At 74.8% G+C, this 57,671-nt stretch carries 38 protein-coding genes (2 of these 38 running past the window's edge); 19 read left to right on the top strand and 19 right to left on the bottom strand.

What is annotated here, in order from left to right:
• From ACQP2P_RS32600 to ACQP2P_RS32565, 8 genes are all read left to right on the top strand, one after another.
• Positions 1-2,865, top strand: partial view of an RHS repeat domain-containing protein gene (locus tag ACQP2P_RS32600; RefSeq protein WP_433607367.1) — the final stretch only. The gene continues 3,405 nt to the left of window position 1, outside the view; the window shows 2,865 of its 6,270 coding nt (coding positions 3,406-6,270); the start codon falls outside the window, past its left edge; its stop codon occupies positions 2,863-2,865.
• Between the two features lie 25 nt (positions 2,866-2,890).
• The gene (locus ACQP2P_RS32595; protein ID WP_433607365.1) at positions 2,891-6,043 is read left to right on the top strand and encodes an FG-GAP repeat domain-containing protein; all 3,153 of its coding nucleotides are present in this window, start codon (positions 2,891-2,893) and stop codon (positions 6,041-6,043) included.
• 136 nt (positions 6,044-6,179) lie between these two features.
• The gene (locus tag ACQP2P_RS32590) at positions 6,180-6,638 is read left to right on the top strand and encodes a MarR family winged helix-turn-helix transcriptional regulator (RefSeq protein WP_433607363.1); all 459 of its coding nucleotides are present in this window, start codon (positions 6,180-6,182) and stop codon (positions 6,636-6,638) included.
• Positions 6,635-8,068 (top strand): MFS transporter, encoded by a 1,434-nt coding sequence (locus ACQP2P_RS32585; protein WP_433607361.1) that lies wholly within the window; start codon positions 6,635-6,637, stop codon positions 8,066-8,068. Before ACQP2P_RS32590 ends, ACQP2P_RS32585 begins: the two co-directional genes overlap by 4 nt.
• A 33-nt stretch (positions 8,069-8,101) precedes the next feature.
• Entirely contained in the window at positions 8,102-8,395 is a 294-nt protein-coding gene (locus ACQP2P_RS32580) for a DUF1330 domain-containing protein (protein WP_433607359.1), read from the top strand.
• Between the two features lie 132 nt (positions 8,396-8,527).
• Positions 8,528-8,989 carry a PPOX class F420-dependent oxidoreductase gene (locus ACQP2P_RS32575; RefSeq protein ID WP_433607357.1) on the top strand — a complete coding sequence of 154 codons (462 nt, stop codon included), beginning with the start codon at positions 8,528-8,530 and terminating at the stop codon, positions 8,987-8,989.
• Between the two features lie 15 nt (positions 8,990-9,004).
• Complete coding sequence (locus tag ACQP2P_RS32570) at positions 9,005-9,652, top strand: PHP-associated domain-containing protein (protein ID WP_433607355.1); 648 nt, start codon at positions 9,005-9,007, stop codon at positions 9,650-9,652.
• A gap of 9 nt (positions 9,653-9,661) precedes the next feature.
• On the top strand, positions 9,662-9,835 hold the full coding sequence (locus ACQP2P_RS32565) for a hypothetical protein (protein ID WP_433607353.1): 174 nt from the start codon (positions 9,662-9,664) through the stop codon (positions 9,833-9,835).
• A gap of 81 nt (positions 9,836-9,916) precedes the next feature.
• On the opposite strand, the gene ACQP2P_RS32560 is transcribed toward ACQP2P_RS32565, so the two are convergent.
• The 3 genes from ACQP2P_RS32560 to ACQP2P_RS32550 form a co-directional block, all read right to left on the bottom strand.
• A complete protein-coding gene (locus ACQP2P_RS32560) occupies positions 9,917-10,936 on the bottom strand; it encodes a medium chain dehydrogenase/reductase family protein (protein ID WP_433607351.1) in 1,020 nt (339 codons plus the stop codon).
• A 118-nt stretch (positions 10,937-11,054) separates the two neighbouring features.
• Positions 11,055-11,597, bottom strand: a complete 543-nt coding sequence (locus ACQP2P_RS32555) for a TetR/AcrR family transcriptional regulator (RefSeq protein ID WP_433607349.1) — start codon at positions 11,595-11,597, stop codon at positions 11,055-11,057.
• A gap of 32 nt (positions 11,598-11,629) precedes the next feature.
• The gene (locus tag ACQP2P_RS32550; RefSeq protein WP_433607347.1) at positions 11,630-12,004 is read right to left on the bottom strand and encodes a winged helix-turn-helix transcriptional regulator; all 375 of its coding nucleotides are present in this window, start codon (positions 12,002-12,004) and stop codon (positions 11,630-11,632) included.
• A gap of 62 nt (positions 12,005-12,066) precedes the next feature.
• Between ACQP2P_RS32550 and ACQP2P_RS32545 the strand changes: the two genes are divergently transcribed.
• The 3 genes from ACQP2P_RS32545 to ACQP2P_RS32535 all read left to right on the top strand — a co-directional run bounded on the left by ACQP2P_RS32545 (position 12,067) and on the right by ACQP2P_RS32535 (position 16,182).
• The gene (locus ACQP2P_RS32545; protein WP_433607346.1) at positions 12,067-12,681 is read left to right on the top strand and encodes an NAD(P)-dependent oxidoreductase; all 615 of its coding nucleotides are present in this window, start codon (positions 12,067-12,069) and stop codon (positions 12,679-12,681) included.
• Positions 12,682-12,711: 30 nt separating this feature from the next.
• Positions 12,712-13,230 (top strand): MauE/DoxX family redox-associated membrane protein, encoded by a 519-nt coding sequence (locus ACQP2P_RS32540; RefSeq protein WP_433607344.1) that lies wholly within the window; start codon positions 12,712-12,714, stop codon positions 13,228-13,230.
• Between the two features lie 102 nt (positions 13,231-13,332).
• Positions 13,333-16,182, top strand: a complete 2,850-nt coding sequence (locus ACQP2P_RS32535; protein WP_433607342.1) for a BTAD domain-containing putative transcriptional regulator — start codon at positions 13,333-13,335, stop codon at positions 16,180-16,182.
• A gap of 10 nt (positions 16,183-16,192) precedes the next feature.
• Here ACQP2P_RS32535 and ACQP2P_RS32530 read toward each other — a convergent pair whose 3' ends face one another.
• Entirely contained in the window at positions 16,193-17,608 is a 1,416-nt protein-coding gene (locus ACQP2P_RS32530; RefSeq protein WP_433607340.1) for an alpha/beta hydrolase family protein, read from the bottom strand.
• A 157-nt stretch (positions 17,609-17,765) separates the two neighbouring features.
• Here ACQP2P_RS32530 and ACQP2P_RS32525 point away from each other — a divergent pair, with 157 nt between their 5' ends.
• Together ACQP2P_RS32525 and ACQP2P_RS32520 are read left to right on the top strand one after the other, a co-directional pair.
• On the top strand, positions 17,766-20,135 hold the full coding sequence (locus tag ACQP2P_RS32525; protein ID WP_433607338.1) for a phosphoketolase family protein: 2,370 nt from the start codon (positions 17,766-17,768) through the stop codon (positions 20,133-20,135).
• Complete coding sequence (locus ACQP2P_RS32520) at positions 20,132-21,088, top strand: Acg family FMN-binding oxidoreductase (protein ID WP_433607336.1); 957 nt, start codon at positions 20,132-20,134, stop codon at positions 21,086-21,088. The genes ACQP2P_RS32525 and ACQP2P_RS32520 overlap by 4 nt, the downstream gene beginning before the upstream one ends.
• A 57-nt stretch (positions 21,089-21,145) precedes the next feature.
• Here ACQP2P_RS32520 and ACQP2P_RS32515 read toward each other — a convergent pair whose 3' ends face one another.
• Positions 21,146-21,976, bottom strand: a complete 831-nt coding sequence (locus ACQP2P_RS32515; protein ID WP_433607334.1) for a universal stress protein — start codon at positions 21,974-21,976, stop codon at positions 21,146-21,148.
• 291 nt (positions 21,977-22,267) lie between these two features.
• On the opposite strand from ACQP2P_RS32515, the gene ACQP2P_RS32510 reads away from it, so the two are divergent.
• Entirely contained in the window at positions 22,268-23,002 is a 735-nt protein-coding gene (locus ACQP2P_RS32510) for a dienelactone hydrolase family protein (protein ID WP_433607332.1), read from the top strand.
• On the opposite strand, the gene ACQP2P_RS32505 is transcribed toward ACQP2P_RS32510, so the two are convergent.
• Positions 22,939-25,326, bottom strand: a complete 2,388-nt coding sequence (locus ACQP2P_RS32505) for a putative bifunctional diguanylate cyclase/phosphodiesterase (protein ID WP_433607330.1) — start codon at positions 25,324-25,326, stop codon at positions 22,939-22,941. The two genes, ACQP2P_RS32510 and ACQP2P_RS32505, sit on opposite strands and share 64 nt — an antisense overlap.
• A 98-nt stretch (positions 25,327-25,424) precedes the next feature.
• Here ACQP2P_RS32505 and ACQP2P_RS32500 point away from each other — a divergent pair, with 98 nt between their 5' ends.
• Both ACQP2P_RS32500 and ACQP2P_RS32495 read left to right on the top strand, forming a co-directional pair.
• Complete coding sequence (locus tag ACQP2P_RS32500) at positions 25,425-25,634, top strand: hypothetical protein (RefSeq protein WP_350612956.1); 210 nt, start codon at positions 25,425-25,427, stop codon at positions 25,632-25,634.
• A gap of 252 nt (positions 25,635-25,886) precedes the next feature.
• Positions 25,887-29,519 carry a CARDB domain-containing protein gene (locus ACQP2P_RS32495; RefSeq protein WP_433607328.1) on the top strand — a complete coding sequence of 1,211 codons (3,633 nt, stop codon included), beginning with the start codon at positions 25,887-25,889 and terminating at the stop codon, positions 29,517-29,519.
• On the opposite strand, the gene ACQP2P_RS32490 is transcribed toward ACQP2P_RS32495, so the two are convergent.
• The 11 genes from ACQP2P_RS32490 to ACQP2P_RS32440 form a co-directional block, all read right to left on the bottom strand.
• Positions 29,516-30,370: a GntR family transcriptional regulator gene (locus ACQP2P_RS32490; RefSeq protein WP_433607326.1), complete on the bottom strand. Its 855-nt coding sequence runs from the start codon at positions 30,368-30,370 to the stop codon at positions 29,516-29,518. The two genes, ACQP2P_RS32495 and ACQP2P_RS32490, sit on opposite strands and share 4 nt — an antisense overlap.
• 186 nt (positions 30,371-30,556) lie before the next feature.
• Entirely contained in the window at positions 30,557-32,341 is a 1,785-nt protein-coding gene (locus ACQP2P_RS32485) for an ABC transporter ATP-binding protein (protein ID WP_433607324.1), read from the bottom strand.
• Complete coding sequence (locus ACQP2P_RS32480; protein ID WP_433607322.1) at positions 32,334-34,247, bottom strand: ABC transporter ATP-binding protein; 1,914 nt, start codon at positions 34,245-34,247, stop codon at positions 32,334-32,336. The genes ACQP2P_RS32485 and ACQP2P_RS32480 overlap by 8 nt, the downstream gene beginning before the upstream one ends.
• The gene (locus ACQP2P_RS32475) at positions 34,244-35,602 is read right to left on the bottom strand and encodes a condensation domain-containing protein (protein WP_433607320.1); all 1,359 of its coding nucleotides are present in this window, start codon (positions 35,600-35,602) and stop codon (positions 34,244-34,246) included. Before ACQP2P_RS32475 ends, ACQP2P_RS32480 begins: the two co-directional genes overlap by 4 nt.
• A gap of 27 nt (positions 35,603-35,629) precedes the next feature.
• Positions 35,630-36,862, bottom strand: coding sequence for an acetyl-CoA C-acyltransferase (locus ACQP2P_RS32470; RefSeq protein ID WP_433607318.1), 1,233 nt, complete (start codon positions 36,860-36,862; stop codon positions 35,630-35,632).
• A gap of 97 nt (positions 36,863-36,959) precedes the next feature.
• On the bottom strand, positions 36,960-38,462 hold the full coding sequence (locus tag ACQP2P_RS32465) for a glycine hydroxymethyltransferase (protein ID WP_433619350.1): 1,503 nt from the start codon (positions 38,460-38,462) through the stop codon (positions 36,960-36,962).
• 93 nt (positions 38,463-38,555) lie between these two features.
• Entirely contained in the window at positions 38,556-39,881 is a 1,326-nt protein-coding gene (locus ACQP2P_RS32460; protein ID WP_433607316.1) for a hypothetical protein, read from the bottom strand.
• Positions 39,878-40,909 (bottom strand): Gfo/Idh/MocA family protein, encoded by a 1,032-nt coding sequence (locus ACQP2P_RS32455; protein ID WP_433619348.1) that lies wholly within the window; start codon positions 40,907-40,909, stop codon positions 39,878-39,880. Before ACQP2P_RS32455 ends, ACQP2P_RS32460 begins: the two co-directional genes overlap by 4 nt.
• Before the next feature lie 224 nt (positions 40,910-41,133).
• On the bottom strand, positions 41,134-41,862 hold the full coding sequence (locus ACQP2P_RS32450; protein ID WP_433607314.1) for a glycosyltransferase family 2 protein: 729 nt from the start codon (positions 41,860-41,862) through the stop codon (positions 41,134-41,136).
• Positions 41,859-43,580 carry a carbamoyltransferase family protein gene (locus ACQP2P_RS32445; RefSeq protein ID WP_433607312.1) on the bottom strand — a complete coding sequence of 574 codons (1,722 nt, stop codon included), beginning with the start codon at positions 43,578-43,580 and terminating at the stop codon, positions 41,859-41,861. Before ACQP2P_RS32445 ends, ACQP2P_RS32450 begins: the two co-directional genes overlap by 4 nt.
• The gene (locus tag ACQP2P_RS32440; protein ID WP_433607310.1) at positions 43,577-45,142 is read right to left on the bottom strand and encodes a radical SAM protein; all 1,566 of its coding nucleotides are present in this window, start codon (positions 45,140-45,142) and stop codon (positions 43,577-43,579) included. Before ACQP2P_RS32440 ends, ACQP2P_RS32445 begins: the two co-directional genes overlap by 4 nt.
• A gap of 96 nt (positions 45,143-45,238) precedes the next feature.
• On the opposite strand from ACQP2P_RS32440, the gene ACQP2P_RS32435 reads away from it, so the two are divergent.
• The gene (locus ACQP2P_RS32435; RefSeq protein ID WP_433607308.1) at positions 45,239-46,936 is read left to right on the top strand and encodes a thiamine pyrophosphate-dependent enzyme; all 1,698 of its coding nucleotides are present in this window, start codon (positions 45,239-45,241) and stop codon (positions 46,934-46,936) included.
• Between the two features lie 11 nt (positions 46,937-46,947).
• The gene (locus ACQP2P_RS32430; RefSeq protein ID WP_433607306.1) at positions 46,948-48,726 is read left to right on the top strand and encodes an AMP-binding protein; all 1,779 of its coding nucleotides are present in this window, start codon (positions 46,948-46,950) and stop codon (positions 48,724-48,726) included.
• 7 nt (positions 48,727-48,733) lie between these two features.
• Here the strand turns inward: ACQP2P_RS32430 and ACQP2P_RS32425 are convergent, their stop codons facing one another.
• Positions 48,734-56,308 (bottom strand): type I polyketide synthase, encoded by a 7,575-nt coding sequence (locus ACQP2P_RS32425; RefSeq protein ID WP_433607304.1) that lies wholly within the window; start codon positions 56,306-56,308, stop codon positions 48,734-48,736.
• Entirely contained in the window at positions 56,305-56,862 is a 558-nt protein-coding gene (locus tag ACQP2P_RS32420; protein ID WP_433607302.1) for a GNAT family N-acetyltransferase, read from the bottom strand. The genes ACQP2P_RS32425 and ACQP2P_RS32420 overlap by 4 nt, the downstream gene beginning before the upstream one ends.
• Positions 56,863-57,045: 183 nt before the next feature.
• Here ACQP2P_RS32420 and ACQP2P_RS32415 point away from each other — a divergent pair, with 183 nt between their 5' ends.
• Positions 57,046-57,671 carry the start of a class I tRNA ligase family protein gene (locus ACQP2P_RS32415; RefSeq protein WP_433607300.1) on the top strand. It continues 973 nt past the right edge of the window, so only the first 626 of its 1,599 coding nucleotides appear in the window; the start codon lies at positions 57,046-57,048; the stop codon falls past the right edge of the window.

Here is a 57,671-nt window from a genome sequence, read left to right as displayed (position 1 = left end):
ACGACGCTCATGACGCCCACGGCCGAGAACGCGGTGCCGAGCCAGACGATCGTCACCTACGACGGCGCCGGGCGCGCCACCGTCGCCCAGTTCCAGGTCGCGGCCGCGAACAAGTGGAAGACCGTCACGACCTACGGCGGTGACCGCATCGACGTCACCGTCCCGCTGGGCGCCACCGCCACCAGCACCTACACCGACGCCCGCGGCCAGGTGACGAAGGTCAAGCAGTACCGCGGCAACATCGCCGCGGGCGCCTCCGAGGACGTCACCTACACCTACACCAAGGCCGGCGACCGGGCCTCGGCGACGGACCCGGCCGGCAACGTGTGGACGTGGACGTACGACCAGCTGCGGCGGATGCTGACCGACACCAGCCCCGACCGGGGCCAGGTCACCTACACCTACGACGCCGCCGGCAACGTCGCCACCGCGGCCGACGCCCGGCCGGTGCGGATCGCCTTCGCCTACGACGAGCTCAACCGGCGCACCGGCGAGTTCCTGAACACCACCGGCGGCACCCAGCTGGCCGGCTGGACCTACGACCGGCTCGCGGACAATACCTGGGTCCGCGGCCAGGCCGTCGGCTCGACCCGCTACGAGGACACCGGGGCCTACACCACCCAGGTCACCAGCGTCGACGAGCACTACCGGCCGACGGGCACCAAGGTGACCATCCCGCCGGCGGCCGGCACCCAGCTGGCCGGCGACTACGTCACCTCGACCACGTACAACGCCGACGGCACCGTGCACACCACGTCGCTGCCGGCCAAGTCCGGTACCGCCGACTTCGGCGGCCTCGCCGACGAGACGCTCACCTTCGGCTACACCACGCTCGGCCTGCCAACCACCATGTCGGGCCTGTCGAGCTACGTCACGCAGGCCGAGTACGACCAGCTCGGCCAGCTGGGCGATCTCAACCTCACCGACGGCGGCGGCAAGAACATCCTGCAGTACTGGAGCCGGGAGAGCGGCACCAACCGCCTCAAGCAGCACCAGATCCTCGGCGACTTCGCGAGCAACATCGTCGCCTCGGACGTCAACTACGCCTACGACGACGCCGGCAACGTCACCTCGGTGGCCGACAAGACGGCCCAGTGGGGCGCCGGCGCCGACGACAACCAGTGCTTCCGCTACGACTCGCTGCGCCGGCTGACGGAGGCGTGGACCCCGGCCTCGGGCAACTGCACGACCAACCCGACGACCGCCGGGCTCGGCGGACCCGAGCCGTACTGGACCTCCTACAGCTACGACACGGCCGGCAACCGCAGCCACGAGATCGTGCACGGCGGGACCACCGTCGACAACACGTACGCCTACCCGGCGAGCGGGGCGACCGCCGTCCGGCCGCACGCCGTGTCGTCGGTGAAGGCCGGCTCGACGGCGGTCAGCAGCTACACGTACGACAACGCCGGTAACGAGGTCACCCGGGTGCGGGCCGGCAAGACCGACCAGAGCATGACCTGGAACCCGGACGGCCGGCTCGCCTCGCTCACCCAGGGCACGGCCACGACGACCTACGTCTACGGCGCGGGCGGCGACCGCCTGCTGGTCAAGGAGCAGGGCGCCACGACGCTCTACCTGTCCGGCGCGCAATACCGGCTGGCGGGCTCGTCGGTGCAGGCCACCCGCACCTACGCGCACCCGGCGGCCGGCGCGGTCGCGACCCGTACCACCGCCGGGCTGACCTGGCAGACCACCGACCACCACGGCACCGCCCAGCTGTCCTTCCGCGCGTCGGACCTGGCCGCGACCGTGCGGCGGACCGCGCCGTTCGGCGGCGTGCGGGGCGCGAACCCGGCGTGGCCGTCCAGCGTCGGCTTCGTCGGCGGGATCAACGACGCCTCCGAGCTGGTCCATGTCGGCGCTCGCGAGTACGACCCGGCGGTCGGCCGGTTCATCTCGGTCGACCCCGTGTTCAGCCCGGGCGACCCGCAGGGCTGGCAGGGCTACGGCTATGCGAACAACACGCCGGTCAGCGCCAGCGACCCGACGGGCCTGAAGACGGACACCGAGTTCTACGGGCCGTGCGGCAAGGACGGCGAGTACTGCACGCCGCCCCCGCCCGGGCCCACCTGCCAGCCGTCGGGCTCGGCGAACAACTGCCCCTCGGGCTCGGACGAGTGCCGGCCCTCGATGTCGGCGAACAACTGCGGGGCACCCCAGCACAACCCCAAGGACATCAAGGCGAAGATCACGTACCCCCACGGCACGACGCTGACCTTCTACTACGACGGCACCCGCAAGATCAACGACGTCGACTTCGACGGTGGCGCCGACCCCTACCTGCTGGCCCGCAAGATGGACGAGAACCTGACCGAGGCCGATCTGGAGTACGGCCCGGACCCGGTGAGCACGCTGTGGCAGATGAAACAGGCGTGCAACCCGAAGATCTGCTCCTACGAGTTCCTCCAGAACGTGACCGAGGCTCACCGGGCCCTGCAGAACCTCTCGGTCTCGGTGACCACCGGGCCATGCGTGAGCGGGAGCATCTCGACCGGCACCGCCGCCATGAGCGCCGTCTTCCCGGCGTCGCTGTGCCTGCTCGGAGACAACCACGGCCACTACGCCGTGACCCTCACGATCGGCGCCGGACATGGCGTCGGCAACGGCAGGGGCTGGACGGTCGGCGCCAATCAGTACTTCGCCAACGGCGAGGTGAAGGACCAGCTGGGCGCGTTCACCTACGTCGACGTGAGCGTCTCGGGCAAGCGCGGCTGGGGCGTCACCTACACCCACGCCTGGGGCGGCGGCATCCACGCCGACCAGACCGGCGTCGCGTACTCGATGGGCTCGGGCACGCCCGTCTCGGTCGATGGCGGCGTCTCGTACACCTTCAGGCTTTTCCACTGGAACACCGAGGGCTGAGGACGATATGCACAGGTCAGTCAGAATGTTGATGCCGGTGCTGCTGGCGGCCGGGGCGGCGCTGTTCGTGCCGGCGCCCGCCACCGCGGCGCCCGCCGGATGTGCGGCGTCGCGGGCCAAGGCCGACGAGGCCGGCGCGGTCTCCGAGGCCAGGCGGTGCCGTAAGCGGATCGAGGTGCTCGGCCGCCGCTCCGAGCGCTCGCAGACCTTCGCCGAGGCCGACGGTTCCATGGTGCTGGAGTCCTCGGCCGTGCCCAAGCGGCTGCGCCGGGCCGACGGCTCGTGGGCCGACCTCGACGCCACGCTGCGCAAGCAGGCCGACGGAGGCTTCGAACCGGCGGTCGCGCAGACCACCGCGCGGCTGTCCGGCGGCGCAGACCGCACCCTGGTGTCGGTACCCACCGACGCCGGGGCCTGGCGGCTGGAGTGGCCGGCGGCGCTGCCGGCCCCGCAGGTCGCCGGGGACACCGCCACCTACCCGGAGGTGTTCGCGGGCGTCGACCTCAGGGTGCAGGCGCTGGCCGACGGGTTCACCTACGTGTTCGTGGTGAAGACCCGTGCGGCGCTCGCCTCGCCGCAGCTGCGCAGCATCCCGATGGCGGCCAAGGGGCCGGCCGTGCGAGCGGCCGGGGACCACCTCGAGGTCGTCGGGCGGGACGGCGCCACGCTGCTGCGCTCCGGCGCGGCGACGGCCTGGGACTCCTCCGGCGAGGCGAAGCTGAGCCAGGTCGGGCTCGGGCTGTCCGGCGGGGACGTGGTACTCACCCCGGACGCGGCCTGGCTCGCCGACCCGTCGCTCACGCTGCCGGTGTACATCGACCCGCAGTGGTCCAGCGGTTCCCAGCGGTGGACGTACTCGAACTCGGCCAACTTCAGCTACTCGAACCTCGGCGGCGTGGCCCGGGTCGGGCGCAACCCCGACGGCACCGGCGGTGACTGGCGGGAGCATTTCGAGTTCCCGTACAGCACCATGGCCGGCAGCATCATCAAGGCGGTCAGCTTCAAGAGCACGCTCGTGCACACGGCCTCGTGCACCGACGTCCAGGCCGACCTGTGGCGCACCGCCGACGTCGACGTGACCGGCCGGACCGCCTGGACCCCGGTGCCTTACGTCCTGCTCAGCGCCGCCTCCGGGCATGCGCACAAGCCGAGCGAGGGTGGCGGATGCGCGGGCGACCCGCAGCCGGACAAGGAACTCAGCTTCCAGAACCAAGGCAACAACACCTTCATCAGCCAGGCGCAGGCGTGGGCCGACCAAGGCCTGTCCCGGGTGACACTGAGCCTGATCAACCACACCGAGGGCGCCTCCAGCCAGTGGATGAAGTTCTCGGCCGCCTCGACCTCGTTCATCGTCAACTACAACCGGCGGCCGAACACGCCCGACCCGGCGACCATGAGCGCGGTCGGGACGTCGCAGACCGTCGGCTGCTGGACCGGCGACCCGGCCGGGCAGCCGTGGATGAACGTCACCAACGGCGTCACCCTGCGGGCCGACGTGGTGGACCCCGACGTCAACCCCGGCGGTGGCGGCGACACGATCGTCGCCAAGTTCGAGTGGCAGGACCTGACCGCCGGTTCGCCGGTGGCGACCCTGCCGGACACCCCGGGCTTCCCGTCGCTGCCCTCGGCGCCGCACACGTTCACCGCCGCCGTGCCTTCCGGGTCGCTGCCGCCCGGGCACGCGTTCCAGTGGCGGGTCCGCGGGTACGACGGGCAGGACCTCGGCGCCTACTCGCCGTGGTGCCACTTCGGCGTCGACAACGGCACGCCCAGCCAGCCGCTCATCGCCTCGACCGACCTGCCGGCGTTCCCGGCCAACCCGCCGGCGAGCACCAAGGTCGGCCGGACGGCCACGGTGACCCTCTCGCCCGGCGGCGGCGACACCGACATCGTCGGCTACCGCTACAGCGTCACGACCGTCGCCAACCCGAGCATGCCGACGCAGTACGTGGCGGCCGCCGCCGACGGCACCGCGAGCATTCCCGTCGTACCGCTGGCCTCCGGGCTGGCCAAGACGTTCCTGAGCGTGGTCGCGCTCGACGCGGCCGGCAACCGCTCACCCGTCGCGGCGAGCGCGGCCGACGCCCCCGGCACGCGGCAGTTCCGGGCCAACGCGGCCGACCCGGCCACGCACGTCGCGAACGACGCCAACGGTGACGGCACCGCGGACGTGGTCGCGATCGTCGACGCGCCGGGCGGTACCACCGCCATCAACACCTTCATCACGAAGCCCGGCACGGCGGCCCCCTACGGCGTCACCGTCCCGTTCGTCAACGCGGCCGGCACCTTCGACCGGGCGAACCTGCTGGCGCTGACGGGGGACTTCAACGGCGACGGCCGCGCCGATGTGGCGGCGCTGCGCAACGAGGGCGGCTCCTGCCACACGTCGCTGTCGTGGTGGCTGTCGGACGGCAACGGCTACGTGCCGTCGGCGGGGCCGCTCTGGGACTCGGGCGTCGGCAACTGGTGCTTCGACCGGGTCAAGGCCGTCGCGGGCGACTTCACCGGCGACGGCAAGGCCGACATCGGCGCGTTCTACCGCTACGACGGGGCACTGACGAAGCTGTTCGTGTTCACCGCCACCGGCAACGGGTTCAGCCCCCCGGCCGTCTGGTGGGACACCGGCGCCGGCAACTGGGACGCCAGCCGCATGCTGCCGGCGGCCGGGGACTTCAACGGTGACGGCAAGGTCGACATCGCCTCGTTCTACGACTACGGCGGCTGCACCGCGGCCGTGTGGAACCTCACCTCCACCGGCACCGCGATCGGCGCCGTCGGCAAGCCCTGGACGGGCACCGGCAGCTGGTGCCTGCCCGACACCCGCAAGGTCCTCACCGGGGACGTCGACGGCGACGGCAAGGCGGAGTTCATCGCGATCAGCGGTACCACCGGCGCGGGGCACTGGGACGTGACCTCGTGGAGCGGCCCGGGCCTCACCACGGCCGTGCACGCCGGGCAGAACATCGGCTGGTCCGACGTGGCCCAGACGAAGTTCTTCGGCGGCGACTTCAACGGCGACGGCAAGTTCGACATCGGCCACTTCTACAACTACGGCGGGACCGCCACGAAGGAGTGGACGCTGACGTCGACCGGCACCGGCTTCGGCCCCGAGACCCAGCGCTGGGACTCGGCGAGCCAGTCCGGCGGCCTCGCCTGGAGCGCGATCAGCCCGCTGTAGCCCCCTTCCGCCCGGCAACTCGGCCCGGCACCGGATCAGGTGCCGGGCCGTCGGACCCGGCGTCCGCGGTCAGGCGCAGCGCCCGCGCCAGGACGACTTCCATAAAATTTGAATATAAAAGCGCTATGCTTCGGGCATGAGTCGTCACGACACCGCTCCTGGCGCGTCCGCCGCCATCGGGGCGGCCCTCTACGGCCTGGCCACCAGGGCCGTGAGACGCCTGCCCCGGGACATGAGCCTGACGTCCGCCGCCACCCTGGCCACCCTGGACCGGACCGGCCCGCGGCGCATCACCGATCTGGCCGCCGTCGAGGGCGTTACCCAGCCCGCGATGACCGTCCTGGTCCGGGTGATGGAGGAGTCCGGCCTGGTCGAGCGTCGGGGCGACGCGTCCGACAAGCGGGTCACCCTGGTGTGCCTGACCGAAGCCGGCGCCGCCTATGTCCGGACGCGGCGCCAGGCGGGCGTCGAGGCGTTCGAGCGGTTGATCGGCGAGCTCACCGGCGACGAGGTCGAGGCGCTGGTGGCGGCCCTTCCGGCGCTGCGGCATCTGGCAGAGCTCGAAAGCCGGGACCGCGAAGGGCCGAAGGCGTGACCGGGCAGCCGGTCGGCGGGGACGCGGTGAAGGCGTTGCCGGCGGTGCGTTCCGAGGCGCGGCTGCTGGTCCCCGCCCTGATGTTCATCGCGCTGGTCGTGGCGGCCGTCGCCAGCCTCGGGACGCCGCTCATCACCAGCGTGGCGACCTCGTTGCACGTCTCGCTCGGCAGCGCGCAGTGGACGCTGACCGTCGCGCTGCTCAGCGGCGCCGTCGCCACGCCGGTCCTGGGCCGGCTCGGAGCCGGCCCGCACCGGCGGGCCACGATCCTCGCCACGCTGGCGCTCGTCGTCGCCGGCAGCGCGCTCACCGTGCTGCCGCTGCCGTTCGCGTGGCTGCTGGCCGGCCGGGCGGCCCAGGGCGTCGGGCTCGGGCTGACGGCGCTGATGATGGGCGTGGCCCGGGACCACCTCCCCGAGGAGCGCAGCGGGGCCGTGATCGCCCTGCTCTCGGTGGTCTCGGTCATCGGGGCCGGCGTCGGCTACCCGCTGGCCGCGCTGCTCGCCGAGCTCGGCGGGGTACGGGCCGCCTACGGCCTCGGCCTGGTCGTCACCGCCGCCGCCCTCCTGACCGCGTGGCGCTGCATGCCCGAAGCCCCCGAAGGCCGCTCCGCCCACCTGGACGTGGCGGGCGCGGTCGTCCTGGCCGCTGCGCTGCTCCTCGTGCTGTTCCTCGCCGGCGAACGGCATCTGTGGGGCCGGCACCTCGCCGTGGCGGCGGGCCTCGCCGTCGTCGCGGTGGTGCTGCTGTGCGTCTGGGCCGTCATCGAGCTGCGCAGCGCGACGCCCCTGGTCGACGTGCGGGCGGTGCGGCACCCGGCGGTTGCCGGGGCGAACCTCGCCATGTTCGTCGGCGGGATCGGCATGTACCTCCTGCTCACGCTCATCACCCGGTACGCGCAGACGCCGCCCGGCGCCGGCTACGGCTTCGGGCTGACGACCTTCGTCGCCGGGCTGGTCCTCATCCCGTTCTCGGTGCTGGGGTTCGTCGCCGGCAAGCTCACGCCGCGGGTCCGGACGCGGATCGCCGACCCCCTGCTCCTGGCCGGCAGCGCCGTCGTGGTCGGCGGCGGGTTCGCCCTGTTCGCGGCGGCCCGGTCGAACCTGGCCGAACTGTTCGCGGCGATGGGCGTGCTCGGCTTCGGCGTCGGCGGCTTCTCGGCCGCGATGCCCGGCGTCATCCTGGCCGTCACCCCCGAGCGTGAAACGTCCAGCGCCATGAGCTTCAACTACGTCGTCCGCAGCGTCGGGTACGCTTTGGGTAGCGCCGTCGGCGGCCTGATCCTCGCCGCGGGCACCGGCCCCGGCCACCTCTTCCCCGACGACGGCGCCTACACCACAGCGGCGCTGGTCGGCATCGGCGCCATGGCGATCACGACGCTGACGAGCCTCGCTCTCGCCCGCCGCCGCTCGTCCGAGACCAGCCCGTAAGTCGGATGCACGCATCCCCGCATTGGAGGTTTCATGCCCAAGGGTTACTGGGTCTGCGCCTACCGCACCATCGCAGACCCTGAGAAGCTGGCTACTTACAACAATCTGGCCGGTCCGGCCGTCGAGGCCGGGGGCGGCCGGATCCTCGCCCGTGGCACTCGGGTCGTGGCGCATGAGGCCGGAATCGCCGAGCGCACCGTCCTGGTCGAGTTCGACAGCTTCCAGCAGGCCGTCGCGGCGTACGAGAGTGCGGCCTACCAGCAGGCCCGGGCCGCCCTCGCCGACGGCGCCGAGCGCGACTTCCGCATCGTCGAAGGCATCGACTGACTGCGCTCCAGCCTGAGGCATGCCCGGGTCGTGCCGTCCTGCCCACTTCGCGGGCGGGACAGGACACGCCTGTGCGGCTGCTCGGAGCCGGATGCTTTCCGCTCAGGAGGCAGATCCGGGTACGGTCGGCTCATGGCACGCAACATCGCGACGAACGACACCGTCGACCGGGCCGCGCTCGTCGAGTTCCTGAGCCCACGCCACCACGCGATCGTCATCACCACCCGCGCCGACGGCCGCCCGCAGGCCTCGCCGGTGACGTGCGGGGTGGACACGCAGGGGCGCATCGTCGTTTCGACGTATCCGGAGCGGGCCAAGGCGGCGAACCTGCGCCGCGACCCGCGGGTGTCGGTGCTGGTCCTGTCCGACGAGTGGAACGACGCCTGGGTCCAGGTCGACGGCACCGCCGAGGTCATCGACATGCCGGAGGCGCTGGAGCCGCTGGTGGAGTATTTCCGCTGCATCTCCGGCGAGCACCCGGACTGGGACGAGTACCGTCAGGCCATGCGCGACCAGGGCAAGTCCCTCATCCGCATCACGATCGACCGCTGGGGCCCGGTGGCCACCGGCGGCTTCCCGGCCCGCCTGGCCTGACCCGGGCACGAGACGGTGCCCTGGTACCGCGGCGACTGCCACGTCCACTCCGCGCGCAGCACCGGGGGAGAGCTCACGCCGGAGCAGGTCGTCGCCGAGGCGCGCGCCGCCGGGCTCGACTTCATCGCCGTCACCGAGCACAACACGACCGACACGTACGAGCGGTTCCTGGCCGTCGCCGGGGACCTGCTCGTGCTGCGCGGCGTGGAGCACACCACCCCGGACGGGCACTGGCTGGAGCTCGAGGGCGGGCTGCGCATCGCGGCGCACCCGTTCGCGCCGTACCCGACGGGCACCATGCGCCGGCCCTGGGAGGAGTTCGACTGCGTCGAGGTCTGGAACGGCCTGTGGGCCTCCGACCGGCCCTGGAACGCCGACAACGAGGCCACCCTCGCCGAGTGGAAGCGCCGCCTCGACGCCGGGTGGCGCCAGCCCGCGATCGGCGGCAGCGACGCCCACCTCGCCGGGCAGCTCGGCACGCCGCACACCGTCGTGCGGGCCGAGGCGCTGACCCCCGCCGCGATCGTCGCCGGGCTGCGCGCCGGGCACAGCTGGATCGCCGGCGAACCCGGCCTGGCGCTGGACCCGGGCGCATCGCCGCTCGAGGTGCGCCACCCCGACGGCTCCATGGCCGCGCTGCGCAATCCCTTCGACCTTTCCTAGCGCCCCCTCGTGGTCGGCCACACGCCGGGCGCGACCACGCACCGGGTCGCGGTCAACGGCGCGGTCGACGAGCTGCGCGGGCCCGGCGGCGAGGTCGCATGGGCGTTCGCGATGAGCGCGGACGGCCGGACGATCGCGGGGGTGATCGCGACCGCCGAGCTCCCTCTGGGGTGGCGCTGTTGATCGGCGCGCAGTCCCGGGCGCGACCGCACCGCGCCCGGGACCGTCCTGCCGGACCCAGAGGATCCGGCTCAGGGGGTGCGTTCAGGGGATCAGGACGACCTTGCCGGCGACGGTGCCGGACTCGGCCAGGCGCACGGCCTCGGCGGCCTCGCGCAGGGGGACGCGGGCGGCGACCTGGGCGGTCAGCGACCCGGCGGCGAGCAGGGCGAAGACGTTCGTGAGGTCCTCGCGCAGCCGCGCCTGGAACGCGGCCCGGCGGCGCCGTCCGGCCCACAGGTTGTAGAAGCCGGCCCGGCGCCCGTTCGGCGCGAGGTTCCACCACAGCAGCCGCCCGAACAGGGTCAGGACGGGCAGCCTCGGGTTTCCGGCGACGTCGCGGGTGGCGGCGCTGCCGTAGGACACCAGCGCCCCACCCCGCCGCACGAGCCGCCAGGACTCGAGGATCCCCGGCCCGCCCACGTGGTCGAAGACGCCGTCGTAGCCGTCCGGGGCCAGGGCGCGGGCCTTCGCGGGCAGCTGCGGGTCCTGGTAGTCGATCGGCTCGGCCCCGAGCGCGCGCACGGCGGCGTGGTGGCGCGGCGAGGCGGTGCCGACCACCCGGATCCCGGCGTGCCGGGCGAGCTGGACGAGGGTGGAGCCGACCCCGCCGTTGGCCCCGAGGACGAGGATCGTGCCGCCGCGGGGCACCCGGGCCATGCGGTGCAGCATCTGCCAGGCGGTGACCCCGTTGACCACGACCGTCTCGGCGGCGGCGGGGTCGACGCCGTCCGGCACCGGCACCAGGTCACCGGCGTCGACGAGCGCGGCGGTGGCCCAGCCGCCGATCTTCGTGACGGCCGCGACCCGGGTGCCGGCGAGGGCGCCGTCGACGCCCGGCCCGACCCGCTCGACCCGGCCGACCAGGTCGTAGCCGGGCACGAAGGGGAACTTGGGCTGGTCGTAGTACTTGCCGCGGCGCATCTGCTGCTCGGCGAACGACACCCCGCTCGCCTCGACGCGCACGAGGGCCTGGCCGGCGCCCGGGGCTGGGAGCTCCCGGTCGCGGACCCGCAGGCCGGCGGGCTCGACGATGCCGGGCAGGACGATCTCGGTGGCGTGCATGGCGTTCCTTCCGAAGTAAGTATGTGTGCACTGACTGACAAGGACGGGCAGAAAAATGGGACGCCTGACCGCCGCCGCGCTCCGTGGGGCACCGGTGGTCAGTCCTCCGTGGGGCGCGCTACGGCACGTGCCGCATGCCGGACGTGAGCGTGTGCGCCCAGGGCTCGTCCACGGTGTCGAGCCCGGCGGTGACGATGAGGTGGCACAGCTGGCCGTAGGCGACGAACCGCTGGATCTGCTCGTCGTGTGCGCCCTGGACGCGCAGGAAGTCGACCAGGCGCCGGTAGCCGGACCGGACCACGGCCCCGACCTCCGGCACGTCGCTGACGCTCTGCGCGTGGACCTGCAGCATGAGCAGGTCCTTGTCGGCGATGAGCTCGGCGTAGGCGTCGCCGAGGTATTCGAGCACCAGTGCGGGGCTCTTGCCGGCCACCTCCTCGGCCGCCGTCTCCAGCGTCGTGAGGATGCGTTCGTAGCACGCCTCGACGGCGGCCACGAACAGCCCGAGCTTGCCGGAGAAGAGCCGCAGCGCGTAGGCCTCCGAGATCCCGGCCGCAGCCGCGACGGCCGTGACCGGCGTGGCGTGGTAGCCGTTGCGTGCGAAGACGGCGACGGCGCGATCGAGGAGGACGGCCCGGCGGGCCTCGGCGGTGCTGCGCATGTAAGTGAGTACACACAAACAAACGACGGATGTCAAGACTCCGTGGCGGCGGCCCGGGCCGCGAGCAGCTCGGGCAGGTGGGCGTCGCTCCACGCGCGGAACGCCGCGATGACGGGCAGCAGGCTGGCGCCCAGCGGGGTCAGGGCGTACTCCACCCGTGGCGGGTTCTCGTCGTGCGCGGTCCGTGTGACGAGCCCGTCGCGGCCCATCGCGCGCAGGGTGGCCGCGAGGACCTTCGGCGTCACGCCCCGCAGCGGCACCCGCAGCTCGGTGAACCGCCGTGGCCCGCCGCTGAGGCACAGCAGCACCATCCCGGTCCACTTGTCCCCGATCTGGAACGGCAGCGCGCCGGACGGGCACATCGGGTCGAACAGGTCCGGGTCCAGTGGCGCCCGCGGCTCGGCCATCGCCCGAGCGTAGCGTCCATATCGTTGCGGAAACCGGCCGCCCCGGGTCTACGTTCGCGCCCGTGAGCATCGCGGTGTTCGGAGGAAACGGGCGCGTCGGGCGGGCCGTCGTCGCGGAGGCGGTGCGCCGCGGGCATGCGGCCGTCGCGCTCGGGCGGGGCGCCGAGGTCACCGACGCGGCGCGGGTGCGCGAGGCCGTAGCCGGCTGCGACGCGGTCGTCAGCGCGGTCACGCCCGCGTCCGGGCCGCAGGAGCTGGCTCGGCTCGGCGACGCGTTCGACGGGCGGTTCTTCGCCCGCGCCGCCGACGCCCTGCTCGCCGCCCGCCCGCCCCGGCTCGTGGTCGTCGGGCTGTTCGCGACGCTGCGCACCGCGGCCGGCGGCCTGGTGCTCGACGACCCCGCGGCCTTCCCGGCCGCCCTGCGCCCGTTCGCGCTCGCCCACCTCGCGGGCCTCGACCGGCTGCGCGCGGACACCACCGGGGTCGATTGGGCCGTGCTCACCCCGACCGCCGGGCTCACCGGGGAGGGGCCGCGCACCGGGCGGTACACCCTCGGCGGCGAGAGCGTCCCCGACCCGGACCCGCCGCTGTCCCACGCCGACCTGGCGGTCGCGGTGCTCGACGAGATCGAAGATCCGGGTGTTCGCCGGGGCCGCGTGAGCGTCCACGGGAGATAGGCTGTTCTCGATCACGGGGGAGGGGCGCGGATGGGATACGTGGACGTCGCGGCCAGGCTGCTGGTCGCGACCGTGTTCGTGGTGGCGCTCGCCGGGAAGGTCGGCTCCGCCAAGGCCTACGCCGCGTTCGCGGACTCGCTGCGGCAGATGCGCGTCGTGCCCGCGCGGCTCGTCGCGCCGGCCGCCGCCGGGTCGGTCGCGGCCGAGGTCGCCGTGGTCGCGCTGCTGCTCGTGCCGGCGCGCTGGGCGGCCGTCGCCGGGTTCGTGGTCGCCGCCGGGCTGCTCGCCGTGTTCGCCGGCGCCATCGCGCTCAGCCTCCGCACCGGCAACCGGGCGCCCTGCCGGTGCTTCGGCGCCTCCACCACCCCGCTGGGCCGGGGGCACGTCGTGCGCAACGCCGTGCTCGTCGCGATCGCCCTCGCCGGGCTCGCGGCCGCGGCCGGGGGCAGCGCCGTCGCCGTGCCGGGCGCGATCGTCGCCGGCGGCGCCGGACTGGTCGTCGGGATCGTGGTCACCGCCTACGACGACATCGCCGCGCTGTTGCGGTAGCCGCCCCGCACCGCGGACCGAGGCCGCCGGGCCGACGCTTCATGGCATCGACGGATATCGTACGGCTACGAACGGGCTACGACGCGCACACGGGGAGGTAGCGTGCGGTACCGGATGCTCGGCCCGCTGGAGATCGGCGAGGGCGACACGGTCTGGCGGCCGCGGGGCCGGCGCGAGCGGGCCATGCTCAGCGTCCTGCTCCTGCGCCCGGCCCGGCCCGTCGGGCTGGCCGAGCTCATCGACGCGACCTGGGACACCGCCCCGGCCACCGCCCGCCAGCAGGTGCACAGCACCGTCCACCGGCTGCGGACCATCCTCGGCGACGAGGCCGTGCGGACCGTCTCGTCCGGCTACCTCCTCGCCGCCGACCCCACCGAGATCGACCTCGGCGTGTTCACCGGCCTCGCCGCCGACGCCCGCCGGGCCGCCGCCGACGGGCGCGTCGAGGACGCCGTCGCGCTGTACCGCCGCGCCGCCGGCCTGTGGCGCGGCCCGGCCCTCGCCGACCTGGACACCGCGCCGCTGGCCGTCGAGGGGGCGCGCCTGGCCGAGCTGCGCCTGGCCGTGCTCGCCGAGCGCTTCGACGCCGAGCTCGCCGTCGGCGGGGACCCCCTGCCCGAGCTGGCCGCCCTCGTCGCCGAGCACCCCTACGCCGAACGCCTCCGCGCCCAGCTCATGACCGCCCTGCACCGCACCGGCCGGCGGGCCGAGGCGCTCGCCGTCTACCGCGACGGCCACCGCCGCCTCGTCGAGGACCTCGGCATCGAGCCCGGCCCGCACCTGCGCGAGCTGCAGCAGAGCATCCTGCTCGACGCCGAGACCGGCACCGGCATGGGGCCCGAGCCGCCACCGGAGCGCGACGCGCCCTGCCTGCTGCCGCCGCCCCCGCGGCTGCTCGTCGGCCGCGAGGACGCCGTCGAGTGGCTGCTGCGCCGGCTCGACGGCGACGGCGAGGAGACCCGCATCCTGGCCGTGTGCGGCGCGGCCGGGATCGGCAAGAGCGCGCTCGTGGTGGCGGTCGCGCACCGCGTCCGGTCCCGCTTCCCCGGCGGGCAGCTGCACGTGCGCCTCGGCGTGCCCGGGGGCGCGTGGGAGGCGCTCGCCTCGGTCCTCATCGCGCTCGGCGTCCCGCCCGCGGCCATCCCGGCCGGCGCGGGGGAGCGGGAGGCCCTCTACCGCGCCCGCCTCGCCGGCCGTCGCGTGCTGCTGGTGCTGGACGACGCGCCGGACGCGGCGACGGTACGCGCGCTGAGCCCCGGCACCGGCGGCGTCGTGCTCGTGACGAGCCGCCCGCGCCTGCTCGGCCTCACCGAGGCCGAGCACCTGGAGCTTGGGCTGCTCGGGCCGGGGCCGAGCCGGGCCCTGCTCGACCAGATCGTGGGCGCGAGCCGCACCGGGGCGGAGCCGGCCGCGACCGGGGACGTCATCCGGTACTGCGGCGGCCTGCCCCTGGCCCTGTGCGTCGCCGGCGCCCGCCTCGCCGGCCGGGCCGAGCTGCCCGTGGCCGCCTACTCGCAGCGCCTCGCCGACGAGCGCCGCCGCCTCGCCGCGCTGTCCACGCCGGACGGAGGGGTCGGGGCGAGCCTGCTGGTGTCGTACGTCGGCCTCGGCACCCCGGCCCGCACCGCCCTGCGCCGCCTGGGCGCCCTGGCCACCCGGCCCTTCCCGGCCTGGACGGTCGCGGCCGCGGTCGGCGACGAGCACGGGCCCGTCGACGCGGACGAGGTCGTCGACGAGCTCGCCGACGCGCAGCTGATGCAGAGCGTCGGCACCTCCCGCTACCACCTGCACGACCTGGTGCGCATCTTCGCCGCCCAGCGCTGCGGGGAGGAGGACGACCCGGACGCGGTGCGCGCCGCGGCCACGCGCATCTTCACCGGCTGGCTGTCCGCGGCCCTGGCCGCGGTCGAGCGCTTCAGCGGCGACCGCCCGGCCCGGGCCTGGGGCGTGGCCGAGCTCGCCGACGTCACCGACTGGTCCGTGCTCACCGACCCCCTCGCCTGGCTGGACGCCGAGGTCGGCTCGGTCGCGGCGGCCGTGCACCAGGCCCACGCCCACGGCCTCGACCAGCTGTGCTGGCGCCTGGCCTGGGTGCTGCGCACCTACCTGGAGACCCGCGGCCACTGGCAGCTGTGGGAGCAGACCACGCGGGCCGGGCTGCACGCGGCCCGCCGCACCGGCGACCGGGTCGGCGAGGCCTGCATGCTCGTCTCCCTCGCGCAGCGGGTGGCGTCGGAGGGCGGCAGCGTCGACGACGGCGACGCCGTGGCCGCCTACGAGATCTTCGACGCGGCCGGGCACGCCGTCGGCCGCTCGGTGGCGCTGTTCGCGATGGCCGAGATCGCCGAGTGGCGCCACGACGGCGACGACGTGCGCCGCTACTTCCGGCGCGCGATCGCCGCGGCGCGGGAGGGCGGGGACGAGTACATGGCCGTCAATGCCGAGGCCAAGCTCGTGCGCTGGGAGCACGAGGACGATCCCGACGCCCCCGCGGTCGCCGACGCCTACCGCGACTGCCGCGACCGGCTGCGCGGCATCGGCGCCGTGCGGCAGGCGGCGATGATGGAGCGGCGGCTCGGCATGTGGTACGAGGCCCACGCCCGCCACCCCGAGGCCCTCGCCTGCTTCCGGCGCAGCCTGCGCGACGCCCAGCAGCTGCGGGACGAGACCGGGGTGGCGTACCTGAGCCTCGACCTCGGCCGCCTCGACGCCGCCGACGGCCGCGGGCCGGCCGCCGCCGAGCGCTTCACGGAGGCGCTGAGCATGTTCGCCCGCCACGGCGACGAGACCGGCGCGGCCCGGGCCCGCCTCGAGCTCGGCCGGCTGCGGGTCGCCGAGGGCCGCGTCGAGGAGGCCCGCACCCTGCTGCGCACCGCCCACGACCGCTTCGCCGAGCTCGGCCACGCCCTCTGGTGCGAGCACGCCGCCCTCGCCCTGGCCACGCTGGGCTAGCCCGCGGTGCTCAGCCGAGCACCGGCAGCACGACCGCGACCGGCCACGCGACGGTCAGCGCGCCGGCCAGGACCGTGCGCCACCACGGGCGGCCGGCGGCCGCGCACACCGCGACGTGCAGCCCGATCAGCACCAGGACCAGCGGCGAGATGAGGGCCAGGAACCCCGGCGCGACGCCGATCAGCGACGCCACGGGCATCGGCAGGCACAGGGCGACGACCGCGGCGTAGCTCCACGGCGTCCCGAGCAGCGCGTGCGCCCCGGCGAGCAGGGCCGCCACGGCCAGGGCGAGCAGCGCGACGACCCACCAGTCCGGCCCGTGCGGCGCGACATCGGTCAGCCCGGCGTGCACCGGCAGGACCACGGCGGCGAGCGCCGCGAGCGCGAGCAGAGCGGCCCGGGCGAGCGCCGCGGGAGACGGCCGGGCAGGGCGGTCAGGGCGGCGGATGAGCAGCGCGGCGGCGACGAGGGCGGCGCCGCATCCGGCGAAGTAGCCGGTGAGGTATCCGGTCACCGTGTTGGGCAGCGCGTGGGCCAGCGCCACCCCGGCCAGCTCGCCCGGGACCGGCGCCACCAGCACCGCCCCGATGCGCAGGCCGAGGCGCTCGCGGTCCGGCGGCGCCGGCGCGGCCCCGGTCCGCCCCGACAGCAGCGCGCCGATCAGGATCAGCAGGCCGCCGACCAGGCTCAGGCCGCCCGGGACCAGCCGGGCCTTGGCCGCGATGACGGGCCGGTCCGGGTGGTGGCCCAGCGCCCGGTCGAGCCACCGGGCCGTCTCGTGGTGGGTGCGGTCGGCGAAGAGGACGCCGATGTGCTCGGCCAGCGGCACCCGCACCACCCGCTCGGCGCCGGTGGCCTCGGTGGTCGAGCCGATCCCGGACGGCTCGAACGCGCCGTACATCGCCAGCAGGTGCCGCGGCCCCGGCCGGGTCGCCGCCGCCGCGTCGTCGCCGATCGAGATGGCCACGGTGGCCGCGATCGACCGGTCGGCGGCGCCGGCCCGCACCACGGCGGCCGCGCCCATCGAGTGCCCGACCAGCGCGACCCGCGCCGGGTCGGCGCCGGGCAGCCCGCGCACGTAGCGCACCACCGCGGCCAGGTCCCGGTCGAGCGCGGCCTCGGTGAGCCGCCGTGGGTTGGCGCCGTGGCCGGCCAGGTCGGGCAGGGCCACCAGGTAGCCCCGCCGGGCGAGGGTGTCGGCGAACGGGCGCATGAGACGGCCAGATCCGGCGTAGCCGTGCACGACCACCACCACCGGCCGCGCCGCCCCGCCCGCCGCGGCGCCGCCGGGACGGACGAGCTCCACCGGCACCGCGCCGACGTGGACGGAGGTCGTGCGCAGCCCGCGGCCCGCGGTCGCGAACCCGGCGACGCCGGCCGCGAGGAGCACGATGCCGAGCACCAGCGTCAGGCGCGCTCTGAGCATGCGCCCGTTGTATCAGCTCCTCGCCAGGCACCGCGGGGTGACGGGGGTGACCCCGCCCGCCGCAGGTCCCGGGAATTGCGGGACCTCCGGCCCTGACGGATCGCCGTCGTCACGGTCACCCTGAGAAGTGGAGGCCGCGAGGGAAACGGGAGAGGTCATGACACAGCGCCTGCGTGCTGAGCTCGACGAGACCGAGGTCGCGCAGCTGGATGCGTGGTGGAGGGCGAACAACTACCTCACGATCGGGCAGATCTACCTGCAAGCCAATCCGCTGCTGCGACGGCCGCTGGAGCCCGGGGACATCAAGCCCCGGCTGCTCGGGCACTGGGGCACCAGCCCGGGGCTGTCGTTCATCTACGCGCACCTGTCCCGGCTCATCAAGCAGACCGGGCAGCACGCCATCTACCTCGCCGGGCCCGGGCACGGCGGGCCGGCGCTCGTCGCCGCCGGCTACCTCGAGGGCACCTACACCGAGGTGTACCCGGCCGTGACCCAGGACGAGCCCGGGATGCTCCAGCTGTTCCGGCAGTTCTCGGCGCCGGGCGGCATCCCCAGCCACGTGTCGGTCACCACCCCCGGCTCCATCCACGAGGGCGGCGAGCTCGGCTACGTGCTCGTGCACGCCTTCGGCGCCGTCATGGACAACCCCGGGCTGCTCGCCGTCGCCGTCGTCGGCGACGGGGAGGCCGAGACCGGGCCGCTGGAGGGCTCCTGGAAGGGCGTCTCCTTCATCAACCCGGCCCGCGACGGGGCCGTGCTGCCGATCCTGCACCTCAACGGGGCCAAGATCGCCGGCCCGACGGTGCTCGGGCGCAAGGACCCCGCGGAGGTACGGTCGCTGCTCGAGGGCCACGGCTACGACGTCCTCGAGGTCGAGGGCGGCGACCTGCCCGGCATGCACCACCGCTTCGCCGCCGTGCTCGCCGACGCGTACGAGCGCATCAGGGCCATCCAGGACGCCGCCCGCGACGGCGGCTGGGACGGCACCCGGCCGCGCTGGCCGCTCATCGTGCTGCGCTCGCCGAAGGGCTGGACCGGGCCCGAGGAGGTCGACGGCGTCCAGGTCACCGGGACATGGCGCTCGCACCAGGTGCCGCTGTCCGGCGTCAAGGACAACCCCGGGCACCTCCGGCTGCTCGAGGAGTGGCTCAGGTCCTACCGGCCGGAGGAGCTGTTCGCGGCCGACGGCTCGCCCGTCGCCGCCGTGCGGGCCCTCGCGCCCGACGGTGCCCTGCGGATGAGCGCCAGCCCGCACGCGAACGGCGGCGTGCTCACCGAGGACCTCGACCTGCCCGACTTCCGCAAGTACGCGATCGACGTCGACCGGCCCGGCGCCGTCCGCGCCGAGTCCACCCGGCGCCTCGGCGAGCTGCTGCGCGACGTGTACCGCGACAACCCCGACCGTTTCCGGCTCTTCTGCCCCGACGAAACCAACAGCAACCGGCTCGGCGCCGTGTTCGAGGTGTCCGACCGGGCGTTCATGGAGCGCGTCACCGACGCGGACGTGGCCATCGGCCGTGACGGGCGGGTCATGGAGGTGCTGTCGGAGCACAACTGCCACGGCTGGCTCGAGGGCTACAACCTCACCGGGCGCCACGGCATGTTCGCCACCTACGAGGCGTTCGCGATGGTGTCGGCGTCGCAGACGGTACAGCACGGGAAATGGCTCCAGGAGGCCAAACGGCTGGCGTGGCGGGCGAAGGTGCCCAGCCTCAACGTGCTGCTCACCTCGACCGCCTGGCGCAACGACCACAACGGCTTCAGCCACCAGGGCCCCGGGCTCATCCAGGTCGTGCTGACCCAGCGCGGCGACGTGGCCCGCGTCTACCTGCCGCCGGACGCCAACTGCCTGCTCTCCGTGGCCGACCACTGCCTGCGGTCGCGCTCCTACATCAACCTCATCGTCATCGACAAGCAGCCGCAGCTGCAGTGGCTGCCGATGGAGGCCGCGGCCGAGCACTGCGCGCGCGGCGCCGGGATCTGGGACTGGGCCGGCACCGACGACGGCACCACGGACCCCGACATCGTGCTCGCCTGCGCCGGTGACGTGGTCACCATGGAGACCGTCGCGGCCGCGCGGATCCTGCGCGAGCGGCTGCCGAAGCTGCGCGTCCGGGTGGTCAACGTCGTGGACCTCATGACCCTGCCGCGGCCGAAGGATCACCCGCACGGGATGAGCGGGACCCGGTTCACGGAGCTGTTCACCGACTCCGTCGACGTGGTCTTCGCCTTCCACGGCTACCCGGGCGCCATCCACCAGCTCGTGCACGGCCGCCCCGACGCCGACCGGTTCCGGGTGCGCGGCTTCGTGGAGGAGGGCACCACCACGACCCCCTTCGACATGACGGTTCGCAACCGCGTCTCGCGGTACCACCTGGTCATGGACGCCATCAACAACGCCAAGCGGCTTCCGTCCGGTGCCACCGAGCTCAAGGCGTGGTGCGAGCGGAAGCTGTCCGAGCACGGGACGTACGTCGTCGAGCACCTCGAGGACATGCCCGACGTGCGGGACTGGAGCCTGTCATGACCACCGCATCCGACGCGCTGGCCGCGGCGGCGGACGCCGCCCGGCTCGCGCCCTCCGTGCACAACACCCAGCCGTGGCGCTGGGTGGTGCGCGGCGACACGCTGGAGCTCTACGCCGTGCCCGAGCGGCAGCTGCGCGAGCAGGACGCCGAGGGCCGGCTCATGCTGCTCAGCTGCGGCGCGGCCCTGCACCACGCGCTCGTGGCCCTGGCCGCCGAGGGCTGGCGGGCCGAGGTCGAGCGCCCGGCGGGTGAGCCCCTCGCGGTCGTGCGGGCCGTCGAGCACACGCCCGCCGACCCGCACGACATGCACCGGCTGCAGCTGCTGCGGGTGCGGCGCACCGACCGGCGCGCGGTCACCGAGGAGCCGGTGGCGCCCGAGGTCCTGGAGGCCCTCGCGGCCGGCGCCCGCCGCGGCGGGGCCCGGCTGCATGTGCTGGACCGCGACGAGGTGCTCCAGCTCGCGGTGATGATCGAGCACTCCGGCGAGGCCCAGCAACGCGACGAGCGGATGCGGGCCGAGACCGCGGGCTGGGTCGGCGGGGAGCGCCCCGGCGGCACCGGCGTGCCGTCCAGCGCCCTGCCGGCGCAGAACCCGCGCACCACGGTCGCCGAGCGCGACTTCGGCGTGCCGGGCACCCTCGCCGCCGGTGAGGGGCACGACAACGCGGCGAACTACGCGGTCCTGTACGGCGACGGCGACGAGCGCCCCGACTGGCTGGCCGCCGGCGAGGCCCTGGGCGAGCTGTGGCTGACCGCGACCGGGCGCGGCGCCGCCGTGCTGCCGCTGAGCAGCCCGGTCGAGCTCGAGTTCACCCGCGCGGCGCTGCGGCGGATGCTGGGCGACGTCGGCTGGCCCTACCTCGTGCTGCGCCTCGGCGTCGCCGACCCGGAGCACGCGGGCCCGCCGCACACCCCGCGGCTCACCTCCGAGGAAGTGATCACCGTCGAGTAGGCGCGCCGGGCAGGCGTCACGACGGGGCCCGGAGCCGTCCGGGCCCCGTCGGCGTCCTCAGTGGACGATCAGCACCGGGCAGTCGGCGTGGTGCATGAGCTGCTGGCCGACCGAGCCGAGCAGCAGGCCCGAGAAGCCGCCGTGGCCGCGGCTGCCGACCACCACGAGGGTCGCCGTGCGCGAGGCGTCCACCAGGACCTCGGCGGGGCGGCCGGCGGCGACCAGCTTGGCCACGGGCACGTCCGGGAACTTGGCGGACCAGGTGACCAGCGTCTCCTCCAGCCCGGCCCGCTCCTGGGCGTCGTCGGCGATGCCGGGGGCGTAGGCGCGCACCGCGACCAGGGCCCGGCCGCGGGCCTGGGCCGCCTCGAAGGCGAGGCCGAGGGCGTGGTCGCCCGGCACGGAGCCGTCCACCCCGACGACCACCGGGCCGAAGGACGGGTCCGACCGGCCGCGCACCACGGCCACCGGCACCTTCGCGTGGGTCGCGACCTGCTGGCTCACCGAGCCGAGCAGGAGGTTGGCCAGCCCGCCCGCGCCGCGGTTGCCCACGACGAGCATGCGGGCGCCGGCGTCGCCCAGGCCGAGCAGCGTCGCCGCGGCCGAGGACGGCGCGCACATGCCGAACACGTCGACGGTGCCCGAGCGGTCGCGCATCTCGGCGGTGATGTCGGCGAGGATCGACTCGGCCGCCTGGCGGGCCGCTTCGGCCTGCTCGGCGAGGGCGGCGTAGTAGGCGCCGGGCCAGACGATCTCGTACGTGGTGACGATCTGCAGCCGGCTGCCGGTCCGCCCGGCCTCGGCCGCGGCCCACTCGACGGCGCGCCGCGCCTCGGGTGAGCCGTCGTAGCCGACGACGATCCCCTGCGGGTCCGCGTGTGTGCTCATCGGGTCCTCCTCACGCTGGTTCCCCGACTCCAGCGTGCGCCCGTGACGGCGCCGTGCGCAGGGCCGCAGGGCCCGGCGGGCGCGGGTGTCGTCCCGATCGCGGCCCGCCCGGCTCATCCGCCCGATCGCCCCCGGCGTCGCGGTGCCGGTCGGCGGACGGCTCGTCGTCGGCGGGTCGCCCGGCGCCGGCGGCCGCCGGGCCGACGGCCGCCACCCGGCCCTCCGGCGCCGCGACCGGCGCGCCCCCCGATCGCCGCCGCCGGGACCGGGCGGGCCGGTATGGTCGGCGGCATGAGGCTGCGCGAGGACGAGGTCATGGTGCCGGGGCCGGGCGGTGCGATCCGCACCCGGATCGTCTCGCCGGTCGGGGACGCGCCGCGGTGGCCGGGCCTGCTGCTGTACACCGACATCTTCCAGCTCACCGAGTCGACCCTGCGCACCGCCCGGCGCATCGCGGGCGAGGGGTTCCTCGTCGCGGTGCCCGAGATCTACCCGCACGGCGAGCTGGCCGGGGTGGCGCTGGACTTCGACGACGCCGGCAAGGCCCGCGGGCTGGCGGGGGCCGCGGCCACCACGACCGCCGGGTTCGACGCCGACCGGGCCGCGGTCCTGGACCACCTGGCCGCCCGGCCCGACGTGACGGCGCTGTTCGCGGCCGGCTTCTGCATCGGCGGCCACCTCGCCTTCCGGGCCGCGCTGGACCCGCGGGTGGCCGCGACCGTCTGCTGCTACCCGACCGGCCTGCACGACGGGAAGCTCGGCGCGGACGAGGCCGACTCGCTCGCGCGGGCCGCGGAGATCCGGGGCCGGCTGATGATCGTCTTCGGCGCGCAGGACCCGCACGTCCCGGCCGGCGCGCGGGTGCGGATCCTCGCCGAGCTGTACGCCGCCGGCCACGACGATCTCGAGCTGCACGTGTACGCGGGCGGCGAGCACGCGTTCATGCGCGACGTCGGCCCGCGCTACGACCCCAGGCTCACGGACCTGGGGCTGGCCGAGGCCGTCTCCTTCCTGCGCGGCCGCTGAGCGTCGAGGGCGAGCACCCGCACGAGGTCGTCCGCGGGCATGGGGCGGTGGAAGTGGTACCCCTGCGCGTGGCGGTAGCCCAGGGAGTACAGCTGCCGCGCCTGCTCGGGGGTCTCGACCCCCTCGGCGACCGCCCGCAGGTGCAGCCCGTCCGCGATCTGCAGCAGCGCCGTGGCGATGACGGCCGGTGAGCCGCCCGCGCCGATCTCGTCCACGAAGCTCTTGTCGACCTTGAGGACGTCGACCGGGCAGATCTGCAGCAGCCCCAGCGACGAGTGCCCGGTGCCGAAGTCGTCCAGGGCGATCCGCAGCCCCATCTCGCGCAGGGTGCGCACGGAGGCGAGGGCCAGTTCGTCGTCGAACACGGCGGTCTCGGTGACCTCGACGGTGAGGCGGCCCGGGTCGGCGCCCGTCTCGCCCATGATGCGCCGGACGGTGGCCGGGAAGTCGGGGTCGCGCAGCTGCCGGGCCGAGACGTTCACCGTGATGCGGACCGGTCCCTCGGGCCGGGCGTCCACCCCGAGGTCATGCAGGCGCACGGACTGGGCGCACGCCTCGGCGAGGATCCACTCGCCGAGCGGCGCGATGAGGCCGGTGCGCTCCGCGACCGGGATGAACACCGACGGCGGCACGAACCCCCGCTCCGGGTGCGTCCAGCGGATGAGCGACTCGGCCGCCTCGATGACGCCGTCCGGGAGCCGCACGATGGGCTGGTACACCATGTGCAGTTCCCCGGCGTCGATGGCCCGGCGCAGTTCGGCGGCGATCCGCGCGTCCTCGGTCGCCACGGCGTCCAGGTCGGGGGTGTAGCGGGCGATGCGGTGCTTGCCGCGGTCCTTGGCGGCGTACATGGCGACGTCCGCGCGGCGCAGCAGCTCGCGCGAGCCGGCCGGGCCCGCGGCGCCCCCGGCGTCGGTCAGGCCGATGCTCGCGCGCACCATGAGCTCGACGGTCCCGGCCGTGAGCGGCTGCTGCAGCGCGTCGGCGAGCCGGGCCGCGAGGGCGTCGGCCGCGCACGGCTCGGCGTCGGCGAGGATCGCGAACTCGTCGCCGCCGAGGCGGACCACGGTGCCCGCGGTGCCGACGACGCCGGTGAGCCGCACCGCCACCGCCCGCAGCAGCTCGTCGCCGACGTTGTGCCCGAGCCGGTCGTTGACCTGCTTGAAGTCGTCGAGGTCGATGATCGCCAGGTGCAGGCGGTGCGGGGGCGTGCCGCTCATCTGCTCCATCCGCCGGGCCAGCAACCGGCGGTTGCCCAGGCCGGTGAGCGCGTCCTGCGCGGCCTGGCTGGCGAGCTGGTCGCGGGCCTCGCGCAGCTGGGCGACGGTGCGGTCGACGGTCTCCAGCAGCCGCGCGTTGTCCCGGAAGGCGTGGATCTGGCGGGCCACGACGACGAGCGTGAGCAGCACGGCGCCGGCGGTGAGCACCCGGCCGTCGGGGCCCTGGCCGGCGACGAGCAGCAGCCCGTTGGCGGCGGCCACGGCGAGGTAGGGCAGGACGCTCCAGCGCCGGGCGGGCAGCGGCGGGGGCGGCGGCAGGTCGGCGGCGCGGCGCTGGCGGTCGGCCGCGAAGGCGATGAAGCCGGTCGCGAGCGCGCTGGTCACCTGCCCGTCGCTGATCGCGGGGAACGCGGCGAAGGCGGGCGCCATGGCCCCGGCGGCGGCCGCGACGCCGGTGGCGACGGCGAGGATGCGCAGCGCGCCGCGGTCGATCGCGCCGATGCCGGTCGAGGCGAGCTTCACGAAGACGGCGATCGAGGCGCAGCCGGCCACGACGGCGACGACGGCCGGCCACACCGACCCGGACACCTTCGCCCACGCCTCGGCGTGGCGGAACGAGAAGTGCCAGGCCACCAGCGCCACCGTGATCATCACGGTGCCGCTGTCGAGCAGCAGCTGCAGGGAGCCGCCGCGCTGGGCCCGGGCGCCGGGCAGCCGCAGCAGGCCGAACTGGGTGATCACGGAGGCGGCGATGAACAGGCCCAGCGTCAGGGGGCTCGGCTTCTGCGAGGGCGCGCCGGGGCCGTGCAGGGCGTCGTAGGCGTTGCTGATCGCGCCGAGGCCGAGCAGCACCGAGGAGATGGCGACGTACCGCCAGAAGTTGCGCGCCGGGATGGTCAGCCCGCGCGCGCCGGAGGCCCGCCACGACTCGGCGGCCGCGACCGCGCTGAGCACCGGCAGTATCGCCCAGCCGGCCAGCGGCGCCTCCCAGGCCCGCGCGAGGACGCCCGCCAGCCACGTCGCCAGCACGGCCGCGGCGACCGCCAGGACCAGCAGCCCCGTGGTGAGCCGGAACGGCCGGACCACGCGGTCGTCACCAGCCACGGCCACCTTCCCCCTGTCGAGCGTGCCCCCTGGTCATCGGCGGGCGGCCCGGGAAGCTGAGCGGTTAGCGGATCCCGCCGGACGGGTAATCATCGGACATGGCACTCAGCGATGACGACATCACCACCACCAGCTCCCACACCTCCCACTCGGAGCACCACTCGCACTCGGAGCACACGTCGGTGGTCAACGGCGTGGCCTCGCACGAGGAGCACGACGAGCACCACGTCTCCGGCGAGGGCCCGAACGACGGCGGCGCCGACCCCCACGGCACCGACGGCGGCGCGGACGGCGGCGCCCAGCTCTGACCTCCGCGCACCCGAGGCCGGCCCCTGCGGGGGTCGGCCTTTTTGCGGTTAGACGTTGACGAATGGGTGGATGTCTGCAACCTTTAAGACCCCCGTCCGCAAGAAGTTGGCAGCAATGTGCAACTTCACGGCATCCCACACCCCAACACCGGCCCGGACCTGGGCGGGCATCCGCCGATGTGCTCGTTCCGTGAGTACGGCTCGCCAGGTCCCCGGGACCGCGCTGTCGTCTGAACGGAGCAGAGGACAACCATGCCCAGAAGAAGACTCACCGCCGGTGCCCTGACGGTCCTGCTGGCCGTCGCCGGCGCCGTCGGGCTCACCGCCGCGCAGCCCGCCGTCGCCGCCGGCGGGCCCAACCTCGCCCAGGGCAAGACCGCCACCGCCAGCAGCTTCACCGACGTCTACGGAGCCGGCAACGTCACCGACGGCAACCAGGGCAGCTACTGGGAGAGCGCCAACAACGCGTTCCCGCAGTGGATCCAGGTCGACCTCGGCTCCGCGGTCAGCGTCGACCAGGTCAAGCTCAAGCTGCCCACCGGCAGCTGGGGCGCCCGCACCGAGACGATCGCGCTGACCGGCAGCACCGACGGCACGAACTTCACCACCACGCTCTCGGCCTCGGCCGGGCGGGTGTTCGACCCGGCGAGCGCGAACACGGTGACGATCGGGTTCACCGCGGCCACGGTCCGCTACGTGCGCGCCACGATCACCGCGAACACCGGCTGGCCGGCCGGGCAGCTGTCCGAGTTCGAGGTGTACGGCTCGGCCGTGCAGCCGCCGAACCCGCCGACCGCGCCCGGGAACCTCGCGTTCACCGAGCCCGGCTCCGGGCAGATCAAGCTGACCTGGACCGCGTCCTCGTCGTCGCTGGGCATCGGCGGGTACACCGTCTACGCCAACGGCACCGCGCGCGCCACGGTCGGCTCGGGCGTGCTCACGTACACCGACACCCAGCCCGCCGGCACGACGGTGACGTACTGGGTCCGCGCCCGCGACACCGCCGGCACCGAGAGCGCCGACAGCAACCACGTCACCCGCAACGGCAGCACCCCGCCGCCGGGCGGCACCAACCTCTCGCAGGGCAAGCCGGTCGACGCGAGCTCGTCGGTCTTCTCGTTCGCCGCGGCCAACGCGGTCGACGGCAACGTGGGCACCTACTGGGAGTCCAACGGCTACCCGGGCACGCTCACCGTGCACCTGGGCGCCAACGCCGACGTCACCTCGCTCGTCGTCAAGCTCAACCCCGACACGGCGTGGGGCCCGCGCACCCAGAGCCTGGCCGTGCTCGGCCGCGAGCAGTCCGCGACCGGCTTCACCACGCTCGTCCCGCGCGCCGACTACGCCTTCGCGCCGGGCGGCACCCAGAACAGCGTCACCGTGCCGGTCACGGCCCGGGTCGCGGACGTGCAGCTGCAGTTCTTCGCCAACACCGGCGCGCCCGGCGGTCAGGTCGCCGAGCTGCAGGTGTTCGGCACGATGGCCCCCAACCCGGACCTCGTGGTCACCGCCGCGTCCTGGTCGCCGTCGGCGGTCAACGAGACGACCGCGATCACCCTGTCGGCCACGGTGCGCAACAGCGGTACCGCCGCCGCCCCCGCCACCACCGTCAACTTCTCGCTCGGCGGGTCGCTCGCGGGCTCCGCGAACGTCGCCGCGCTGGCCGCGGGCGCGTCGGCCACCGTCACCCTCAACGCCGGCACCCGCCCGATCGGCAGCTACCCGCTGACCGCGACGGCCGACCCGGCCAACACGGTCGTCGAGCAGAACGACGGCAACAACAGCTTCACCACCGCGAGCCCGCTCGTGGTGACCCAGGCGCCCGGCCCGGACCTGCAGGTGACCGCGGTCGCCTCGAACCCGGCCAGCCCGGCGGCGGGCGCGGCCGTCTCCTTCACGGTGTCGGTCACCAACACCGGTACCACCGCCGTCACCGCGACCACGGTGACCCGGGTGGTCGTGGGCACCACGACGCTCAACGCGAACACCGGCGCCGTCAACGCCGGCCAGACGGTCACCGTGGCCGTGCCCGGCACCTGGACCGCGGTCGCGGGCGGGGCGACGATCACCGCCACGGCCGACGCGACGAACGTGGTCGCGGAGACCCGCGAGAACAACAACGCGCTGTCGCGCTCCATCGTGGTCGGGCGCGGCGCCGCGGTGCCGTACACCGAGTACGAGGCCGAGGCCGCGAACTACACCGGCACCCTGGTGACCGCCGACTCGCTGCGCACGTTCGGGCACACGAACTTCGGCACCGAGAGCTCGGGCCGGGCGTCGGTGAAGCTGTCCAGCCAGGGGCAGTACGTCGAGTTCACCTCCACCAACCAGGCGAACTCGATCGTGGTGCGCAACTCGGTGCCGGACTCGCCCTCCGGCGGCGGCCAGGACTACACGCTCAGCCTCTACGCCAACAACGTCTTCGTGCAGAAGCTGACCCTCTCCTCGCACTTCAGCTGGCTGTACGGCACCAGTGACGACACCGAGTCGCTGTCCAACAGCCCCGGGGGCGACGCGCGCCGGCTCTTCGACGAGTCCCACGCGCTGCTGTCGTCGAGCTACCCCGCGGGCACCAAGTTCAAGCTGCAGCGCGACAGCGGCGACAACGCGTCGTTCTACTACATCGACCTCGTCGACCTCGAGCAGGTCGCCCCGGCGCTGTCGCAGCCGGCGGGGTGCACGTCGATCACGCAGTACGGCGCCGTGCCCAACGACGGCATCGACGACACGGCCGCCATCCAGCGCGCGGTGATGGACGACCAGAACGGCGTCATCAGCTGCGTGTGGATTCCGGCCGGGCAGTGGCGGCAGGAGCAGAAGATCCTGACCCCGGACCCGACGCGGGGCCAGTGGAACCAGAAGGGCATCCGCAACGTCGTCATCAAGGGCGCCGGGATGTGGTACTCCCAGCTCTACACCACCACCGAGCCGCAGAACGTGACCGGCAACATCAACCACCCGCACGAGGGCAACGTCGGCTTCGACATCGACGACAACGTCCAGCTCTCCGACATCGCCATCTTCGGCGGCACGACCAACCGCAAGGATCGCGGCCACGGGCTCAACGGCCGCTTCGGCAAGAACACGAAGATCGCCAACGTGTGGATCGAGCACACCAACGTCGGTGCCTGGGTCGGCCGCGACTACAGCGACACTCCGGCGTACTGGAACCCGGGCGACGGCCTCGAGTTCTCCGGCATGCGCATCCGCGACACCTACGCCGACGGCATCAACTTCTCCAACGGCACGCGCAACTCCAAGGTGTTCAACTCCTCGTTCCGCACCACCGGCGACGACTCGCTCGCGGTCTGGTCCAGCACCTACGTCAAGGACCAGTCGGTCGACGTCGGCCACGACAACCACTTCACGAACAACACCATCCAGCTGCCGTGGCGGGCCAACGGCATCGCGATCTACGGCGGCTACGGCAACGCGATCGAGAACAACCTCGTCTCCGACACGATGAACTACCCGGGCATCATGCTGGCGACGGACCACTCGCCGATCGCGTTCTCGGGCACGACGACGATCGCCAACAACGGGCTCTACCGCTGCGGCGGCGTGTTCTGGGGTGAGCAGCAGAAGTTCGGCGCCATCACCCTGTTCGCCCCGTCGAGCGACATCCCGGGCGTCACCATCCGCGACACCGACGTCATCGACTCCACCTATGACGGCATCCAGTTCAAGGCGGGCAGCGGCCAGTACCCGAACGTGGCCATCACGAACGTCCGCATCGACAAGTCCAACAACGGGGCGGGCATCCTGGCCATGGGCAGCGCCCGCGGCAGCGCGACGCTGACCAACGTGACCATCACCAACTCGGCCACGGGCAGCGTCGTGAAGGAGCCCGGCTCGCAGTTCGTCTTCAACGGCACACCCAACTAGTGGTCCAGGGGCAGGCTTTCGACGAGTCGTCGCAGGCCTGCCTCGAACGCCTCGCCGTCGCGGCCCAGTGCGCACCCGCGCACGAAGGCCGCGGCGGTGAGCGCGACCCGCGGCGCCGCGACCGCCGTGTGCGCGGCAACGTGCGGGCTGAGCTGGGGCTGCTTGAAGGAGACGGTCACCGCGAGCCAGGGATGGCGGCGGTACATCTGCCACTGCAGCCGGCACAGCGCCTCCAGCCGCTCCCGCTCGCTGCCGCGGGACTCCGGCGGCGGATACTCGGCGAAGATCGCATCGGACATGAGCACCTGCAACTGTGCCTTGTCCCGCAGATACGTCAGCAGCCACACGTTGGCCTGGTCGAACCGCTGCGCGAGCCGGCGCATGGACAGCGCACCCAGCCCCTCGGCATCGGCGATCTCGATCGCGGCCCGCACGAGCGCGGCCCGCGTCCCGGCCTCCTCGGCCGGCAGCGGCGGCAGGTGCGGCGGCTCGGCGACGGCGTCGGCGGCCCGCGCGGCGACGACGGCCCCCCGCCCGCCGGGCGCCGCCTCGGCGAGCCCGTCCTGGCGCAGGATGGTGAGCGCCCGGTACGCCGGCCCCATCGAGACGCCCCACTCCGCCATGATCGCCTTCGCGGCCGGCAGCGGCGCCCCCGGCGCGAGCTCACCCGCGACGATGCGCCGACGCAGCTCCGCGACGATCGCTTCCGCCTTGCGCGCCACGCGGCCCCCCTGGCAGTACCGGAAAAGCCGAATTCTAGTGCCGGCCGCCGCGCCCGGCACGGGCCGCAGGTAGCCGAGCAGCTCGTCGTCCTCGTCACGGCGGTACTCCCGCCGGTCCCCGTCGATCACGAGCATCGACCCTGTGCGATCGTTCCGCCGGCGTCACACCGGCAGCACCCCGCGCCGGCGCACCGCACCGTCATCGCCCCTGGTCCGGCCCCGACTTGACGGACATCGTCGTGGTCGCGGCCCCGATGACCGCCGCAGCGCCGGGCGTCTCCGGCGGGTCCTGCCCGGCGAGGGCCGCGCGCCCGCTCAGCGGTAGGCCCGCGCCTGCAGCTCGAACAGCTCGGCGTAGGTCCCGCCCGCCGCGACCAGCTCGTCGTGTGTGCCGCACTCCGCGATGCGGCCGTCGGCCAGCACGACGATGAGGTCGGCGGTGAGCACGGTGGAGAAGCGGTGCGAGACGAAGACCGTGATCCCGCCGGTCGCACGCGCGGTCCGGGCCGCCGCCGCGGCGTAGCGGGCGAACAGGTCGTGCTCGGCCTGCGCGTCGAGGGCGGCGGTCGGCTCGTCGAGCACCGTCAGCAGCGGCCCGTCGCGCATCATCGCGCGGGCCAGGGCCAGCCGCTGCCACTGCCCGCCGGACAGGTCGCTCCCGTCAGGCTCGTAGGCCTGCCCGACGTGGGTCGCGAGCCCGTCCGGCAGCGCGTCCACCAGGGGCCGCGCTCCGGCGCGGTCGACGGCGGCCGCCAGCGCGCCGTCGTCGTCCATGCGGGGCACGTCGCCGAGGCCGACCGTGTGCCGGACGGCCAGGTCGAAGCGGACGAAGTCCTGGAAGCACGCCGCCGTCCGCCGCCGCCACCGCTCGGCGTCGATCCCCGTCAGGTCCTCGCCGTCGAGGAGCACGACGCCGGACGTCGGGCTGTACAGCCGGGTCAGGAGCTTGACGAGCGTGCTCTTGCCGGCGCCGTTGGCCCCGACGACCGCCACCGTGTGCCCCGCCGGGATGAGCAGGTCGACGTCGCGCAGGACCGGCCGTTGCGCCCCCGGGTAGGCGAAGCCGACGCCACGCAGCTCGATCCCGCGGGTCAGCCGCGGCGGCACCGGTGCGCACGCGGCCGGGTCGGCGCGGGGGGAGTGGCCGCGCAGCCACAGCACCAGGCCCATGGTGCCGGCGCTGCGCTGCAGGCTCTGCGCGATGCGTACCGCGCCGGCGGCCTGGGCGTTGGTCTGCACGGCCAGGGTGACGACCATGGCGATGTCGCCGGCGGTCCGCTGCCCGGCGATCGTCTCCCGGGCGATGAGCATGATCGCGCCGATGTAGCCGGCCGCGAACAGGGCCTGCCCGCCGAGCCGCGTGACGAGCCCGTGCAGCTCGGCCCGGTACAGCAGCGCGTCGATCGTGCCACGCAGGGCGCGCTGCCGGCGGCGCAGCTCACCGGCGAGCCCGAACGTGCGGATCTCGCGGGCCGCCGGCACGGACGCGGCCAAGTCGAGCAGGTGGTTGCTCAACCGCGTCGGCTCGGCCGCGGCCAGCTGGGCCCGGCGCCGCAGCGACTCGGCCCGGTGCGAGGCGAGCAACGGCGGCACCGCGAACAGCGGCAGCAGGAGCAGCCACGGCTCGAGCCGCCCGAGCAGCACCGCGGTCAGTGCGATCTGCACGGCCAGCGCCCCCGCGGTGAGCACGGTCTGGACGCCGTCGCCGAGCGAGCCGGCCTCCTCGCGCAGCAGCGCGACCCGGTCCGCGTGGGCCGGGCTCTCCAGGTGCGCCACGCCGACCGGCCCCAGGGCCAGGGCGCCCAGCTCGTCCTCGGTCCGAATGGCGTGCAGGTCGGCCAGCTCGAAGAAGAAGATGTGCGCGAAATGCTCCATGGTCAGCGCGGCGACCGCGAGGACCGCGACGCCGGCCGCCCACCACATCGCCGGACGGGCGTGGCCGGCCAGCGCCGCCTCGGTCGCCCGGCCGAAGCACACCGCGGCGAGCGGCCCGCTCACGTTGCCCACGAGCAGGAGCAGCGCCGACACCAGCAGCCGGGACGGGCTGGCCCGCCACGACGAGACCAGGATCGCCGCGGTACCCCGCAAGAACTCACGCATCGGTCGCCTCCATCCGGCCCGGCTGCAGCAGGCGGGCCGCCTGCAGGTCGAACATGTGCTGATACCGGCCGCCCAGCGCGAGCAGCTCGTCGTGCGTACCGCTCTCGATCACCCGGCCGTCGTCGATCACGACGATCCGATCGGCGCGCCGCACGGTGGAGAAGCGGTGGGACACCACGATCGTGGTGAGGCCCTGGGTGAGCTCGAGGAAGTCGTCGAAGAAGGCCGCCTCCGCCCGGGCGTCCAGGCTCGCCGTCGGCTCGTCGAGCACCAGGACCGTCGCGCCGGCGTCGATGGCCAGCAGGGCCCGGGCGATCGCGACCCGCTGCCACTCGCCCCCGGACAGGTCGGTGCCGCCGGTGTACTGCCGTGACAGCGGCGTCGCCAGGCCGCCGGGCAGGGCGGCGAGGACGTCGGCGGCACCGGCCCGCCGCAGGGCGCGCAGGACCCGGGTGGTGTCACCGGCCGCCTCAACCGCGCCGAGCCCGACGTTGTCCCGCAGCGGCAGTTCGAAGCGGACGAAGTCCTGGAAGACCGGGGCGATGCGGCGCTGCCAGCCGGCGGCCGGGAAGGACCGCACGTCGATGCCGTCGACGGTGATCCGGCCGCTCTGCGGCTCGTGGAAGCGGGCCAGGAGCTTGATGAGGGTGGTCTTGCCGGCGCCGTTGAAGCCGACCACGGCCAGCGACCGGCCGGCCTCGATGGTGAGGTCGAGCCCCGCGAAGACCGGGGCGCGGCGATCGTAGGCGAAGCCGACCGACTCGAACCGGATCTCGCGGCGCGGGCGGCCGGCCGGGTCCTCGGTGCCGTCGGCGTGACCGGTCGCACCGCCGTCACCGGCGAGCCCGCCGGCCGCCGCGGGCGGGGCGGCGACGGCCCGTTCGAAGCGCTCGAGGGCGCTGAAGGCCTGCATGCCGTACTCGGTCTGCAGATCGGACTCGGCGATGAACCCGCCGATGGCCAGCGCGGCCAGGGCCGCCTGGACCACGAGGGTGAGCGGGCCGACGACGCGGGCGCCGGCGGCGGTGTGACCGGCGATCATCAGGGTCGCGGCCGCCGCGGCCAGGGCCGCCAGCGCGTACCCGACGTACGGGCCGTAGAAGATCCGCCGGCGCGCCCGCCAAGTCGGCTCGGTCGAGGCGACGGCCGCCTCGCAGAACCGGGCGCGCAGCCAGCCCAGCAGGCCGAACACCCGGCTCTCGTAGGCGGCGTCGCCGAGGAGCAGGTCGCGGAAGTACCACCGCTTGCGCCGGGCGCCGGACTGCGCGCCCCAGTGCCGCCCGAACGCGGACAGGCCCAGCCGGTAGCCGAAGCGGATGGTCAGGCCGCCGGCCAGCAGGGCGACACCGGCCGCCGGACCCACCTCGTAGCCGACCACGGCGACCGCGAGGAGGGTGGTGAGGTACCGCGACAGCAGCGCCACGAGCCCGGCCGCGGCGGCGCCCGGCGTCCACGCGTCGACCCGCAGCATGTTGACCCCGTCGGAGACGCACTCGCGGACCTCGCCGTCCTCGAGCGCCGCGACGGATGCGCCGGCGAAGGACGCGGCCATCATCCGGTCGCGGATCTCGTCGTCGATCCGCCGCCGGATGCGCTCGCCGAGCACGGCATGGACCGGCAGCAGCACCTGCTGCGCGAGGAACAGCCCGCCGGCCGCGACGAGCCCGCCGGTGAGGCGGTGCCAGTCGCCGGCCGCCACGGCCGACGGGACCCGGTCGATCACCGACGCGGTGGCCACCACGAAGGCGACCGGCGCCACCCCGCCGGCCAGCTGTGCCGCCACGGCCGTGGCGACGAGGCCCGGCCCCGCGATGGGCAGCAGCCCGGCGATGCGCCGCCGCTGGGCGGTCCGCTCGCGTATCTCCCGCCGTACGCGAGCCGGCCGTCCCTCCTCGGCGCCGGTCACGTGCCGGCCCCGGCCGCCGGCGCGGCGATGGCGGCCACTGGCGCCTCGTCGTCGGCCAGCTCCAGCACGAGCGACTCCATGCGGCGCAGGAACGCCTCGGCGGCCTCCGGCGTGATCACCGCGGTGTCGATGCGCAGGCTCAGCCACAGGGCGTCGTCCACGCCGGCGTCCAGGTAGAGCTTGTAGTTCTCGACCGGCAGCTTGGCCTTCCACCGGAACGTCGTCTCCGTGGGCGGCCCGTCCGGTGCTGTGCGCCGGACCGGGACGGCGCCCGGGTCACCGGTGTGGAAGTTGAGCGTGGTGGTCAGGTCGAGCTCGCCACCGCGGCGCCGGCCGATGTCGCCGAGCAGCTGGTCGAACGCCACCGGGTCGTACTGGCCGTGCCGGTAGGCGAGGGCCAGGGCGCGCCCGGCGGCCCGCACGGACGCCGCGAACGTCGGCTCCGCCGGGACGGTGACCGGTGCGAACTGGGCCAGCTGGCCGGGGTACTCGGCGGCATCGGGCCCGACCCGGTTGCCGGCGATGACCAGCATCGTCGTCGCCGGCAGGTCGTTGTCGTGCGCGATCAGCCGTGCGAACACGCCTAGGACGACGGCCGACAGTGGTACGCGCAGCCGCCGGCCCACCGCGCGGATGGACCGGCCGGCCGCGGGGGACTGCAGCTCGCCGATCCAGTAGCGAGGTTCGCACGGCTGCGTGCGCGGCCGCCGGTACAGCGTGGGCGCGGCCCCGTCCAGCTGCTCCGCGGCGTAGCGCAGCGCGGCCTCGTTGCGCCGGCGGCCGTCCGGGCCGGCCTCCCACCGGGCCCGGTCGACGGGCTGCTCGACGGCGTCGCCGAGCGCGCCGCCCGCGACGAGCCCGGCGAAGTCGCGCTCCAGCAGGCGCATCGCGCCCTGGTCGACGGCGACGTGACCGACGGCGAGCGTCACGGCGGTCACGGCGCCGTCCCTGGTCTCGATCCGGGCCGCCACCGGCCGTTCGGGGTCGTCGAAGCCGTCAGCGCTGTGCAGCTCGCTGACGACGGCGTCGGCCTCGGCGTCGGTCGCGACATCCAGGACCGGCACGGCCAGCGTGCCCTCCGCGTGCACCCGCTGCCGCGGCACGCCGTCGGGGTCGGTGCGGAAGCCGGTGCGCAGCACCTCGTGGCGGGCGATGAGGGCGGCGATGGCGGTGCAGGCGTCCTCGATCCCGGTGCCGTCGGGCACCGGCATCCGGCTCACGAAGTTCAGGTGGGCGTGCTGGCCGCGCAGCGACACGACGACGTCGTACATGTAGCGCTGCGCCCACGTCAGTTCGGCGGTCGCGGCACGGTGGCCACGGTAGGCCACGACCCGTTCGGTGATGCGTCTGGACACGTGCGGTGCTCCTGTCTCGGTTGGCGGTCAGGACTCGCGGGCGACGACCACGGCCATGCCCTGGCCTCCGCCGGCCGGGGTGGCGACCAGGCCGGTCGAGGCATCGTTGCGTCGCAGGGCACCCAGCAGGGTGCAGATCATGCGGATACCGGTCATGCCGAAGGGGTGGCCCAGGGCGAGCGCACCGCCGTGGACGTTGAGCCGCTCCACCGGTACGCCGAGGTCGCGCTGGTTCGCCAGGAGCTGCACGGCGTACTCCTCGTTGAGCTCGAGCAGGTCGATGTCGGACAGGGCGAGCCCACTGTGCCGCAGCGCCCGCCGCACGGCCGGCACCGTGCCGAGGCCCATCAACTCGGGGGAGAGCGCCGCGACGCCGGTGCCGCGCACGGTGGCCAGCACCGGCAGCCCGTGCTCGTCGCTCAGCGCCCGGTCGGTGAGGATCAGCGCCGCGGCGCCGTCGGCCAGCTTGCAGCAGGTGCCGGCGGTCACCGTGCCGTCCGGCAGCAGGGGCGGCAGCGCGGCCAGGCCCTCCGGTGTGGCGTCCGCCCGGGGGCCGTCGTCGGCGCGCACGACCGTCCCGCCGGCGCACGCCACGGGGGTGATCTCGGCCGCGAGGACGCCGGCCGCGATCGCGTCCCGTGCCCGCCGATGGGACAGCACGGCGTACTCGTCCTGCTCCGCACGCGCGATCCCGTACAGGCCGGCGATGTTCTCGGCGGTGCGGTTGACGTCCACGTAGACGTCGGGCAGGAGATCCTCGGCGCGCGGGTCGCGCCAGCGCTCGCGCGCGGGAGCCCCGGCGGTGCGCGCCTCGGCGGCGGCGAACACGGGATTCTTGGTGCCGGGCAGCGAGTCGCTGTGCCCGCGCGGGCGGCTGCTGCTGGACTCGGCGCCGGCCACGATGAACGCGCGGCCCTCACGGGCCCGGATCGCGTGGGCGGCCATCCGCACCGCCTGCAGCGAGGAGGCGCAGTAGCGGGTCACGGTGGCGGCCGGCAGCCGGTCGAGGCCGAGCAGGACGGCAACGACGCGGCCGAGGTTGAAGCCCTGCTCCCCGCCGGGCAGGGCGCAGCCGAGGTACAGGTCTTCGATCAGGCCGGGCGGCAGGGCCGGCACCTGGGCGAGCGCGGCGGCGACGACCTGCGCGGCGAGCGCGTCCGTGCGCAGCCCGGCGAGCCCGCCGCGCCCGGCCCGCGTGACCGCGCTGCGCGTGGCCGCGACGATGACGACGTCCGCGGCCGATCGACCCGGGACAGGCATGACGGCTTCTCCGAGAGAGGTAGTCCGGACACGCGTGGAACCATGTGCTGACGACGTGGGTCACCGTGGGTCCCGTGCCACCCCTCTCGGAGGGACGTCACGCGGCGCTGGGCAGATCCGGGATGTCGCCGATGATGTCGAGGTCGATCTCCGGGTACAGCTGGTACTGCGCGGCCAGGTCGGACAGGCGGCCCCGGGCCTGCTCGGCGACGCCCTCGTCGAGGCTGTACTTCGCCTTGCTCACCGTGCCGTTGTCGCCGGCCGCGGGCTGCACCGCCGAGAGGACGTTGACGATGACGTCCGCGATCTCGGTGATCGCGGCCGCGTCCATGCCCAGCGTGGTGATGGCCGGGGTGCCTAGACGCAGGCCGCTGGTGTACCACGGCCCGTTCTCGTCGAACGGCAGCGAGTTGCGGTTGAGGGTGATGCCGACCGAGCGCAGTGCGCTCTCCGCCTGGCGGCCGGTGAGGCCGTAGGTGGTGGTGACGTCGGCGAGCACGATGTGGTTGTCGGTCCCGCCGGTGACCACCTCGACCTTGCGCTGCTGCAGCTGCTCGGCGAGCGTCCGCGCGTTGTCGACGATGCGGTGGGCGTAGTCGGCGAACGACGGCTGCAGCGCCTCGCGCAGGGCGACGGCCTTGGCCGCGATGGCGTGCGGCAGCGGGCCGCCGAGCACCGTGGGGCAGCCCTTGTCGACCGCGTCGGCGAACTCCGGCACGCACAGCACGAGGCCGCCGCGCGGGCCGCGCAGCGTCTTGTGCGTGGTGCTGGTGACGACGTGGGCGTAGGGAACCGGGTTGTTGACCCCGGTGAAGACCTTGCCCGCGACCAGGCCCGCGAAGTGGGCCATGTCGACCATGAGCACCGCGCCGACCTCGTCGGCGATCTCGCGCAGCCGGGCGAAGTCGATGAGCCGGGTGTAGGCGCTGTAACCGGCGAGCAGGATCAGCGGCCGCACCTGCTGGACCTGGGCCCGCAGCGCGTCGAGGTCGAGCAGCTTGGTGACCGGGTCGACGGTGTAGGTGCGGGCGTCGAAGAGCCGGGCGGAGACGTTGAACCGGTACCCGTGGGTGAGGTGGCCGCCCGAGTAGTAGTCCATGCCGAGCAGTCGCTGGTTGACCAGCTCGGTCCGCAGCTGCTCCCACTCGGTGTCGTCGAGCGCGGAGACGTTCTTGCGGCTGAGCCGGGTCAGGAGGGTGTTCTCGACCCGGGTCGTCAGAATGGCAAGAAATGCCACGAGATTGGCGTCGATGCCCGAGTGCGGCTGCAGGTATGCGTGTTCGGCCTGGAACAGCTGCTTGGCAAGGTCGGCGGCGTGGGCCTCGACCGCGTCGACGTTGTCGCATCCCGCATAGAACCGGTGCCCGACGGCGCCCTCGGCGTATTTGTCGGTGAAAAGGTTGCCCTGGGCCAGCTGCACCGCCTGCGAGCTGAAGTTCTCGCTGGCGATGAGTTTGATGTTGGCCCGCTGGTCGGCCAGCTCGGACACGATCGACCTGGCCACGGCCGGGTCGGTGCTCGCGATCTGGTCGAGCGAGGCATAAAAGGCCAGCGCCGCGGGATCGGGCCGACGACCGTTGAGCCCGGCGAGGTAACGCATACTGATGAGGTCGTGCTCAGGCGGCATAGCGATGCCTCCGCTCATAGGATGGGACTGGCTGATCGGCGTACGCCGTGAATCGCGCGTGACCCATCATACGGAGGGCTTTGCCGGGGTGGCCGGGCGCGTGTGGCACGCGGTGTCATCGTGCGCGGGCCCGTTCTCCAGGACGGCGAGCGCTTCGATGGACGCCAATGCCTGAACCGCCTCCGGGAACAGCGGACGGCGCGGCCCGACCGGTGCGACATGCCGGCCGAACATGGCCACCAGGACCCGGTCGCCGACGTCCAGCCGGTCGCCGGCCTTCGCCGAGGGCCAGATCAGCACCTCGTCCGGCCCCGGTGCCGGCCCGTTGCAGGACGCCGAGAGCCGGTGCGGCCGGTCGCCGCCGAGGCGGTACCGGCCCGCGGGTGCACCCTGCCGCACGAGGGCGGGGTGACGGGCCGTGACGATCAGCTGGCTCAGCGGCCGGACCCGGGGGACGTTCACCCGGACGATCGGCGCGGACCGTCCGAGGAAGGTCAGCACGTGCGCGGCCGGGGTCGGTAGCACGCCGTGCTCGGCCTCGACGTAGCTCAGCAGCGACGTGACGCTCTGGATGCGCGGGTTGAGCTCCAGCACCCACACGGCGCCGCCCGGATCGCAGATCAGGTCGAGGCCGAACTGCCCTCGGAAGCCGCGGTCGCGGAGCCGGTCGCCGACGGCCGCGGCGATGGCGTGGCAGCGGGTCAGGGCCTCGCCTGGCAGCGTCGCGGCGTCCACCAGCTGGTTGCCGCAGTGGGCGCCCCAGGTGGCGGTCAGCTCCGGGACGCCGACGAGCTGGTGGCTCACGCCGGACACGAAGGTCTCGTCGGCGCCGACGCAGGCGCTGACCGTGATGTCCGTGCCGGCCACGAACGCCGTCACCCGCAGGCGGTCGCCCGTCCAGGCGGCCAGGGCGTCGGCGAGCTCCGCGACGTCGCCGGCGTGGCGGGTGCCGGTGCCGGTGAGGTTGTTCGCGGTGCGCTGCACCACGACCGGGCCGCCCCCGAGCTCCGCCCACAGCCGGGCGGCCCGGGCCGGATCGGGCCGGTCGAGGACCACCGTGCGCGGCAGCGGTACGCCCGCGGCGGCGGCCAGGGCGGGCAGCGCGGACTTGTCGCCGAGCGCGTCGGTCAGCTCCGCGGCCGGCAGCAGCACGGTGAGCCCCTGGCGCCTCGCCCACGCCAGCAACTCGGGGGTGTTCTGCAGCGACAGGGCGCCGGCGGCCCCCGTGACCGGGTGGTCCGGCTCGTCGACGGGCTGCAGGTGGACGGGCGGCAGATGCTCGCGCGCGCCGCTGAGCATCACCAGTGACCGGCCGCGCCACCACACCGGCACGGGGTCGCGCTGCAGGGCCAGGCGGCCGGCGTCGAGGCCGGGCCCCACGAACGTGGTCATCCACGCACCGCCGGGGCCCGGTCGAGCGCTTCGGCCCAGTGCAGGGCGTGGCGGAGCACGTCCGCGACCGCCTGGATGTCGGTCGGGGCGGTCTCACCGGTGCGCACGGCGCGGATCACCGCCCGGTAGGCCCCGTCGGTCGCCGGGCGGTCGAGCGCGTCGCCCGGCTTCTCCCACGTTGCCGGGGTGGTCCGCGGCGCCCCGCCGGCCGGCGTGACCTCGACCTCGGAGGAGCGGGTTGCGCCGGGCACGATGAGGTTGGTGCGGGCGGACCCGCCGGCGCCGGTGGCGGTGATCTCGAAGCGGCCGGTCGGCGCGTCCCAGCCGACCTCCACGTCGACGTCGAGCACCGCACCGCCGGCCGTCCGGACCCGCGCCGAGGCCCGGGCCCGTTCCGCCGAGCCGGGACCCACGGTGATCGCCTCGATCGGGCCGCCCAGCACCGCCCGGGCCACCGAGAGCGCGTGCCCGGCCAGGTCCGCCACGACCCCGGAGCCGGGGCCGGAGCGGTACCAGGCGGCCGGGGACCACGCCTGCGGGCCGGTGTGCTCGAACACGACGCGGAGCCGCTCGACCGGGCCGATCTCACCGGCGGCCAGGACCTGCCGCAGCGCCTCGACCGCGGGGTGGTACCGCCACGGCAGGTTGACCACGCAGGTCAGGTCGGGCCGGGCCGCGCGGGCCGCGAGCAGCTCGTCGAGCTCCGCGACGCTCGTCGCGCCGGGCTTCTCGAGCAGGACGTGCACGCCGGCGCCGAGGGCCTGCCGGGCGTAGCGGGCGTGCAGGTGCGGTGGCGTGCACACCGCGACCAGGTCGACCGGCACGCGATCGAGCAGCGCATCGCCGTCCGGCAGCACGTGCCGGGCCCCGAAGTCGGCGGCGGCCCGGTCGGCCTGGGCGGCGTCCGGGTCGGCCACGGCCACGAGCCGGGCCCCGGGCGCCCCGCCGAAGTCGAGGAAGTGCACGGCCCGGTCCGCGGCCGGTGAACCGGGCGGGGCGAAGCCGGGCAGGGCGCCGCGCGTGGCCACCGGGCCGCACCCGATGACGCCGAGCCGCAACTCGGGCCGGGCGGCGGTGAGCGTCGGCGCGGAGGCGAAGAAGGAGAGGTCCGCGGCGGCGGAGTCCGAGCCGGTGGCCACGCTCACCGCCGGCCGGTCCAGGTCGTCGTAGTCCTTGACGACGTCCCGCCAGACGATGTCCGCGTCGTCGCTGACCGGGCCGGCGGCGATCACGTGCGGCCAGCGCTTGCGGATCACCCGGTCGTGGCGGATCCAATAGCCGCGCAGGTCGTGGCCGAGGTGCTGAAACGTCGTGCCCTCGAAGTGGCGCAGCCGGGCCGCGCCGACCCACAGCAGCGGGGCGCCCGCGCTGCGCAGCCGGTAGCAAAGGTCGACGTCCTCCAGCAGGGCCACCGGATCGAACGCCTCGTCGAAACCGCCGGCGTCGAGCACGGCCCGGCGTCGCAGCAGCAGCGCCGCCGCGGGGGCCCACGCCTGCTCGCGCGTCGCGGTGTCGATCTCGGCCACCGTCCGGCCCCGGCCGAGCAGCCCGATCCAGCCGCGGCCGAGGTGCCGCCACCGGCGCACTGCACGAGCTCGCCGGGGCCCGGGTACAGCAGCAGCGGCGATGCGCCGACCGCGTCGGTCCGGGCCGCCAGCTCGGCCAGCAGGATGGACAGCCAGGCCGGGTCGTCCAGCACAGTGTCGTTGTCGAGGAACAGCAGGAACTCGCCCGTCGCCTCGGCGATCGCCTGGTTGCGGGCCCGGGCCGGGCCCGGGTCGGCGGCGTTGACGATCAGCGTGCCGCCGGTGCGCTCGGACCAGTCCCGCAGGTACTCGCCGGAGCCGTCGGCCGACCCGTTGTCCACCACGATCCATTCCAGCTCGCCCTCGGTCGCGGCGAGCGTCTCCAGGCACCGGCGCGTGTACCCCAGCCGGTCCCGGGACAGCACGACGGCCGAGACCGAAGGGGTGGTGCTCATACAGCCTCCTGGACTCTGGTGACCCTGCGGTCCTGCAGGTACAGCACGTCGATGCCGGTGGCCAGCAGGCACCGCAGCGCGTCCTCGGGGTCCTCGACGATCGGCTCGCGGTCGTTGAAGGACGTGTTGAGCAGCACCGGGACGCCGGTGGCGGCGCCGAACGCGGTGAGCAGGCCGTGCAGGAACGGCTCCTGCTCAGCGTCGACGGTCTGGACCCGGGCCGAGCCGTCCACGTGCGTCACCGCCGGGATGAGATCCGGCCGGCGCACGTCGGTGGCGAGCAGCATGTAAGGGCTCGGACGGTCCAGGTCGAAGTAGGTCGCGGCGTGCTCGGCGGCGGCCATCGGCGCGAACGGCCGGAACAGCTCCCGGTGCTTGACCCGGGTGTTGAGGTGGTCCTTCATCTCCGGCCGGCGCGGATCGCACAGGATACTGCGATGGCCGAGCGCGCGCGGGCCGAACTCGCTGCCGCCGCGGAACAGCGCCACGATCCGTCCGGCCACCAGGTCCTCGACGATGGCGGCGGTCGGGTCGGGCAGGACCTCGGCGCGCACCTCGTCGCGGTGGCGGCTCAGCGCCGCGTCGACGGTCGCGGCCGGGTAGGCTCGGCCCAGGTAGGCCGAGCGGAACGGCCGGGCGCCGCCCCCGCCGTGCGACCACCAGCCGAGCAGCGCGTTGCCCAGGGCGGTGCCGTCGTCGGTGGCGGCCGGTTGGATGAACACGTCGTCGAAGGCGCTCTCGCGCACGATCCGGCCGTTGGCCACGCAGTTGAGCGCGACCCCGCCGGCGAAGCACAGCGTCCGGGGCCGGCCGGTCAGCTCGCTGGCCGCCTCGGCCAGGCGCAGGACGGCGTCCTCGATGGCCCACTGCACGGAGGCGGCCAGGGCGGCGTCGACCGGCGCCTCGGTCTGCGGCTCCGGGCGCGGCGGGCCGAACCACTCCAGCAGCGCCGGGTGGAAGCCGCCGTCGGCGGTGTACTGGAACTCCTCCGAGACCTGGTGCGATCCGTCCGGGCCGACCCGGATGGCGTCCTTGAACCGGTCGATCGGGGTCCAGCCGGGGCGCCGGCGGTCGTATGCGGCAAGGCCCATGGTCTTGCCCTCCTCACCCCACCGGAAGCCCAGGTAGGCGGTGAAGAGCTGGTAGAAGTCGCCCAGCGAGTTGCCGTAGGCCGGCGGCCCGCCGGTCTGCCCGGCGATGCGGGTCAGCCGCCCGTCGCGCCACGCGTAGATGGTGCTGCGCTCGAAGTCCGTCGGGCGGCCCTGCGCGTCGTGCCCGACGATGCACCCGCCGCCGTCGATGACCAGCACCGCCGCCTCCGGCTCGGCGATGCCCGCGACCGCGCTCGCCGCGTGCGCCGCGTGGTGGCCGACCACCTCGATCGGGACGCCCGCGAGCTCGGGATGCTGGCCGCGCACGTCCCGCTCGGTGAGATTGCGCCGGGTGCCGTCCGGGCCGAGCACGTAGCTGGTGCTGCCCACGACGAGGTCGACGTCGCCCGGCCGGATGCCCGCCGCGTCGAGGCAGTACGCGACGGCTCGGTGGGCGCCGTGGCAGTACCGTTCGCCGGAGCCGTTCAGCGGAATGTCGTGCTTGAGCCGGGACAGCCGCTCCTCGGCCACGGCGACCTCGACGACCCCGTCGCGCAGCAGGCACGCGGATCGGTCGTGGCCGAGGTTGATGCCGAGGACGTGGCGGGGGGCCGGGCCCCGGCTCATCGCCGGACCACCAGCGGGAGCGAGCGCCGGGGGCCGCGCGAGCCCAGCCAGTGCGATCGCGGGTCGTCCACCGAACCGCCCTCGCTGAAGCCGCAGCAGTGCCGGCACTGATCGGGGCCGGCGCCGTCGCGCAGCCCGGTGCGGATGGCGTTGTACTGCGGGCCGTTCCAGATCTCGTCCATCGTCTGCTGTCGCAGGCTGCCGACGGTGTCGTCGAAGTAGGGGCACGGGGTGATCTCGCCGTTGGGCCGGACATAGACCGTCGAGTAGATCTCGACGCACCGGTGCCCGTGCGAGGTCGGCAGCGACGCGGCCTGGAACGACTCGGACGCGGTGTGCTGGCCGAAGCGGGCCGGCAGGCTCGCCTCCACGCCGAGGCGCTCGGCGGTGGCCGCGGCGACGTCCAGCCACGCGTTGGCCTCGTCCGGCCGCCGCAACGGCGACTCGTCGGCCAGTGAGTCGTCGTTGAGCATGAGGAAGATGCCCTGGATCTCCTCGAAGCCGGACGCGAATGCCAGCCGCGCCATCTCCGGCAGCTCCGGCAGGGTCGTGTTCATCAGCACCATGCTCAGGCAGAGCCGCAGATCGGTGCGGCCGGCCGCGGCCCGCGCCTCCGCGAGCGCGTTGATGCCGTTGAGGACGGCCCGCAGCCCCTTGCCGACGAAGCGCTCGTAGGAGGAGTCGGTGGTGGCATTGAGCGAAACCGTGATGTTCTTGATCGGGTAGGTCAGCAGCCGCTCGGCCCGCCGCACGAGCGACACGCCGCTGGTGTTCATCTTGTAGCGGGCGCGGGGGAACCGCTCGCGGAGCAGGTCCATCGCGTCCCAGAACTGGGGGTGGGTCATCGCCTCGCCGGCCCCGGTGAGCGCGATGATGTCGATGTCGCCGTGCGTCTGGTCCGCGATGCGCTCGATTTCGGTGAGCGAGAGGAAATCGAAGTCGAAACTGCGCGAAACGCAGAACGTACAATTTCGGTCACACTTCTGGGTGAGGCCCAGATACATCTGCTTGGGAGTGGCGACCGGGCCGCCGGTGCGTTCGAATTCGCGCCGCCGATCGGCTCCGTCGACATACACGTGGACGTCGTCCTGTGGGCCTCGTTCGGCGAATTGCCGCGCCATGGCACGCGCACTCACCGTGGAGAGCACAACGCCGTCCAAATCGGTCAGTATGCCGCGGCGCGGGGCGGTCGAACACTCCGCGAACCGGCGGCCGTCGGCGAGACTCAGCGGCCCGTCGGACGGCGAGTACCACAGGTCAACGGTGTCGTCCCCGGGGCCGACCGGGTCGAAGTGCAGCGAAGACGCGGGTAGTTCGACGATTTCCAGAACATTGGGATCCGAACGTCCGAAATTCATCAGATGGCCACGAGCGACATCGCTCAACGCGGCGCCCGGTGTCCATACGCGGCATCGTGACACATGACCTCCAGCCCCCGAAAGCGGTCGCCCAACCTTTGCTGCCGGAGTGCCGATTGTCGAGCGCTCTCCCAGAGTCTGGGAGAGCGCTTCCTGGCGACGATCTTCAATTTCACGCCGCTGACCTGCGTCAACGTTGATCAATTCGTTGCGATTCGTTCGGGTGCCTTGTCGTGTGGCCTGGACCGGCCCCTGCGGCGCACCTAGACTCGCACTCCGATGCCGAGCGGAGGGAGAGCTGTGTCATCAGCCACGGGGGGCGAGGCTTTGGCATTGCAACTGCGGCACGAGGGCGTCCGGGATGTGTTCGGCATTCCCGGCGTCCAGCTGGACGCGGCAACCGACGGTCTGTGGCAGGTCCGCGACGACGTCCGCTTCGTGACCGCCCGCAACGAGCAGTCGGTGACGCACATGGCCGACGGCTACGCACGCATCAGCGGCCGGCCCGGTGTCGCGCTGGTGGTGCCCGGACCCGGCGCCCTCAACGCGCTGACCGGCTTGGCCACCGCCTACGCGTGCGGTTCGCCGGTGCTGCTGATCGCCGCGCAGATCCCGTCGCATGCGATCGGCGCCGGCCACGGGCTGCTGCACGAGCTGCCCGACCAGACCGGCCTGCTGCGCCGGCTCACCGCGTGGTCGGCGCTCGCCGACCGCCCCGAGGCGGTCGCGCCGCTGCTGGCCGAGGCGTTCGCCCGGCTGCGGGCCCGGCCGGCGCGGCCGGTGGCGCTCGAGGTCCCGCAGGACGTGCTGGACGCGCGCGGGCAGATCGAGCTGGTCGATCCCGTCGCCCCAGACGCCCCGCCCGCCCCGGACCCGGTCGATCTGGCCGTCGCCGCCGAGGTGCTGCGCTCGGCCCGCACGCCGCTGATCTGGGCCGGCGGCGGCGCGATCGGGGCCGCAACGGAGGTGCGCCGGCTGGCCGAGCGGCTCCAGGCGCCCGTCGTCATGAGCACGGGCGGCCTCGGCGTCCTGCCGAGCCGGCACCCGCTGGCGATGACGCCGCTGCACGCCCGGGCCTTCGTCCGGCACGTCGACGCGGTCCTGGTCGTGGGCAGCCGGTTCATCGACCGCCGGGCCATGCCCCGGTTCCCCGCGCCGGACGCGCGGTTCGTCTACCTCAACACCGACCCGGTGGCCTTCGGGCCGCCGCGCCGGCCAGGCGTCGCGCTGCACGCCGACGCCGCGGTCGGCCTGCGGGCCCTGCTGGCGGAGTGCGACGTCGCCGGGGGGCGGCCGTCCCGCGCGGCCGAGGTCGCGGCGGTGCGCGACTGGGCCGGGACGCAGCTGCGCCACATCGAGCCCCAGCTGGGCTGGGTGTCGGCGCTGCGCGCCGCGCTGGCGCCGGACGCGGTCCTGGTCACCGATCTCACCCAGGTCGGCTACGTGCTCCCGCTGGCGTATCCGGTCTCGCGACCGGGGGAGCTGATCACCCCGGGTTACCAGGGCACGCTCGGCTACGCGCTGCCGACCGCCATCGGGGCGGCCCTGGCCCGGCCGGGCAGCCGCGTCGTCGTGCTGAGCGGTGACGGCGGCCTCGGCTACGCCCTGGCCGAGCTCGGCACGCTCGCCCGGCTCAACGCCGACGTGACGGTCGTCGTCATGGCCGACGGGCGCTTCGGCAACGTGCACCGGGCCCAGCGGCAGCGCTTCGGCCGCAGCCTCGGCACCCGGCTGGCCAACCCGGACTTCGTCCGGCTGGCCGACGCCTTCGGCGTGCCCGCGGTCCGGGTCCGTGATCCCGAGGGGCTCTCGGCGGCGCTGCGGGAGTCGGCCGCGACCCCCGGCCCGGCGCTCATCGAGGTGCCGGTCGGCGAGATGCCGCACCCGTGGCACCTGCTGATCGATGCCGTCGCACCCCCGGTGCCGGTGGCGCCGTCCCCGCTGGACGGACCGACCGCGCCCGGAGTCGACAACGCCACGGCCCGCCCGGCCCAATGACAGGAGCCCCGTTGACCGGCAACCAGACCCACCGTCCGGCCGAGTTCCGCCGCACGGTCACCTCCTCGCTGGCCGAGCTCGCCGCCCGGCGGCCGGACGACGTCGCCGTGGCCGAGGCGGGCGGCGCCGAGCTGACCTACGCCGCCTGGCACGACGGCGTGGCCCGGGTCGCCGCCCGGGTGTCGGCGCGCGTCGCGGCGGGATCGGTGGTCGCCTGCCGCTTCGCCGACGACGACGGGACCGGCGCGGCGCTCGCCGTCCTGGGCACGGTCGCGGCGGGCTGTGTGGCACTGCCGCTGTCCGACCGGTTCCCGCCGCCGATCGCCGCCGCGGCGCTGGAGCGCTACGGCGCGCGCCTGGCCATCGCCGGCGACGGCCGCTCGGGCACGGACCTCGGCGTGCCGGGCGTCGCGCTGGCCGACCTCCTCGCCGCACCCGCCCCCGACGGGCCCGGCGAGCCCCTCGGCGACCTGGCCGGCCGTGCCGGTGCGGGCGGCATCATGATCTACACGTCCGGCACGACCGGGGAGCCGCGCAGCGTGCTGTGCGACCAGGACCATCTGCGGGAGTGGCTGGACCCGCGGCGGCACCGCGACGGCGCGACCGGCCTGCACCCCTTTCCCTTCGACACATCCGGCGGCGTCGGCGCGATGCTGCAGGCGGCCGGCGGCAGCCCGGCGGTGCACGTGCCCCCGCTGGTCGCCGCCCGGTTCGATGAGGCCCTGCGGCGGTACCGCCCCAGCCGGGTCACCCTCGTGCCGGCCCAGGTTCGCGCGCTGCTGCGCCACGGTGCGCCCGGTTCGGCGGCGTCCGGCGGGGTGCGGCGGGTGGTGCTCACCTCCGGGCGCTCCGACGCCGGCGTGATCCGATACGTCCGGACCCGCTTCGCGCAGGCCACGGTGACCAACTCCTACTCCTCGACCGAGGCCGGCATCGCCGCCACCCACCGCTCGTATCCGCCGCTCGCCGCCGGCGGTGCGGCGGCCGCGGAGGCGGCCGAGCCCGGCGGCGCGACCTGCGTCGGGCACCCCGACGCCGACACCGAGGTGCGCATCCACTCGGCCGGCCGGGCGGTGCCCGCGGGCCAGGAGGGCGACGTCTGGCTGCGCGCGATCGCCGCGCCCAGCCGCCGCTACGCCGACGCGGCCGGGAGCGAGGTGTTCAGCGACGGCTGGGTGCGCACCGGCGACCGCGGCTACCTCGACGGTGACGGCGCGCTGTTCCTGACCGGCCGCACGGCCGACCTGATCGACCGCGGCGGCATCAACGTCGCGGCGGCCGAGGTCGAGGCCGCGCTCTGCCGGCACCCGGCGGTCCTGGAGGCGGCCGTCGTGGGGCTGCCGGCCGAGAGCCTCGGCGAGCGGATCGCCGCCGCCGTGGTGACGTCCGAGCCGGTCGCGCCGGCGGACCTGCGCCGCAGCGTGGCCGGGCACCTCGGCGAGCTCAAGGCCCCCGATGTCGTGGTCGCGCTCGCCGAGCTCCCGCTCAACGCCATGTGCAAGGTGGACAAGGGGACCCTGCGGGAGCTTCTGGCCGCGGCACAGGCCGAGCCGGCCGGCGCGTCGGGCGCGGACTCGGACGCCGCCGTGGCCGCGGCGTGGTCGGCCACCGTCGCCGGCGAGGACTTCTTCGACGCCGGCGGCGACTCGTACACCGCGATCCGGCTCGCCGCACTGATCCAGGAGGCGACCGGCGTGGCCGTCGACCTCATGGACGTCTACGAGTTCTGCACGGCCGAGGCGCTGGCCGCCGAGGTCGGCCGGCGCGCGGCCGAGGCCCGCGCGGGCTGATCGCCGCTCAGCCCGCCTCGGCCAGCGCGCCGGCGAGCGCCTCGACGGTGTCGTACTCGAAGAGGGCGGTGCTGGGCAGGCGGACGCCGAGCCGCTCGGTCACCCGGGCGGCGAGCTGCAGCGAGGTGAGCGAGTCCAGGCCGAGGCCCCAGATCCGGTCGTCGGGGCCGATCCGGTCCGGCGAGGCGTGGCCGAGGACCGCCGCGAGCTCGGTACGCACGACCTCCAGCACCTCCCGCCGTCTCGAGCCCTCATCGCCGCGTGGTGCGGGGCCGAGGGGCGCCGTGGCGGCCACCGGCGCCGGCGGCGGAGCCAGGAGGGGCGCTGTCGCGGGGACCCCGGGCAGCGACACCGGCAGCCCGTGGCGCAGCGCCAGGTCGAACAGTGCCAGGCCGGTCGCGCCGGAGAACGACGGCACCCCGATCCCGGCCAGCCGGCGCCGGGCGAGCGGGTCGAGACCGGCGGCCATGCCCGCGTCGATGTCCCACACGCCCCACGCGAGGGACTGCGCCGGCAGGTCCCGGGCCCGCCGCCGCTGGGCGAGCGCGTCGAGGAACGCGTTCGCGGCGCCGTAGGCCGCCTGACCGAAGCCGCCGAGTGTTCCCACCGCCGAGGAGAAGAGCACGAACGCCGCGAGATCGGTACCGAGGGTCAGCCGGTGCAGGTTCAGCGAGCCCTCGACCTTGGGGCGCAGTACCGCCGCCAGCTGTTGTGGTGTTGCTGTTGCCAGCGTCGCGTCGGCCGCGGTCCCGGCGGCGTGGATGACGGCGGTCAGGGGGTGCACGGCCGGAATCCCGTCCAGGACGGCGGCCAGCTGCTCGCGGTCGGCCACGTCCGCGGCGGCGAGCCGGGCGTGCGCTCCCGCGTCGGCGAGCCGCCGGAGCAGGTCCCCGGCGCCGCGGCCGGCCGTGCGGCTGAGCAGCACCAGGTGCCGGACGCCGTGGTGCTCCGCGAGGTGCACGGCCAGCAGCCGGCCGAGTCCGCCGGTGCCGCCCGTGATGAGCACGGTGCCGTCCGGGTTCCACGGCCGCCGGTCGCCGGGCCGCCCGTCCCGGGTCATCGGCTCCAGCTCCGGCCGGAACGCGGTCCCGCGCCGCACCGCGAGCTGCGGCAGATCCAGACCGAGCGCCAGCTGTACCGCCGCGGCGTGGTCGGGCTCGTCGACATCGACGATGCTCAGGCGCCCGGGCGACTCCCGCTGGGCCGCGCGGACGAAGCCCCAGGCGGCCGCGCCGGCCAGGTCGGCGACCGTCTCGCCGGCGTCGACGGCGACCGCCCCGCGGGTGACCACGGTCAGTGGCGCGTCCCCGATGGCCAGCAGCCGCGTGGTGACCGCGAGCACCGCGGCCCCGACGTCGGCGTCCTCGGCCCGGTGCGGGGCCAGCACGACCACCTCGCTCGCCCGCCGTGGGCCGGTTCCCGCCGGGACGGCCCGCCAGACCGGCCGGGACAGCGCGACGGCCGGCTCGGCGTGGCCGAGGCGGGCCACCGGCGCGCCGCCGGAGTCGGTCACCGTGGCGCGATATGCGGCACCGACCGGCGTCAGGGTGATCAGCAGCTCGCCCGCGGCGCTCGCCGCGAAGCGCACGTCGCGCAGCCGTCCCCAGGCCCCGGCCGGCGCCGCCCGGCGGGCGAGGAGGCCGAGCAGGTCGCTGCGCCAAGTGGAGCCGTCGGGCCGGTCGGCCGCGGGCTCGGGCAGCCGGTCCCGCACCGGCTCCGGACCGCCCGACGCCGGCGGATCCGCGTCCGGATGCGGTGCGTCGGCGCCGAGCGTCGCCGTGGCGTTGCGGGCCCACGCGCCGCTGTCGTCGCACCGTCTGGTGTGGACGGTCAGCGCCCGGCGGCCGGCATCCGCGGTCACCCGCAGGTCGAGCCGGCCGGTCGCGACGGGCTCGCCCGGCACGAAGTCGGCGACGACTGGGCGGCCGAGGCGTCCGGCGGCCTGCAGGACCCAGTCGGCGACGAGCTCCGGCCCCGACGGCCCGACCGTGACGGTGCCGGCGAGCAGCGTGTCGCCGGTCGCGGGCAGCTCGAGCACCGAGGAGTACAGCGCGGCGGGGCGTCCGAGCCAGAACCGCTCGTGCTGGAACGGATAGGCCGGCAGCGCGACGGGCCGTCCGGAGGCGTCGGCGGTGGCGCGGTACGGCCGCACGTCCGCCCCCGCGACGTAGAGCTCGGCGAGCGCGTCGGCCAGCGCGTCGGGCTCCGGCCGGCCGGGGAGCACGGCGGCGGCGAAGGTGGCGTCGGCTCGGCACCGCCGGCCCAGCGTCGCGAGCGTACGCCCGGGCCCGATCTCGAGGTGATGGCGCACCCCGAGCGCGGCGAGGGCGTCGATGCCCTCCCGGAAGCGCACCGTCCGGCGCGCCTGCGCCACCCAGTATGCCGGCGAGCACAGCGTGTCCGGGCCGGCGAGGCGCCCGTCGACGGCGCTGATCACCGGGATGACCGGCGGGTGGTAGTCCAGGGCGCCGGCGATCTGTGCGAACTCGTCGAGGATCGGGTCCATGGCCGCCGAGTGGAAGCCGTATTCGCCCGGCAGCCGCCGCACCCGGTGCCCGTCCGCCCGCAGCTCGCCCTCGATCGCCGCGATCGCCTCGGCCGTGCCCGACAGCACCGTCTCGGCGGGGCCGTTGACGGCGGCGATCGCGAGGAGGGCCGTCCGTCCGGCCAGCCACCGCGCCGCGGCCGGCTCGTCCAGGGCGACCGCGAGCATCGCACCGGTGCCGCGGCACCGCTCCATCAGCCGGCCCCGCGCTTTGACGAGCGTGCACGCGTCGGCCAGCGACAGCACCTGGGCGATGTGGGCCGCGGCCAGCTCGCCCAGCGAATGGCCGAGCAGCGCGTCGGGCACGACACCCAGGTCCTCCAGCAGCCGGAACAGCGCCACCTCGAAGGCGAACAGGGCCGGCTGCGCGACGTCGGTGTGCTGCAGCGAACCGTCCACCGGTCCGAGGTGCGCGGTGACGTCCGCCAGCGCGCGGGCGAAGGCGGGGTAGCGGGCGGCGAGCTGCCCGCCCATGCCCGGCCGCTGGCTGCCCTGGCCGCTGAACAGCAGCGCGAGGCCGCCGCGGCGGGCCTGGCCCACGAGAACCGACGGGTCGCGGCGACCTTCGGCGAGCGCCGCGAGGCCGCCGGCGTCGACCACGGCGCGGTACTGCAACGCGGCCCGGCCGGTGCCCAGCGAGTATCCGACGTCCGCCGCCGCGGTGCCCGGGTGCTCGTCGAGGTGCCGCCGGAGCCGGGCGGCCTGCTCGCGCAGGGCGGTCTCGGTGCGGGCGGACAGCGCCCACACCGATCGGCCCGCGGCCGGCTCGCGGCCCGGCACCGCGGGGTCGTCCGGCGCCTCCTGCAGGATCACGTGCGCGTTGGTGCCGCTGATGCCGAACGACGAGACCCCGGCCCGGCGGGGCTGCACGCCGCGCGGCCAGGCCCGGCTCTCCCGCAGCAGCTGCACGGCACCTGCCGGCCAGTCCACGTGCGGCGTCGGCCGGTCCACGTGCAGCGTCGCGGGCAGGACGCCGTGCCGCATCGCCATGAGCATCTTGATCACGCCGGCGATGCCCGCCGCCGCCTGGGCGTGGCCGAGGTTCGACTTGAGCGAGCCCAGCCACAGCGGCGCGGCCCGGTCCCGGCCGTAGGTGGCGAGGATCGCCGTCGCCTCGACGGGGTCGCCGAGCGCGGTGCCGGTGCCGTGCGCCTCCACGGCGTCGACGTGCCCGGGGCCCAGCCCGGCATCGGCCAGCGCGGCCCGGATGACCCGCTCCTGCGCGGGCCCGCTCGGCGCGGTGAGCCCGTTGCTCGCGCCGTCCTGGTTGACCGCGGTGCCGGCGACGACGGCCAGCACCGGATGCCCGTGGCGCCGGGCCGTGGACAGCCGCTCGACCAGGACCAGCCCCGCGCCCTCGCTCCAGCCCGTGCCGTCGGCGTCGGCGGAGAAGGACCGGCACCGCCCGTCCGGCGACAGCGCCCGCTGGCGGCTGAACTCCACGAACAGCATCGGCGTCGCCATCACGGTCACCCCGCCGGCGATCGCCCGGTCGCACTCGCCGCCGCGGACGGCCCGAACGGCGAGGTGCAGCGCCACCAGCGACGACGAGCACGCAGTGTCGACGGTGACCGCCGGGCCGCCCAGGCCGAACTGGTAGGCGAGCCGCCCGGTCAGGACGCTCGGGGCCGTACCGGTCAGCAGGTGCCCTTCGACCTCGGGCGGTACCGCGTCCGGGGGCGGGCCGTAGCCCGACGGCATCGCGCCGACGAAGACGCCGGTGCCCGGCCCGGCGGCCGACTGCGGGTCGATGCCGGCCCGCTCGAACAGCTCCCAGGTCAGCTCCAGCAGAAGGCGCTGCTGCGGGTCCATCGCGAGCGCCTCGCGGGGGCTGATCCCGAACAGGGCCGCGTCGAATCCGGCGGCGTCGGCGAGGAAGCCGCCGCCGGTCGCGTAGGTGCTGCCGGGCCGGTCCGGGTCCGGATGCACCAGCCGTTGCAGGGGCCAGCCGCGGTCGGCCGGGAAGGCGGGCTCGGCCGCGCCGCCGCCGTCCACCATCCGCCACAGCGCCTCCGGGGAGTCGACGCCCCCGGGCAGGCGGCAGGCGGCCGCCACCACGACCACCGGGTCGTCGCGTTCCGGCCCGGGTGCCGCCGGGCCGGCCTCGGGGACCGGCTCCGGTCCGGGGCGCTCGAGGCCGTGCAGGAATGCGGCCAGCGCCTGCGGCGTCGGTGCGTGCAAGACGGTGCCGGCGGGCACCGCCACGCCGAGCTCGGTGCTCAGGGCCCGGCACAGCTGCACCGACCGGGGCGAGTCCATCCCGAGGTCGCGCAGCGGCGTGTGGACGTCGACGCCGTCCGCCGTCGCGTGCCCGAGCAGCGCTGCCACGTGCCGGCGGACCAGGACCACGAGTTCGGGTAGCGAGCGATGGGCGGCCGTCGCCGGTGCCGTCCCGGTCGGCGACGGTGCGGCCAGGTCGAACCAGTACCGCCGGCGCTCGAAGGGATATCCGGGCAGCCGCGGCCGGCCGGGCCCCGGCCGGGGCACCATGGCGCGCCAGCCGACGGGCACCCCGGCGGCGTACGCGGACGCCGCCGAGAGCAGGAACCGGTCCAGCCCGCCGTCGTCGCGGTGCAGCGTGCCGAGGACGGCCGGGGGCCGCGGTCGCTCCTCGGCCAGCTCGGCCAGGCTGCCGGTCAGGGTGGCGTGCGGGCCGATCTCGACGGCGACGTCGTGGCCGGCGGCGAACGCCGCGCGGATCGCCCGGTCGAGGCGCACCGGGCGGCGCAGGTTGGTGTACCAGTAGTCCCCGTCGAACGCCGGCCCGTCCGGCCCGTCACCCTCCACTGTGGAGTAGAGCGGGATGCGCGGCGGCCGGGGGCGCAGGCCGGCCAGGGCGGCGACGAGCGAGTCCCGGAGCGGCTCCACGGCGGCACTGTGGGACGCGTAGCCGACGTCGAGCAGCCGGGTGCGTACCCCGCGCCGCCCGAGCGTCTCGCGCAGCGCCTCCAGCGCCGGTAGCGGCCCGGCCAGAACGGTCGCCTCCGGCCCGTTCACCGCAGCGAGCGACACCGGCCCGTCGTCGCCGAGCATCGCCTGGGCGCGGTCGGACGGCAGCTGCGCGGCGAGCATGCCGCCCGTGCCGTCCAGGCCGGCGAGCAGCCGGCTGCGGACAGCGACGACCCGGGCGGCGTCGTCGAGGGTGAGGGCGCCCGCGACGTAGGCGGCCGCGATCTCGCCCTGGGAGTGCCCGACGACCGCGTCGGGGGTCACGCCGCAGGAACGCCACAGGGCCGCCAGCCCGGCCATCACGGCGAACAGGGCGGGCTGCACCACGTCGATCCGGTCGAGGTCCGCCGCGCCGAGCAGCGCCTCCCGCACCGCCCCGCCGGTGTGCGGGCGCAGTGCCTCGGTGCATGTCTCGACCTCGGCCCGGAACACGGCCGACTCGGCCAGCAGCCGGCGGGCCATCCCCGGCCACTGGCCGCCCTGGCCGGGGAAGACGAACACGGTCCGCGCGCGGCCGTACGCGGCGCCGGTCACCGCGGCCGGGTGCGGTTCACCCGCCGCCACGGCGGCGAGCGCGCCGGTGAGGGCGTCCCGGTCGCGGCCGACGACGACCGCCCGGTGCTCGAGCGTGAGGTGCCGGTCGGTGAGGGCACCGGCGACCGCCTCGCACGGCGGCGGCGCAGCGTCCGAGCTCAGCGCGGCCAGCAGGTCGGCGGCCCGGCGGCGCAGGGCGCCCGGCGTCCGGGCGGCCAGCACCCAGGGCGTCGCAGCCGCGGCGGGAGCGGCGGGCGGGGGCTCGTGGCGGATCGGGGCCGGGTCGCCGGCCTCGCGCAGCACCAGGTGGCAGTGCGTGCCGCCGACGCCGAAGGAGCTGACCCCGGCGATGCGGGGCGCACCGGCGGCCGGCCACGGCTCGAGGCGCGTCTGGACCTGCAGTCCGAGGGCGTCCAGGGACGTGCCCGCGGGCGGCGCGGTGAAGTGCAGGCTGGCCGGCAGCTCTCCGGCGGCGATGCCCAGCACGGTCTTCACCAGCCCGGCGATGCCGGCCGCGGCGCCCAGGTGCCCGATGTTCGTCTTCACCGACCCGACCCGCAGCCGGGGCGTCCCGGCGGGCGCGGCGTGCCGGGGCGCGGCATGGACCGCGCCGAGAGCCGCCGCCTCGGTCGCGTCGCCGAGCGGGGTACCGGTGCCGTGCAGCTCGACGTACTGCACCGCGGCCGGTTCGACGCCGCTCGCGGCGAGCGCCGCCCGCACGACGGCCGACTGCCCGGCGGCGCCCGGCACGCCCGTGGCCCCGGCATCGCCCGCGTTGTTGACCGCGCCGCCGGCGATCAGGCACAGCACCCGGTCACCGTCGGCGAGCGCGTCGCGGTGCCGCTTGAGCACGACGATCGCGCCGCCCTCGCCGGGTACGTACCCGTCGGCCCGGGCGTCGAGGACCCGGCAGGCGCCGCTCGGGGAGAGCGCGCCGAAGCGGGCGGGCTCCAGGAACGACTCGGCGGCCAGGTGCAGGTGCACGCCGCCGGCGATGGCGATACGGCCCCGGCCGAGGCGCAGTGCCTCGGCGGCGAGGTGCACCGCGACGAGCGAGGAGGACTGGCCGGTGTCCACGCTCAGGCTGGGCCCGGTGAGCCCGAAGCAGCGGGAGACCTGGTTGGCCACGAGACCGCGCTGCAGGCCGGTGAACGTGTGCGGGCCGATCGCGTCCGGCCCGCGCCGGTGCACGAGGGTGGCGTAGTCGCCCGATGCGACGCCCACGTGCACCGAGGCGTCGCTGCCGGCCACGGTGTCGGCGGGGATGCCGGCGTCCTCCAGCGCGGCCCAGACCAGCTCGAGGACGACCCGCTGCTGCGGGTCCATGGCGGCGGCCTCGCGCGGTGAGATGCGCAGCAGCGCGGCGTCGAAGCCGGCGACGTCGTCCAGGAAACCGCCCCGGCCGGGTACCGCGGCCGTGTCCCACCGATCGGCCGGCACCTCGGTGACGGCGTCGCGCCCGTCCCGCAGCAGCCGCCAGAAGGCCCCGGCGTCGGCGGCGCCGGGGAACCGGCAGGCCAGGCCGACGACGGCGACCGGCTCGGTCGCGCTCATCCCTCGAGACCGTGCCGGTGCTTGACGTCCTGCCAGTCGTCCCGGGTCGCGCGGTGCACCTCGAGCAGCATGCCGGTGCCCGGCCGCACGACCTGCGAGTGGAACGACATCCCGAGCGCCTGGTTCATGTTCCGGGCCGCCGTGTTCGCCGGCAGGAACACCCCGGCCACCCCTGGAGCATTGAGAACCTCGAATGCAAAGTTCATGATGGGAACCATCGCCTCGAATGCGAGTGCCTTACCCCACCATTCGGCGACGACCCGCACGCCGACCTCCAACAATGGGGCCAGCTCGGGAATCGTCTGCGGCACGTGAACGCCCGCATAGCCTCCGATCACGCCGCTTTCGCGCTCCCGGATCGCATAGGCGCCGAAGCCGTTCGTCTCCCATTCGAGCACGATCTCGCTCAACCGGCCCAGCGCCATCGACGGGGTCGGTGGCCGGCCGTAGCCGAATCGCACGAGCTCCGGCCGGGCGAGGAGGGCGACGAAATCCTTGGCGAGTTCCGCCGTCCACGGCGTGAGGACAAGCCTGCGCGTTCCCATTTCCGACATGCATCCCCCGATATACAAGTCGATTGCAGAAGTTAGTCGATCACCGCGCGGCTGCCACTGCCATCCTAGAATCTGAGAAGTCTCAATCCCCACCTGCGAAATTGTCCATCATTGACATCTGCCAATGATCATGGTTGAGTAGTCGCGGTCGACATGGTGAATGCGAGCGGGGGGCTGCTAACCATGCGAAACGTCATCGTCCTGCCGCATCCGCGCGTCTTCCTGGTCAGTTCGACCTACCACACGCCGAACGGCCCGCTGCACCTCGGCCACGTCTCCGGCCCGTTCATCAACGCGGACGTGGTCGCCCGCCACCTGGAGCTGCAGGGCCATCGCGTCTTCCGGGTCTCCACCACCGACGCTCGCGAGTCCTACGTCGCGCTCGAGGCCCGGCGGCGCTCGCTGAGCCCCGAGCGCGTCGCGACCCACTTCCACGACCTCGCGGCTGAGACGCTGGCCCGCCTGGCGATGCCGCAGGACTCCTTCTTCAACACCCACGACCCCGGCCGCCGCGAGCGCTACCACGAGACCAGCCGGCGCATCGCCGAACGCCTGGAGTGCAGCGGCCGCGTGCGGCACTCGCGCGTGCGCTACCCCCGCGGGTCCGCGACCGGGCAGTTCCTGGTCGGCGGCTTCGTGCTGGGCAACTGCCCCCGCTGTGACGCCGGTGTGGCCGGGGCCTGCTGCGAGGACTGCGGGCTGTGGTTCTCCACCGACCAACTACGCGACCCGCGACCGCGCCTGGCCGGCGACGGGCCGCTGACGTGGGCCGAGCGGGGCGCCGCCGAGCTCGACGCCACCGCGGCCTT

Origin of the sequence: Dactylosporangium sp. CA-139114 (genome assembly GCF_050955725.1) — a bacterium.
Classification (GTDB): Bacteria; Actinomycetota; Actinomycetes; order Mycobacteriales; family Micromonosporaceae; genus Dactylosporangium.
Note: the sequence above shows the minus strand (reverse complement) of the source record. Positions and strands in the feature narration are given on the sequence as shown.

Bases quoted from the DNA above. Each gene is read 5' to 3' on its own strand.
- ACQP2P_RS32530 (WP_433607340.1), bottom strand. From the start codon at position 17,608: ATGCTCAGAGCGCGCCTGACGCTGGTGCTCGGCATCGTGCTCCTCGCG.
- ACQP2P_RS32465 (WP_433619350.1), bottom strand. From the start codon at position 38,462: ATGCGTTACCTCGCCGGGCTCAACGGTCGTCGGCCCGATCCCGCGGCG.
- ACQP2P_RS32445 (WP_433607312.1), bottom strand. From the start codon at position 43,580: ATGAGCCGGGGCCCGGCCCCCCGCCACGTCCTCGGCATCAACCTCGGC.
- ACQP2P_RS32500 (WP_350612956.1), top strand. From the start codon at position 25,425: ATGGCACTCAGCGATGACGACATCACCACCACCAGCTCCCACACCTCC.
- ACQP2P_RS32460 (WP_433607316.1), bottom strand. From the start codon at position 39,881: ATGACCACGTTCGTGGGGCCCGGCCTCGACGCCGGCCGCCTGGCCCTG.
- ACQP2P_RS32515 (WP_433607334.1), bottom strand. From the start codon at position 21,976: ATGAGCACACACGCGGACCCGCAGGGGATCGTCGTCGGCTACGACGGC.
- ACQP2P_RS32590 (WP_433607363.1), top strand. From the start codon at position 6,180: ATGAGTCGTCACGACACCGCTCCTGGCGCGTCCGCCGCCATCGGGGCG.
- ACQP2P_RS32425 (WP_433607304.1), bottom strand. From the start codon at position 56,308: ATGAGCGCGACCGAGCCGGTCGCCGTCGTCGGCCTGGCCTGCCGGTTC.
- ACQP2P_RS32485 (WP_433607324.1), bottom strand. From the start codon at position 32,341: ATGCGTGAGTTCTTGCGGGGTACCGCGGCGATCCTGGTCTCGTCGTGG.
- ACQP2P_RS32450 (WP_433607314.1), bottom strand. From the start codon at position 41,862: ATGAGCACCACCCCTTCGGTCTCGGCCGTCGTGCTGTCCCGGGACCGG.
- ACQP2P_RS32575 (WP_433607357.1), top strand. From the start codon at position 8,528: ATGGCACGCAACATCGCGACGAACGACACCGTCGACCGGGCCGCGCTC.
- ACQP2P_RS32595 (WP_433607365.1), top strand. From the start codon at position 2,891: ATGTTGATGCCGGTGCTGCTGGCGGCCGGGGCGGCGCTGTTCGTGCCG.
- ACQP2P_RS32560 (WP_433607351.1), bottom strand. From the start codon at position 10,936: ATGCACGCCACCGAGATCGTCCTGCCCGGCATCGTCGAGCCCGCCGGC.
- ACQP2P_RS32420 (WP_433607302.1), bottom strand. From the start codon at position 56,862: ATGTCGGAAATGGGAACGCGCAGGCTTGTCCTCACGCCGTGGACGGCG.
- ACQP2P_RS32550 (WP_433607347.1), bottom strand. From the start codon at position 12,004: ATGGCCGAGCCGCGGGCGCCACTGGACCCGGACCTGTTCGACCCGATG.
- ACQP2P_RS32525 (WP_433607338.1), top strand. From the start codon at position 17,766: ATGACACAGCGCCTGCGTGCTGAGCTCGACGAGACCGAGGTCGCGCAG.
- ACQP2P_RS32540 (WP_433607344.1), top strand. From the start codon at position 12,712: ATGGGATACGTGGACGTCGCGGCCAGGCTGCTGGTCGCGACCGTGTTC.
- ACQP2P_RS32555 (WP_433607349.1), bottom strand. From the start codon at position 11,597: ATGCGCAGCACCGCCGAGGCCCGCCGGGCCGTCCTCCTCGATCGCGCC.
- ACQP2P_RS32470 (WP_433607318.1), bottom strand. From the start codon at position 36,862: ATGCCTGTCCCGGGTCGATCGGCCGCGGACGTCGTCATCGTCGCGGCC.
- ACQP2P_RS32495 (WP_433607328.1), top strand. From the start codon at position 25,887: ATGCCCAGAAGAAGACTCACCGCCGGTGCCCTGACGGTCCTGCTGGCC.
- ACQP2P_RS32580 (WP_433607359.1), top strand. From the start codon at position 8,102: ATGCCCAAGGGTTACTGGGTCTGCGCCTACCGCACCATCGCAGACCCT.
- ACQP2P_RS32510 (WP_433607332.1), top strand. From the start codon at position 22,268: ATGAGGCTGCGCGAGGACGAGGTCATGGTGCCGGGGCCGGGCGGTGCG.
- ACQP2P_RS32520 (WP_433607336.1), top strand. From the start codon at position 20,132: ATGACCACCGCATCCGACGCGCTGGCCGCGGCGGCGGACGCCGCCCGG.